A 56,669-nucleotide genomic window follows, 5' to 3' on the forward strand; every position below is an offset into this window, starting at 1 on the left:
CGGGGTCGCTCGCATGCGGCTCAACAAAGACGCGCAAGGCAACACGGTCTTCCTCGTCACGCCGTTCCAAGGCGGCCAGGATCAGTTCTTCCTTCGTCTCAAAGTGCCGGTACAGCGTCGTCTTTGCCACGCCACTTTCGGCAATAATGAGATCGACACCAGTTGCGTGATAGCCGCGCTCGTTGAACAGCCGCAGTGCTGTGTCGAGCAGGTGGTCCCGGATTTCTGAACGGCGCATTTGGTCCTCACGACAGATAAACGATCAGATCTGTATCGTTAAATAGCGATACCCGAAGGGAAACGCAAGAGACCTCGCAGAACCAACGTTTGGAAATCCCCAAGAGCAGGTACTCAAGCCAGCGAATCGGCACATATCCCTCTATTTAGATGGAACGGGCCCTAAATTGCCCACTTCTTGTAACCATTCCATCAAATCTTCGTTAAAACGCAATCGTATCTTTTACACTCAACTCCCCAATTGAGAGCATTGCTTCCGCGTGTGGCGCATCCAAATCGGCTGCACAATAATACTGAGATACAAAAAAGTTTACCATCGGATCTTGCAAAACGATACAGATCGGTATACATCTGTGATTAGCGCTACAGACCAGTATCGTTTCCCGCGCCAATAGGGCGGATCGCCCACCGCGGACAACCAGGGAGAAAACGCAATGCCTCATGTTTCCATCCAAAGTGCCGCAGCGAATCCGACCCGGATTCCCCACGCGTTCCTCGATCTTGTCGACCGCCATGGCAAGACCATCACCACGGCGGGCATGTACGCTTCGCTCGCCGTGATCTATCTCTGGTTCGGTGGAATGAAATTCACCGCCTACGAGGCGGAAGGTCTTACAGGCCTGGTCGGCAACAATCCGCTGTTGAGCTGGACCTATTCCCTGTTTAGCGTGCGAGGCTTCTCGAGCCTCCTCGGTGTCCTTGAACTTAGCATCGGTGCCTTGATTGCGGCTCGGCTCATCAATCCGGCGTACTCGCTCGCCGGTGGCCTGCTCTCTGCCGGGCTGTTCGTGACGACGCTTAGTTTCATGGTGACGACTCCCGGCGTGTTCCTACCGGAGTTCAGCCTTCCAGCGATCTCGGTCGCTCCTGGGCAGTTCCTGCTTAAGGACATTGGCCTGCTCGCCCTTTCTCTTTGGATCGCCATCGACTCGCTCGCGGCGCTCCGCTCGGCCTAAACAGAGTCCTAACCCTTACATCTCGACAACAGCAGACACCATTCATTTCAAAGCCGGCCATGACGGTCGGCTGAACACAAAGGAACGACCATGTTTTTAGCCTACATCCTGTCAACAATCCGCGACCACCTGCGCTATCGCCAGAGCATCCGCGAACTTACGAAACTCTCGGATCGAGATCTCGAGGACGTCGGCATCTCACGTCACGAAATCGATACAATCGCGTCGAACGCGAGAGCCTGAGTCACGTCCAGACGCATCTTTCCTTGTGGTAGAGGGAGGAGACAAATGTTGAAAACGATCAACCGAATTCCTTGGATACCGCTCTGGCAATTCCGGGCGGTATCGGGGTGACGACAACCGGGATCACACAATGAGCACACATCATACCAAAGTCTTGATAATAGGAGCCGGACCAGCGGGATATACCGCTGCCATCTACGCAGCCCGTGCAAACCTCAAGCCACTTTTGTTGACCGGCATCCAGCCCGGGGGTCAGCTTACGATCACCACGGATGTCGAGAATTACCCAGGCTTTGCAGAACCAGTTCAAGGACCTTGGTTGATGGAGCAGATGCGGCAGCAGGCAGTAAATGTCGGCACCCAGCTGGTGTACGACACGATCACCTCGGTCGATCTCTCAAAACGACCATTCCGTGCCCAAGGTGACTCCGGCGACACGTACGTCGCTGACGGACTCATTATCGCGACGGGAGCGCAGGCTCGCTGGCTTGGTCTCCCGTCGGAGACGGCATTCAACGGCTTCGGGGTATCAGCCTGCGCAACTTGTGATGGTTTTTTCTATCGAGGAAAGGAAGTCGTGGTCGTGGGCGGTGGCAACACGGCCGTCGAGGAAGCCCTGTACCTGTCGAAGATTGCTTCCAAGGTCACAGTCATCCATCGGCGCGACCGATTCCGCGCGGAACCGATCCTGCAAGACCGCCTTTTGGCCAAACCGAATGTTGAGGTGATCTGGAACCACGTCGTTGAAGAAGTACTCGGCGAGCATGAGCCGACCAAATCGGTAACTGGCGTACGTATCCGCGATGCAAACACGGGTCAGACGAAGGAACTTTCAACACACGGCTTATTCGTTGCAATCGGTCATGATCCGGCCACCGGGTTGTTCCGTGGTCAGCTCGACATGGATGAGGCCGGCTACATCAAGGTTGGCTCCTGGTCGACCAAAACATCCGTGCCCGGATGCCAGGCTGCAGGCGATGTAATCGACCCGGTATTCCGCCAAGCCGTAAGCTCCGCCGGAATGGGATCTATGGCGGCCTTGGAAGTCGATAAATTCCTTGCCGAACATCCAAGTGATCCCGACAAGCGAGACTGAACTGTGCCGCTTGGCGGTTCGAACGGCGGAGCGCTAGATAGAAGCAGATTATGGAGCGACAATTGCAAGTTGCTGACAAGTCTAGTCGCTTTGCTTCGCTGTGGTGACACGACTCGACAAGGATGAAGCTGGCGTGCAAGCCTTCAACTCATCCTGTAGTCGCACAAGTCTATCCAGACATAGACCCGGTCTCGGTCGGGATGGCCGTCAGGACCCCGAGGGTGAGCTCGTCGTTTCGTCGGGAACTTGATCCCATCGGCCGCTACCATGTCATAGACATATTGGGCCGCCAGAAAGCTTCCGGAGACATCGACTTCGTAGTCATGGCGGCGCAGCAGAAAATCTGGCCCAAAATAGAATTCCTGAACCGGGCAATGGCTTTCGATTTCCTTGGGAAAGGTTGCCCGCAACACGCGCCACCTTTCCCCCTCTTCGTTCCACGGTGCGATTTCCTCGACCATGAAACCCGGCAGCGCCATGAGGAATGGCGTATTGAGATACGTCCACATGGCATAGCCGTTGAAGTAAGCGCGGTGCAGCGGATCCCACGGGGTGTTCAGCGTGTGGCCGGCAAAGGCAGCGAGGGGATTGTCCCGTTCGCCGATGATCTTGCTATCGGTAGTCTCGATCACAACCCGCTCGGGCATGAAAGTCATGCGCCAGTCGGGATTGCCGTATGGTGCCAAGTCTAACCATTCATGATGTATTGCGGCCGTTACACGACGCGGCGTTGCATCGGCCTCGATACCTTTCATCCCCCACAACTCGCCACCAGAAACTATCGTCGTGCTGGCTTTCTCAAAGGAGTTCCAGCGGTCGAGGCCGCCATGAGCGGCAAGAACATCACTCAGTAGGTCCGTCATCTTCATCGCTCCGAAAAGTTAACAGCAGGGTTTCCAGCGCATGAGATCCCTGGCCGCGTTGACCAGCCTCTTCGTGGCCGCGATGGCTTCTTCGTCGAACGAGGCGATCCGCATGGCCAGTGCATCCACAGTTCATCAGGTTGGTTTTCGCAGCGTTACAAATGCCGCCCTTAATTCCTCTGCGAAAATCGTTGGCTGCTCCCACGCGGCGAAGTGGCCGCCCTTTTTCGCCCTGTTGTAGTAGATGAGCTTGGGATAGGCCCTTTCGGTCCAGCTCCTCGGGGCCTCATATTGCTCTCCTGGGAAAACGGTGACTGCTACCGGAATCGAGACCCCCTTGGCATTGAAGAAACCACCCTTGTACTCCCAGTAGAGACGAGAAGCTGAGACCCCGGTGTTCGTTAGCCAGTAGAGCGTGATGTTGTCGAGAATCTCGTCTCGTGTCAGCTCACCAGTAGCGCTTGTCGTCCGGTCAAGCGCCGCGGCAACGGCCGCCGCCGGCTGTCCGTCGGCGTCATTGTGGTCGAGGAGCCATGCTGCGAGGCCGACAGGGGAATCGGCAATCCCGTATAAGGTTTGCGGGCGCGAGCCCATCAACCTCGCGTAGTCAACCTGCTTGAAAGTTCTAACCAGCTGCTGGTAGGCCTGATTTTCGTCGGCTGAGAGACCCGACGGCACCGGGCTGCCGGACAGGAGCGCCTTATCGACGTCGGCCGGAACGGTGGCGGGCATGTTGGTGTGGATAGCGAGCAATCCCGCAGGTGCCTGCAAGCCCATTTGGTCGACCACAAACGCACCCCAGTCTCCGCCCTGCGCCACGTAACGAGTATAGCCGAGGCGTTTCATCAGTTCCGCCCACGCTCGGCCCATACGCTCGGGACCCCAGCCGGTGCCTGTCGGCTTCCCGGAAAAACCGTAGCCGGGCATCGACGGGATGACGACGTCGAACGCGTCTTCTGCCTTCCCGCCATGTGCAGCCGGATCTGTCAGCGGTCCGATCAGCTTGATCTGCTCGAGCACCGAACCCGGCCAACCGTGCGAAATGATTATCGGCAGCGCATCGGGGTTCTTCGAACGAACGTGAATGAAATGAATGTCCAAGCCGTCGATTTCGGTGAGGAATTGCGGCAGGGCATTCAGTTTCGTTTCGACCTTGCGCCAGTCATACTCCGTTCCCCAATAGCGTGCGAGCTTCTGCATCGTTGCGAGTTGCACACCTTGGGACGAATCGGGCACCGTTTCCTGCTCGGGCCAGTTGGCTGCTAAGACACGTCGGCGGAGATCCCCGAGTTGCTCTTCCGGAACGTCGATGCGGAAAGGTCGGATTGCGTCCTCCGTCGCCGCCTGCACCGGAAAGGCAGGAAGAATGCTCGCCACGGCCCCTGCGGCGACACCTATCGCCACAACTGCCAAGAGTTGACGCCGATTATGATTGACAACTCCGTAACCTGGTCGCGCACGCATCGTGAATCTCCTTCAACGAGTTAGGTTCAGCCGTTCTGTCGTCGACACATGCCGCAAACTGCGACCGTCCGCTTGCACGAGGCCGGAACACCACAAGCGACTCGTCAGAAACTCTGCTCGACAGACCATTCGACTATCGCCTCAAAGTTCGAGATGGGTTCGACGCTGGGCTAAACTTTTTACGCGTTTTTGGATGCTGCAAGCTGCGCTTGCCGGGTCGTGTGCGCGCCGCACCGGATAACAGTCTTCATCAAATAAAGGACTTTGTCGGTGACTTGGAGCAAGCTAGCGTCTCCTTCTGTTTGAGGCGGGAGCGCTGGATCTCTCAAACGTCAGTGGCCAAAGAATGCCTGACGACATCGGAATTGTCTGCTCCTAGACCATTCCCGTCAATGGCTAAATACAAAATCGATATCTCGGACGAGAGAAAATCAACCGTTGGTTCCAATCGGGGCGGCGCGAGGACACACTTGCGGTGCGGCTGTGCGACAGGAAAGATTGATTGCGCAGATTATGTTGCTCCGTGACACAGCCACGAGCAGTAGCGCCACCAAATGCTTGAACAACAAGCTCGCCTTTCCCAAGTGCGACACCATCTACCTTACGCTCACGCAGAATGTAACTTACAGCACGCCAGTCCATTGCAGTGTCTGCGGTAAGTATTTGGGGACCTGGGCCGAACTTGAAGGGACTTCATCGCCCAAGGCGGCGACAGCGGAGTCTTCGAAATCTGTACTGACGCACTCGCCGGTAAAGCTGCATGCACGGGCTGTCGGAATGCCGTTATTGCAGCTGCCAGAGAGACTGGTATCTACATCACACACAAAACGGCTTTAGGCCGTCTGGGTTTTTTCCGCCTGTTCCAGTTGCTCGACCAATTTCTTGAATCGATCGTCAGGCGCGCGAACATTGTACTGGCTGCGAAATGCCTCTCGCATGTCGTCCTGACTCAATTGCCTTCGAACAACCTGCTGTACGTGATTTTGTTTCTTTTCATCGTCCATCATCGAGCGCGTCCCTAGACACCTCGAACCCTCCACAATCCACTTGGTTCCATCTGCGGGTCAGCACGTCCATTGGCGGACAGAACCATTGACCAATCCCAAGATGAGGTTCTTAATGGATCCGTCGCTGGGCCTGTTTAGTGGCGAACCGGCGCTTGAGAGATGGAACGTGCTCCCGCCTAACTATTGGGGAGAACACCATGCTTCGCCTGATCAGCCAGCACACTTATACCACCGAACAATGGGACCTGATGCAGCGCGCCCATGTCAAGGCATCCGAGATGCTTGGACGCTGCTCGCACAGCCATGAACATGCGAACCGTCTCGCGCGGACCGTGATGAAGCTTTTCGACCAGGGCCTGCGTGACGATCTGATCATCGCTGCCAGGGCCGTGGAGCAGGAAGTGACGGCGACTCGCATCGCAAGCGAGCGCGACAGCAGCATCGTCACCAAGGGCTGAAAACCAAAAACAACGGCAAAATGACTGGTCTTATCATTTGTACAGTCCAGTGTTTTTACTCGCCGTCTGGATCGCCATAACGCTCCCACCCGTCAAAGACGCACGCATTGAAATGTACGTCGACGGCATTCCGTCGATCCTCGAAGCAAGGAGAATGATCATGTCGAGATCCTATTTGATAATTGGCAAGCGCAATCGCCTTTCCGCCTATGCATTGGCTGGAGCGATCGCAATGTTTCTTCCCGCGGTCGTGGCTCACGCCGAAACGAGCTCTCCTGCACGGAGCGGCGTCGAGTTCGCGCAGGCTTCCACAGCGGGCGCGTCCGAAGCCCGACCGGCTGTCGACGAAAGCATCCGTCCATTCCAGTTCCGCGCAACCGATGAGGCCCTTGCCGATCTCAAACGGCGCATCGCAGCAACCAAGTGGCCGGATCGCGAGCTTGTCACGGACGACTCTCAGGGCGTGCGACTTGCCACGATGCAGAAGCTTGCCGAGTATTGGGCTAACCAGCACGACTGGCGAAAGGTCGAGAAGAGGTTGAATGCCCTGCCTCAGTTCGTGACGAATATCGACGGCGTCGACATACACTTCATCCACATGAAGTCGAAGCACCCCAACGCGCTGCCCGTCATCATTACTCATGGTTGGCCCGGCTCGATCATCGAGCAGTTGAAGATCATTGATCCATTGACCAATCCTACAGCGCACGGCGGCACCGCAGCCGATGCGTTTGACGTCATAATTCCATCAATCCCCGGTTACGGCTTTTCCGGCAAGCCCACCGAGCTCGGCTGGGACCCGCAGCGCGTCGCGCGGGCTTGGGCCGTTCTGATGGACCGCTTGGGCTACAAGAAATATGTCGCGCAGGGCGGCGACTGGGGTGACGCAATCAACGAGCAGATGGCGTTACAGAAGCCTGCAGGGCTGCTTGGCATCCACACCAACATGCCGGGCACGCTTCCCGACAACATTTCAGCTGCACTGGCCGGCGGTCCGCAGCCGACCAGCCTGACGGGCGACGAGGAGTATGCGTGGAAGCAGCTCGATTTCTTCTACAAGCATCGCGTCGGCTACGCGTTGGAAATGGGGGCCCGGCCACAGACACTCTACGGCCTGGACGATTCGCCCATCGCCCTTGCCGCATGGATGATTGACCATGATCCGGAGAGCCAGGAGCTGATCGGCCGCGTCTTTGACGGGGTTTCCGAAGGGCTGACGCGCGATGACATCCTCGACAACATCACGCTCTACTGGCTGACTAACACGGGGCTGTCTTCGGGTCGCCTCTTCTGGGAAAGCAAGCTCGCGTTCTTCGCTCCCAAGGGCGTTACCATCCCGGTCGCGGTGAGCGCTTTTCCTGACGAAATCTACACCGCTCCGCGTAGCTGGACCGAGAAGGCCTTCCCGCAGCTAATCTACTACAATCGGCTGCCCAAGGGCGGGCATTTTGCGGCGTGGGAACAGCCGGAAATCTTCACTGAAGAGTTGCGTGCTGCGTTCAGATCGCTGCGTTAGTCGATTTGAGAAAGAAGGGAGGCGCTCAGCGCGCCGCCTTTCCACCCAGAAGGAAAACGCCATGACCCGTGCAACCAAAACCCCTTACGTGCAAAAGGTCGACCTGAGGTCGTTGTTATCCCCCATCTCGAATGCTGATCGTGCAAAGCGCTTTTATCACGGCTTGGGTTGGAGGCTCGACGCCGACTTTGCTGTCGGTGATACATTTCGGGTCGTGCAGTTCACGCCGCCAGGCTCGCCGAGCTCGATCCATTTCGGCACGGGGCTGACGTCGGCTGCGCCCGGCTCGGCAAGCGGGCTCTATCTCGTCGTGTCCGATATCGAGGCTGCTCGCGTCGAACTCGCAAAACCGTCTCAGTCCTTCAGAGTGCCAAGGCATTCAACGTCGATTTCGTTTACGACGTCGCCAAGCACCTATTGGAGAAGGGACCAGATGAGGAAAACGGTCGGAAACACCAAATGTGCAAGTCGATACTGCTGAAGTGTCTGGAGGGCGGCTGTCCCACTGCTGTTGCTCGAGTGGCCTTTGTTGAGGCTGCCAGAGACTGGTATCTCCATCACACACAAACGGCTTTAGGCCCTCTGGGTTTTTTCCGTCTGCATTCCTGACTTTTCCTCAATCCTGGCGACAGTGTAACCGGAATGTATAATCCTGAAGCGCAGTGGCTCAAGCAATCGCACGAGGATGGCGCGATGCTGGCCAGCGCCTGAGTGGCGAGGCCCAGCGCGTTATCATGGCAGGCGGCGGCTCAAGCTGGCAGGACTTGGCCCTCTGATTGCGCGTTATGTCAGACTGAAAGAAGCTATCGAAGGTGGCCAAGGTCTATTTGTTGCGGTGGCATGACCTGGGGCAGCAGCCCTTCGCATCGATCACGAGCTTACGACAGACCGACGCGACGGACAACAGATGCCAGGAATGGCTGGCAATGAACTACAAGACCCACGCACCAGTTGTCGCGATGGCAACACGTTCTGGCCTGCCAGAACGTTCGTTCAGTCGTACAGACCACCGAGCAAGACACCCACAATTGCGTGGCCGGATTCATGAATTGCGCAGCGTAACCGAATAGCGTCGTTTACGGCTTCTTGGGGCGGCAGCTGATTATATAGATCGCTATATTCCATCTCCCTGCCTTTACCCCTTGCCCGTCGACGGGCATCTCGAACGAGTTGCTCAAGTTGAGCACCGTTCCAGCCTTCGGTGCGATAGGCAATCACATCCATGTCGAATTCGGCAAGATCCTGCTGAGATAACAGCGGAGTATCCCTTCTCGGGCTGTAGCGTTTGGCAAATGTAATCTTTGTATGTCGATCAAGCTTGCCTGGCCGCAACAGCGCCGTATCAATTAGTTCGAGGTATTGCACGCTCCGATCACGAGTACGCCTTCGCGGCTCGAGGCACCGTCAACGCATTCCAACAAGCTTGACACGACTTCCCTGCTATATTGCGCTACCCTGCGCAAAATTCGGCGTGCGTTCGGCTTGTCGTGGCACTCCCCGGTCAGCAAATCAGCGATGTTTGGCCATGCTAGTCGCCTCAGGGCTTGCGAAACTGAGGAAAATACCGAACCCGACATCAAGTCTGGGGCCGCAACGTCATCGAAGAATCTAGTGGAGGCTTGGCGTTCTATAGAGGATTGACTGGCCAATCCTGATCTCTAGCTCGACGATGTATTTTTGCAAGGCGTCAAAGTTCACGGAAATGCCAAGGCCTGGCGCATCCGGAATCTTTACTTCGCCGGCGCGGTCGATCTCCAGATGCTCACGGCATATTAACCAGGACAGCGAGGATGGGTCCATCGGATATTCGCACAGGTCCTGCCGTTCGAGGCCGGCATAGGCCTGCAGGGACGCGCTCAGGGCTAAGTGTGACGTGTAGGTGTGATTGACATAGGGGGCCCCGCGCTGATCCACAGCCGGGGGGCGCTTGGCAATTCCGTTGGCCGTCGTTAACGCTGAGTACGGTAAATCGGGTGCATGATCTACCCGGAATGAGCTTCACCGATGCGATCGATATTGATGCCGACGAGGTCAAAGCCTCGGTGGCGGTTCCAAAGTACTTTGCAGCATATGAGCACAAGTTCGGACTGCCGGTTCATCGCCCTGTCAACGTCAAAGTAGTCTGCGACAGGGGCGACAGGCTCAGAATCGAAACGGATCGAGGGGCATTCTCAGCGCGGGGGCTTATCAATGCCACCGGCACGTGGGAGTCGCCTACATACCGGACTATCCTGGTGCGGACAGGTTCAAGGGAAGGCAACTCCACACGCGCGATTACCGCACGGCCGAGGACTTCGCCGGAAAACACGTGACCGTCGTTGGCGGCGGGATTTCCGCGGTCCAACTTCTGGACGAAATATCACGGGTCCCCTCGACCACATGATTGAACATGCAAGCCACTCCTGCCTGACGAGATCGTTAAGTCTGAAGCTATGGACCCTCCGGATTGAGAGGTGCTTGACAGCTTCAGCGTCAATTTTGCCGTCTCGGTGCCGATGGCACTGGCGCATTGAAACGATGGTCCTTACAGCTTTGGTCCGCGCGGTGTTTGTCAATAGTCCTCAAGGAGAGGGCCACGATGCCAGCGGTATTGACCGCTTCGGCATTTTGCCACGGCCAGCTGAGCGTGGACTATCTCGTCTTGCCTAGCTTTCCCCCTTTTCTTCGATAATATCCGCGATCAGTTCGACTGGTGGCCACGGGTTCCCTTTTCGAATGTGTGCTGGGACCACCAACGAGCCCACCGCAATCGGTGTGCGCTGGTTCATCATGTCTTCACTTGGTTAACTTTCGAACACATGATTTGGGCAACATAGCCGTTGCTATACTTCCATCACATCCGACAAAGCCGGACCAACGAAATTTCCGCACTACGAGGTACTCAAAATCAATATAGCTCTTGCTATACTATCGCTACAATGCTCTACTTCATTTAAGCTGCTAACCGGAAGTTGCTGGATAATTGCCGAAACGAGCACAGATGAAATCAAGTTGCCGTTCGTTGAGAAGAGTTGACGATCACTCGAACGGCGAAGTGTGACGCATCCAATACTGCCAGTCCCGGGGGACGCAAGCTTGCTGGGTATTGGTCAGTGTCTGTTGAAGTTCATGTCCACGCATCCGGGGGATCAGTCATGTTCAAAGGCCAAAAACAACTTTTCAGAGCCACAGTATTCTTTTGGATAGTGTCAGGTATGGTGGCGTTATGGTTGGTCGGTTGGCTTTTGCAGTAGAACCAGGGTACGTCCCTCCCCGTTCCGTGTCGGGCAGTGTCCGATTTGCGCCACCAAATTTGCTTTCTCCACGCTCCTTTGTGCCGACATTGCCTTCCCAAGTTCCCTTTCCGCCACAGACGTCGATCGTCTAGTGAGAAGTCATCATAGGCGGCGGTTCCGCGTCGTGGCCAGCCACAGATACTGCCAGACCGGTCGCACCTGCCGTTCGATCAGACCGGCGCCTTCACGCACGAGAAATAGTTGCCGCTTTTTCTGTTCCCGTTTGCCGGCGTTGTGGGCGTTCATATCTGCGCGTCAACCAAACTCCACTTGATTTCTGACGGCCTGCTTAACCATCTTTGACGCGCCACCGTGTATTTCACCAGCCCCCTGTGCTGTAGCGAAGCCAACCCCCTGCGAATGGACGCCTTAAGGGCGGCGCTCCTCCAGGCATGGATTGTATGGTCCGCATCATCGCAATTGCCAAATAGCATCTCGCATAGAAAGAAATGCAGTTCTTTTGACGTCCACTTAGACCCTAGGAATGCATCAGATCGCATGACTACAAGAATGGCCTGTTCAACTTTTGCAAGCCGGACACCGACGAGGGAAGCGAAAATCCCCTGAAGCATCCCCACCGTTCTTGACCTGGACTTTGGGTTCGGCGATGAGAACTTGTCCGATTTGCCGGCATAAACCATCAGTTGTGCGTTGCTCACCACAGAATTTAGGTCGCTCATTGCGACGGTCGCGATTTCGGAACAGCCGAATTCCGCAACGGGACGCAGATAATCGATACGATCAAATCCGTCGATTGCAACGCGAACGGTCATTTTATCCTCTCCTTGGGTACTTTCGTGATCTTCCGCGGGATTGTGCGGGCAGTTCACTTTCCGCCGCTGCGGTTGTCATGATTTCTCTCCCAGCTGCGCCTTAGGCTCGGGTGGTATGAAGCCAGTTACTGATGGATAAGTAAAATTTAATATATTTAGGATCAAGGTAAATATTATTAACTCAGAGCAATGCGGATCTTTGAGGGATGATGGTCCACTTAAGAACTGGCCAAAATGCCTGCCCGAGATAATGCACCAATCCGCACGATCCCGGGCTCCACGACGCACACTGAAATCGAGTGCTACCGAGCACGTGACCAGCGGTCTTCTGATCAAACCTTCTGCGTTTGAACGGCCATGCAGCGCCTTAATATTTGATCATTTAGCCCTCAAAACAGATCAAATCGGGTAGTGTCGACGCATGGTTTCGTAGGGTCTTGCATAGGAACGCGCAACCTGACTAAGGCGTTGTATTCGAGGTTTGAGCGGCGGCTCGCAAGCGTCTCGTTGTGAGCTGTCAACACCTTCAAAGCCGTACCCGAACGCCCGGCATCCGCGCGGCTCAACTATGATTTGACATTCAGGGTCAGTAGGGATTGAACTTGTACTGCCTAGGAAAGCAACGCCCTACTCCCACCGAGAACCACTTCCCCAACGCCTTATTCGTTTTTGCGCTTTTGCCGCCAGCGGCGGCGATTTCGCTGGGTGGAAAGTCAGAAGAAGATGCCATGCTTGAAACGGTAGACAAGACGAAGCGCCCTTGGGTTGTTGTATCCATTGTCCTTGCGACATTCATGGTCGCGATAGAGGCGACAATTGTTGCAACAGCGATCCCGCATATTGTCGGGCAACTCGGCGGCTTTACCTATTATAGCTGGGTCTTTTCGGCATATCTTCTCGCACAATCGACGACAACAGTCATCTATGGAAAACTGTCCGACGTGTTCGGCCGGAAGCCCATTCTTATCGGGGGGATTGTAATATTTCTTATCGCTTCTGCGGCTGCAGGCTTCGCTTGGTCAATGGCCTCGCTGATCGGATTCCGGCTATTACAGGGCATCGGTGCAGGAGCGATCCAGCCGGTGTCGATGACGGTTATCGGGGACCTCTATAAGCTGGAAGAACGGGCCAGGGTCCAAGGTGTACTTGCCAGCGTTTGGGCGATATCGGCAGTCACTGGCCCCCTTGCGGGCGGTATCATCGTCGATAATTTTTCGTGGGGATGGATCTTCTGGATTAATCTTCCGCTTGGCCTGCTGACCATTGCAGGGTTAGGGCTTTTTCTGCATGAATCCATTGAACCTCGGAAGGTCAAAATTGATTATCTCGGAAGCCTGTTTTTTTCGGTCGCCATTGTTTCCCTCTTGGCCATGCTCACCGATACAGATTCAGGTTTCGGTATCCTTGCCGGTCTTGCTGCAGTTTTTTGCGTGAGCGGCGGCCTTTTTTTCCTTCAGGAGCGGCGTGCCCCTCAACCCATCATTTCACTGGCCCTTTGGAGCCAACGGCTGATCGCCACCAGCAATACTGCCACACTGCTTGCGGGCATGGCGCTCATCGGACTTACAACCGTTCTTCCTATTTACGTGCAAGGTGTGCTGGGCCGCTCGCCGCTCGTCGCCGGCTTCACCCTAACCATGCTGGTTGTCGGGTGGCCCATGGCAGTCATGCTGTCCAGCCGGTTCTACCGTGCATTTGGAATTCGCAGCACCCTGCGCACTGGTAGCCTCATGTTCCCTGTCGGGGCTGTGTTCCTTCTTTTCCTACAGCCTGAGAGCAGTCCCATTTCGGCGGGTATTGGATCTTTTCTGATGGGGTTCGGCATGGGCCTTATCAGCATCACTAGCGTGGTTCTTGTCCAGGAAAGCGTCGAATGGTCAATGCGAGGCAGTGCGACTGCTTCGATTATCTTTTCACGGAGTTTAGGAAATACCCTCGGTGCAACGATCCTTGGCGCAATTCTTAACTTTGGCATTGTCCATTTCGGGAACGGCGATCTGGCCGCCCAACTCCACGAGGTTCTCAATCAACCTGCTGGGCTGGCCGACCTTGCCGCAACGCCAGCGGTCAGGACGGTGTTTCATTCGGCGTTGCATTGGACTTTCTGGGGCGTTTTCATCCTAGCCCTGCTTACTTTCGCAACAACGTGGCTTATCCCTGTGTCACGAGATGCCGGTCGTAAAGAGGCTCGCATCTAAATCAGGGAACAATCAGACATCGTCGTCGAATCATCTTATGTGCGTTTCATAGTGCCGACCCTGCGCATTTCCGGCTCACTGCGGCCAACGCCCAAATTTTGAGATCTCAACCCGGTATTTGGTGGGACATGCAGTGGTGATCGCGTCAAACATCCCTATTTTCGATGTCCGGACCTATCGAGCAGTCAACCACATGTTGGAGCTCGTTCTGCAACTCTTCGATGCTTCGGGAAGAACTCTGCCGTCCAATCCAGCAATCCCACCAAGGTACACACCGCTGGCAAAGTTAAAAGTTACGGTGCAGAGATGATCCCGATACAGCCACGCCGTCTTTCGATTGCGATGCGCCGATCGCCGCGCCAGCTTTCGGACCAGACGGGGCTGACGAAGAATATTTGAAAGTGGTGCCCGCACCATCTTTCGCCCCAGAAATTCTAGAAGTATGGCCGTCTCATGATGGCATAACGCAAGAATTTAGAAAACTGAACCGAGGGCCAAATGCTGATCAAGCACTCGCCCAAATTGGTTTTGGTCGTAAACGCCTGCCGCGACCAAGCATTATCAGCGCGTTCCGCGTTCGCAAAAACCGGGACTGCACACTTCTTATCTGCCATCGCAGCAATTTATTGCCCGAAAAATACTTACCAAGGCACGATCATCGTTTCCAAAGTTAGGCGCGACTTCGCCCGGATACGAGCTGTAATGCAGGTTGCGAAGTCTTGTGCCGCATTGGGACAAGAGCATCTATTGCCCGCTGGACCTCAGCTGGCGTCCAGCCAGACAAGTAGGCTTCCGCCTGCAAGGCGGCGATATCTGTAAAGTTCCCATGCTGAAGTTTCATAAAACGACCTCGTAACGCCTCCTTGCAATGTCTTTCTCGTTCCGGGTAATATCCGGTCCGTATAGGGGACGGGATTGGCATCGTGTTTTCCTCCTCAACGACCCGATTTGCAGGCGGCTGTTTGAAAATTTGAGCCTCTCTCTTTTCTGCAAACCACTCCTAGCTAAACGCTTTTCAGTGCCAAAATGATCCACACCTGACCGCAATGATCGCCAAGGGAAGCATTTTTCTTTTGACATGAACGCGCACGCGACATGAGATTTGATCGCGGTTGAATTTTAAATGAACGAAAAGGTTTCCAGCGGCCAACACACAGTTCGGCGCCGCCGAGCCAGGCTCACCAGTGTTTGAATGACGCTTTATTCGAGTCTGATACCTAATTCTTGACGAACTTGCTTAGTCAGGCCTTTTGCAACAAGCTGGTAGGATCGACGCAAATAGGCGTCTAGTTCGCTATCACTAAGACCCGCCTCCTTAGAAACGCAAACCCACTGCCGCTTAGCGAAGTAAGGCGCCTGCTTGACACCCTCGATCCCGGTCAGCACGACGAAGCTTTCCTCTGGACACTTAAATACAATGCTGTTCAGATCAGGGGATACCAGCCTCAGAAGCGTGAATACTTTGCCGCTCACCTTTGCGACCCGCGCTCCCCATTGGTCGACGAGGGAAACGCCTGGAAGCGAAAGTGTGAAGCTCTCGAAGCATCCGATTTCGAACAAATTCATGCATTTTCCAAAGGCGCTAGAAGTGAGTTCTCGGAGAACATTTGCGGAATTGCAGAACTGAGTCCCCGCAACTCCTATTGGTGTGAAACGACGGTAAGAGGAATGTATCATAGATGCTAAGAATTGAAGCATATGGGGGGATGATTTATTCCAAGTCATACCCAAGTCGTCGCCTTGATAAACGCGTACATCCGATCGGGACTGCGCTATGCTTCAGGCCGTGATGCTTCCTGCTAACTGCTAGTACTGCGGCACTAGATGCGCGATATTCGATATCACGTTTAAGCAATTGCCGCAGTTTTCACCGTGGAAGTAATACTCGCTGTCAAGGTCGAAGACGTATAGGTCCGAATGCCTAATTGGAAAGTTCGCCCTACGGGCGTATTCTTACCCTGCTGACCGAGACGCCAAGCACCGCCTACAGCCTCTCGCGCACCTTCGCAAGCAGCTCCTTGGGGCCGAGGCGTTGGAACTCTCCTCAGCTGATTCAACACCCCTGCGAGGTGACAGTGGATGTATCCACAGATGTTCAGATGCTAGCGCGTAGATTGCGCAAGGTTTCAGGTCACGAGAAAAATAGAGATCCGAAATATTGGAGGCAATGTCTCTAAATAGGAGGAAGAGAACATGGCTATTCAAGTCCCGCAAGATTTCCGCCGCGTGATCGTTGCCGCGTCGGTGGGAAACATCATCGAATGGTATGACTTCTATATCTTCGGGAGTTTGGCTGCGGTTCTTTCAGTCAAGTTCTTCGAACAATCCCACCCAGTCGCAGCTTTGCTCAGTACAATTGCGCTGTTTACTGCAGGCTTTCTGATCCGCCCCCTGGGGGCGTTCCTCTTCGGCTGGATGGGCGACCGTGTCGGCCGCAAATATACCTTCCTCATTACGCTCAGCGGCATGGGGTTGGGCACAGGCGCGATCGGTTTGATCCCGACATACGAGTCCATCGGCTTGACCGCTGCATTCCTCCTGTTTGGTTTGCGCATGATCCAGGGATTGTGCTTGGGCGGTGAGTATGGCGGCGCCATCACCTACGTCGCCGAGCATGTCCCCGACGAACGCCGTGGTTACTACACCGGCTGGCTTCAGACCTCGCCGACGCTTGGGATTGTGGTGTCACTGGCGGTGATCATCGCAACGCGTACCTATTTCGGCAATGAAGCATTCGACGCATGGGCGTGGCGCGTTCCGTTCCTGGTCTCCTTCCTGCTGGTAGCGATTGCAATCTACATCAGGCTCCAGCTTCAGGAGACACCGATTTTCGCGGAGATCAAGGCCAAGGGGCAGATGACCAAAAATCCCTGGAAGGAAGCCTTCCTTAGTGCCAATATCAAATACGTTGGGATCGCGACCATCGTGCTGATCGGGCAAGGCGTCGTCTGGTACAGCGGCCAGTTCTGGGCATTGTATTTTCTACAGCAGGTTTCCAAGGTGGACCCGCTGAACTCGGCCTACATTGTGGGTGCTGCGCTGCTCCTTGCAACGCCGAGTTTGATCCTTTTTGGCCTGCTGTCCGATTTCATCGGCCGCAAGCCAGTGATCTTGGGAGGCATGTTGCTCGCTGCCATCACCTACTATCCGCTCTATTTGTGGTTGGGAACAGTCACGCAACCTGGCAACATCAACTATCCAGTCGCGATCTTCATCATCTTTATCCTCGTTTGCTATGTCGGGATGGTATACGGGCCGGTCGGGGCGTTCCTGGCAGAATACTTCCCTGGCAGGATTCGCTACACGTCAGTGTCGGTGCCGTATCACATCGGCAATGGCTGGGGTGGCGGACTGGTGCCGTTCATTACCTCAGCGGCTTTCGCGGCCACCGGCAGTATCGGCTACGCGCTGCTTTACCCGATCGTGGTTCCGGCCGTATGTTTCGTGCTCGCTCTATTCTTAATGCCCGAGACGCGCAAGATCAGCATCTGGAATCCGATTGAGCCTAGAGCCGAAACATAATCCTGTGCGGGGCTAACTGGCCCTGCACATTTTGCTCGCAGGGCCTCATCTTCGAGGCAACAGCCTGGGCACGTTTCCGGACGAGATGACCGGCGTGTCGTTGCAGCAGGGATTGCATCCATAGCAAAGGCGATTATTCGAGGTTACCCTTCGAAAGAACGAGCCAGACACGGGCCAGCGCAGAAGATAAGCGCTGGGAGCAACGAACCCATTGCATTGGAAACAATTTAATGTACGCTATACAAGTAATAGAAAAATACTGCGACATTTTTTTCCATTTATGAAAGTATGCAGCTTTGCGAGAACATTTGGATCAGACGGATCGAAAACTGGTCCAACTGCTGTCACAAGACGCGCAACTTGGCGTAAATCGACTGGCTGAACGGATGGCGATTTCGGTACCCACCGTGCGCTCGCGCCTTCGTAACCTCTTGAGCAAGAACCTCATCAAAATTGTCGGATTGTTGAGCCTGTCGGAGCGACCCGAACTGATCTCGGCGATTGTCGGCATCAATGCTCGCGGGCATGGCCGCGCCCGAGAGATCGCAATGCGGATCGCCGAGCTCCCGTTCGTCACCTCAGCGTGCGTCGTAACAGGACGCTTCGATATTATCGTCGATGTCGTCGTGGCCGGTGACGTTGCGGACCTTTATCGCGTCACCAGCGAGCTCATTCCGGGCGTAGGTGAGCCGGGAGAGATCACGCGCACCGAGACGTTCGTTGTCATGGCGGCGTGCAACAAATGGGTAAGTCTGCCCAAGGGCTGTTGGTCAGGCGGCCAAAACGCTCAACCGTAAGTCTTGATTTTAGGAAAATCCTGAGGATCGCCAACCTTGGAACACAAATAGCCCAACCGGGCGGGAACATATAACTGGAACACGGAGGAATACCCAATGATCACGAAGTTATTCGTCGCAGGCATTGCCATGCTGGGCATGTCCGTCGCTGCAAGCGCCGGCACCCTTGACGACATCACCAAGCGCGGAGAATTGCGCGTGGCAGTCCAAACGCAAGGCCCTCCCTTCTCCATGGTCGATCAGGCTGGCAAGCGCACGGGCAGCGCGGTCGAACTTGCCGAGTTGATGGCAAAGGAAATGGGAGTAAAGATTACCTTCCTCGACTTCGACTGGGATGGCCTTATTCCGGCCCTTCTTTCTAGTAAGGCCGACCTTTTGGTTGCGGACATGACGCCGACGCTGCCGCGTGCGATGAAAGTCGCATTCACCAAGCCCTTCATGTTCACTGGAAGCACCGTCTTTGCCAAAGCGGGCAGCAAGTTCGGTTCAATCGATGCCTGCAAGGCGGCCGGCACGAAGATTGCCGTCCTGCTTGGTGCGACGGGCGAGAAAGTGGCAAAGGAAACTTTTCCTGACGCCGATATCAAGAGCTATAAGGGTGGAGGTCCACTCCTTCTCGACGCAGTCAACAACGGTCAGGCCGATTGCGGCGTTAACGACGTTTCCGCTGTCAAGGGCCAGCAGGCGGCCTATCCTGCCGGAACCTTCACGATCATGCCGGAAACACTGTCGAAGGAGCCGCTTGCCTTCGCAACGCGCTATGATGAACAGGACCTTTTGATCTGGATGAACCTCTTTCTTGATCAGGTCGCACTTGATGGCCGCCTGCAGAAGAACCTGGACTACTGGGTCAATTCTGACGCGTGGAAAAAAGAGCACTAGACAATAGCAGGTTTTGGACGGGGCGCAGCGAGCCGATGCGTTTCCGTCTGGACCACCGTATGACCGCGCTCATTTCGTCGCCCGAAGGATGCTCCCGGCATGCTTGAAAACTTCAGCTTTCGCACCATCACCGAATACCTGCCCCTGTTCGGGTATGGTTTCGCCGCGACACTATGGCTGTCCATCGTGTCATTTGCGGGTGCCCTTGCTGTCGGCATCACCCTGTGTGCAATGAACTTGCAACGTTCGCAGGCACTGAAGGTCCCCGCAAAGATCTATATCGATGTCATCCGGGCAACGCCCTTGTTAGCGCAACTCTATTTCCTGTATTTCGGCCTGCCGCGTCTCGGCGTTGTGTTGCCGGAACTCTTCATCGGCATCCTCGCACTGTCGCTGAACAGCGGAGCTTACGTCGCCGAAATCATCCGAGCTGGCATCCTGTCGATTTCACGCGGCCAGGTCGAGGCAGGCATTGCTTCGGGCATGACCTATTTCCAGCGCATGCGTCTTGTCGTGCTGCCGCAGGCGTTTCGGGTAACCATTCCGCCGCTTCTTGGGCAAGCCATCGTGTTGGTGAAGGATTCCGCGTTGCTCTCGCTGATTTCTGTTTCAGAATTAACGCGGGCCGGCCAGCTTCTGGCCTCGGATCGCTTTATGCCTGCAGAGGGCTTTATCACAACTGCAGCGTGCTACCTTGCGCTCTACTATGGATTGAAAACGCTCGCAGCTTCATCCGAACGCTGGCTTCGCCTGCGTCCTACGGGGAACCTCAAATGATCTGGCAACAGCTTCAAAGCCTTATCGGAAGCTATCCTTTGGCGCTGCGTGGTCTTGCAATGACCATCGCCTTGTCACTGCTAAGCCTCATCCTTGGGACCCTCATTGGTTTCTTCCTCGGTGTGCTGAGAACAAAGGGCAATCGCTTGATCATCAGGGTCATCGGTGCTTGGGTCGATCTCATCAGGGGCACACCATTTCTTGTGCAGATATTCCTGATATTTTTCATTCTGCCGGAACTTGGAATCGAGTTGGACGCCTTCACTGCGGGGATCATTGCCCTCACCAATCTGGCAGCCTGCTTCATTTGCGAGATCGTTGCCGCGGGTATACGTTCGGTGCCGACGGGCCAAGTCGAGGCTGCACTCGCCTCCGGTTTGTCGCAGTGGCACCGAATGCGCCAGGTGGTGCTGCCCCAGGCGATGCGCGTCGCCCTGCCCCCGCTCGTTGGACAATATGTTCTCCTCATCAAGGACTCGTCCGTCGTATCCGCCATCGGCTTGACAGACCTTACCCGCGTTGGCTGGCTCGTGGTTCAGCGCGTTCCAAATGGGCTTTTGGTATTTGCTATCGTCGGTGCCGGCTACTTCGTGGTGTGCTACCCGCTTATCCTGCTTGCACGCCGGCTTGAGAAAAACATGAACGCCGCGCACGGCGAGGTGCAACTTTAAGATGCACCGCAGTCACCCTCATGAAGGCAGCCTGATATGATCAAATTTCGCGGCGTCAACAAATGGTTTGGGGCACTTCATGTGCTCAAAGACATCACGCTCAACGTCGAGCCGCGCGAGGTGGTCGTCGTTTGCGGTCCCAGTGGCTCAGGCAAGAGTACGCTGATCCGCTGCATCAACGGTCTTGAGACGATCAAGAACGGCGATCTGGTGGTGGACGGACAGCGTTTAGGGGATCGCGCTACCAACATGACCGAACTGCGGACTGAGGTCGGTTTCGTCTTCCAGTCATTCAATCTCTACCCCCATAAAACCGCGCTCGAAAACGTCATCCTCGCGCCAATTCATGTGCGCAAAATTCCAAAGGCCGAGGCCGAGATCGCCGGGCGTGAAATGTTGGCGAAAGTCGGGCTGGCCGACAAGTTCAACTCGTACCCCGCTGAACTTTCTGGCGGACAACAGCAGCGGGTAGCCATCGCACGTTGCCTATGCATGCGCCCGAAAATTATGCTGTTCGATGAGCCTACTTCAGCTCTTGACCCCGAAATGATCAGCGAGGTGCTTGATGTGATGGTGGGTGTGGCCGAGGAAGGCATGACCATGATGGTCGTGACCCACGAGATGGGCTTTGCGCGCAAAGTGGCTCGTCGCGTCGTATTCATGGACGCGGGCGCCATCGTCGAGACCGGACCGCCGGAGGAGTTTTTCTCCAACCCCAAGACCGATCGCAGCCGCGCCTTCTTGAGTAAAATTCTACGTCATTGATGATGGATCAGCACACCCGGCTGGTGTTTGCAACGAGACGATTTCGATCGCTGCTCTCCAGTGTAAGCGATCTCTGGGCTTGGGATGGATGGCTCTGCTTACAACTGCCGCACGATCGCCAGGTGATGTTGGCCAACGGCCTATTTGCGAGCGCACAATGAGCTACATTGATACTTTTTACCGACGAACGATCGCCGACAATTACGCATTTCCGGCCTCGTCAGGTACCACCGAATGTGACACCTGCATCATAGGAGGTGGCCTTGCGGGAATAACGACGGCTTTGCAACTGGTACGCGCCGGCCAAGCAGTCGTCATATTGGAAGCCAGGCGCATTGGCTGGGGCGCTTCTGGACGCAATGGCGGTATTGTCAGTCCCGGTTATGCCAATGGAGGCGATGCAATCGAGCGCGCAGTGGGTACCGAAAACGCCCGCAAGCTCCACGCGCTATCGATCGAAGGCATGAGATTTTTGCGCGATACTATTGATGAACTGACCATCACTTCGGCTGCGCCCACACCCGGCATCATGAGCGTACTGCGCTATAACAATGGCGAAAGTCTGCGTTCACGTGCTGACTATCTCCAACGCGAATTCGATTATTCTGTGGAGTATATGAGCCGGGATCAAGTGCAGGGGGTTCTGCGCTCCGAGCGCTATTTTCAGGGACTGCGCGACCCGCAGGCGTTTCACATACACCCGCTCAACTATCTTCGGGCCCTGGCGCAGGAGATCGAACGGCTTGGCGGAAGAATATTTGAAGGCAGCCCAGCCCTTTCAGTTGATTTGGGGGGGGCGGAGAAGGTCGTCCGGACAGCTCGAGGTGAGATAAAGGCCCGGCGCATCGTGGTCACAACAGGTGGCTACACGGCGGGATTGATTCCCAAGATAAAGCGGAGCTTTCTGCCGATTGCCACTTACGTCATGATGACAGAACAGGCTCCGGATCTCATCCACCAAGCCATCGCCACGACAGATGCCGTTAGTGATAATCGGCGAGCCGGGGACTACTATCGCGTGGTTGAGGATGGCAAACGTCTGCTCTGGGGCGGTCGCATCACCACGAAAGCCGCGTCGTCTGCAGCCCTTGCAAAAGAACTGCGCCGGGAAATGGTGAGCACTTATCCGCAGCTCGCCGATTTGAAAATTGAGACGTCCTGGTCAGGTCTGATGTCATATGCACGCCATCTCATGCCTCAGATCGGGCAACTGCGACCCGATGTCTGGTATTGCACGGCGTTTGGCGGTCATGGACTGAACACGACAGCAATTGGTGGGAAGGTGATCGCTGAGGCAATTCTTGGTCAGTCCGATCGCTACGAACTATTCAAGCCGTTCGGCCTTGTTTGGGCTGGGGGCCCTGTTGGCTTGTCCGTTGCGCAACTTACTTATTGGAAACTGCAAGCACAAGATTGGTGGCGGGAACGGTCATCTACGTGACCAGGCTGAAAAACCGATCCCTTGTCGACCCCCAAGGCCAGCAGCCAACCCATCCCGGAGGAAGCCGCTGCCAAGAGGAATTCGCCGACACACTCGAAACCTAAAATCGTACAGCGTCGCGGGCTTTGGATGACGACCGATGAGCAGCGCTGGCGTCTATGAAGTTGCATCCTCGGTGTGCGCAAGGAGCCGCATAGGTCTGTGTCACCCATGCCTGGCCTGTCGATCTGCCTGCTCGATCGCGCGGATCACCTCCCTGATACCATGCGGTTCGATGTCTAGTTCCTTCATGCCGGGCAGGTCGCGGGCTGTCACGTTGTCGTGACGCATAAGTTCAATTTGAATCCGCGTGAGGGGAGCGGCGGGAAGAAATTCCGCTATTGTGGCCAACACGCTCCAGATCTCAAAGGGAATTGATATCGGCCGGATCTGGACACCGAGTTGGCCAGCAATCTCTCGCACCAGTTCCTCATAGGTATAGACTTGCGGGCCACCAAATTCGAAGATCGAGGAACCTATGGGCTCGTTACGGTCGATCAGAACGCTGATGGCTTGCGCAACGTCGCCCACATAGACCGGTTGCAGCCTTGTTTCGCCATTCCCAAATAGCGGATAGACGGGAAGCAGACGTATCAGCCTGATAAGCACGGTAAGAAAACTATCGTCCGGCCCAATCATAACAGAGGGACGAATGATGATGCTGGGCATTGTGCTCGCCACGACGTGTTCCCCCTGTCCGCGCGCACGGATATAACGAGACTCGGATTTCGCATCGGAACCGATGCCCGATATTTGTATGAACTGCTCGACGCTACTGTTGCGCGACGCAGCGGCGAGATCCGCGGCTGCCTTCACGTGGACGCGCTCAAACGTCCGATTTCCGCGTTCGACATAGAGGCTGACAGCATTCACAACCGTCTGCGAACCGGCGACGGCCAACGCGACTGAGGCAGGGTCCAGAATATCCGCCCGGACCGCTTCCAGAGTCCTTGCATCCGCGGGGAAGAGTCCGCTCACCCGTTCCGGGTGCCGGGATACGGCACGGACATTGAAGCCTTTCTCCACGAGCCGACAGACGATCCTGCGGCCCAGAAAGCCGGTTCCACCAAAGACGGTGACAAGGCGTTTGGTGCTCCAATTGTCACTCATCATCAGTCTGGTCCTCGGTGGACGGCGTGGCCGTCAGGGATAGTCTGGGCCCGGTGGGTGATCCGGCAAAAAGCCAGGCGGGATCACTGGGGTGGTCCCTATATCCGGGGCTGGTTCGACCATTTCTGCATCACCCGTCGGGGGCGGTGTTAATATGCCCTTGCATCTATTGAGAACTTCCTCGCGCTCGTAATCGCCGCCTTCCCCTGGATCGACTTGGCATTCCTCGCGGGGCTTTTCATAGTCATTGTGACGAAAACGCCGCTCGTGCGCGGCCGCCGATGCGTCGACCGTACAAAGCAAGCAGGTGACGAGGACAGAATTCATGAAACGAGGTTTCATGCAGTCCTCCATATTCGGTTGTCGTTACGTTACAAACCGGTCTAACCCCAGATTGTTCCACAATTCAGCCATTCCCATCTCGTGGCGATGGCGTGAAATTGTCATGAGAAAGTGGATTGGTTCATCCCGTCCATGGCTCGCTGAGATATCGTCAACTGCAAGGTACACAATAGCCATTTTGATCTTGCGCTAGAGTCATTGTGGCGGCCGTGCAGCAGTCTCAGTGACCGCCACAGGGCTGCTTCATTGGGCTGTTTAATCGTCGTTGACTTCGCAGGTTATGAGAGGAAAATGTCTTTTTATGCCTCACCACACAACAAAGGGGGCGGCCTTCCATGACAATTGCAAGGAAACTTCAGGACTATATCGACGCTCAGGGCATCGCCTACGACACCCTCGCGCATCACCGTACAGCAACAACCAGCCAGTCGGCGCACGCGGCGCGGGTTCCGGGCAGCAAGCTGGCCAAGTCCGTGGTCGTGCATCACGAAATGGGCTACGTCCTGGCCGTTGTTCCAAGCACGCACCGGATCGAGCTCTCCACCTTGCAGGAAGTGGTGGACAGGCGTCTTGGTCTCGCCTCGGAGGAAGAGGTCAGCGCGCTCTTTGCCGATTGCGACATTGGCGCAGTGCCGCCCATCGGATCGGCCTACGATGTGCCGGTGATCCTCGACGAAAGCCTCGGTGACGCCAGCGACGTCTATTTCGAAGGCGGGGACCACAAGACACTGGTGCATGTCAGTGGACCGAACTTTCGCAGCCTGATGAAGGATGCGCGCCTCGCCCGCTTCAGCCACGTGTCCTAGACGGCGTGATCGCTGTTTCAGAGTCTGATCGTGCGGCGTTCGTTTGCGTCTGGCGATGCGCATCCAATGGCCGCGACCTCTGCCCGGCCTGACAAATACTCTTAACGTGAACGCAGCGGACGAACCATCCCTCTGACCACTACTCATCCCTAGAACCATGACTTTGCTACCTCGGCGTCGGCCTGCGCCCGCGTGACCCCGATATCCAGCAATTGGTGGTCGGCAAGCTCCAACAGTGCTTTGCGACTGCGGCGTTTGTCGAGCAAGAGTGCGATCGCTGCAATTTGAGCCTGGCCCCACCTCGAGATTCGCCGTGACGTTGCGATGGCGCTATGCGCTTCATTGCTGCTATCGATCTCCATTGTCATATGACTTCCTTTCATGCCATCAGCCCATATTGCGCTGGAAATGAACCGAAAAGAAGCTTATGGTATTTATGTTTTCCATAAGGAATACTTTTGTGTGCCCCTGAACCTTGAGCAGCTCGCAACTTTCATTCACGTGGCAGACCTTGGCAGCTTCACGGCAGCTGCAGACAAGGTTGGTCTGACGCAACCTGCCGTAAGCCTGCAAATAAAACTGCTGGAACAGCGTTTGGGGGTGCGGCTAGTTGAACGTATCGGCCGACGGGCTCAGCCGACGACGGCCGGCCTTGATTTGCTGAGTTATGCGCGACGGATGACACAGGAGTCCATTGCCGCGGAGGAGGCGATGATACCGCATCGGGACGGTGCCGCTGGGCGAGTACGCATCGGCAGTGGCGCAACTGCTTCAATCCATCTCTTGCCGCTCGCCATTGCAAGAGCAATGAAACGTATGCCCGGTCTTGAGATCACCGTACGCATCGGCAACGCCGATGACATCCTGCGCGACCTTGAATCGAACCTGCTCGACCTTGCGGTCGCCGCCCTTCCTGCTCACGGGCGGCCGTTCGAGATAGAACCGTTCTACGAGGAGGAGATGCTTGCCGTTGCGCACAAAGACAGTGACATGCCCTCCCAAGGCCCGGACGCAGCCTTTTTGTGCGATAAGCCCCTGCTTCTTTATGAAGGCGGGAACACGCGACGCTGTATTGATGATTGGATGAGGGCGGCGGGGCTGCAGGCCAAGCCGACGATGGAGTTTGGCAGCGTTGAGGCGATCAAAGAGCTGGTTGCGGCAGGGCTGGGTTGGTCTATCCTTCCCGAACTGGCCCTGAAACGAAATCGAGCCGATTTCCTGACAACGTCGTCGGTGAGGCCGAAGCTAACGCGTCAGCTTGGAATGATTGTTCGCCGAGACAAGCTTCTTACCCGTGGTCTGCGTACGATCATGCAATGTTTGCGCAATTTCCAAAGTTGACCGACCCCGAATTTAACTCGCTTCCACGCGTCGCCAAAAACTCCATCCCTTGTTAACCATGCGAGCGCAGTGTTTTAAGGCTGGCGGTCCCATTTCCGTCGGCAGCCCGGCCTGCTCTGCGTCGTGTTTATGGGCAGGTCGGGTGTGGTAATCCAACGTGACATCAGCTATGAGCAACGCGGGCGCGACTGCCATTAGAGTTAGAATGGGGTCGGGCGGGCGATTGACGTCTACCTCGCTGCCACGAACGAACGTGGACGCCCTCCAGTTTGATTACCAAAGGCTTCAGTGCCGTCTGTCCTTTTCAGCGCCCCGCAGACAGTCTCTTAGTGCGTGCTGATTTTGCGACAAGCCTGCCGACAAGGTAGCTTGTCCAGTTCGTTGGCCCTTGTGCAGCAAGAGTGCTCAGCGTTTCACCGCATACAAACCCCTTGAACGCTCGATATGAATGACCATGGCACGTTCCGCCGCATCCGGATCGCCAGCCTTTATGCAATCGAGAATGGCGGAATGTTCCTGCAGGGTTACATTTTCCTGCCCTGTCCAGATCAACATTTCAATATGGTACTCGAACAGCCATTTCAGGAGCGATTCGCTCAAAGCCTCGAGAATAGGATTGCCCGAAATCGAGGCGATCTTCCGATGAAATGCAATGTCGTCATCGATGAAGCGCTCGGAATTGCCATAATGGCTTTTCTGACTTGCCAGGATCGCCTCAAGCACATCGATGTCAGCTGACGTCGCCCGTTCGGCCGCGATGCGGACCAAACCGCGCTCATAGAACAGACGGGTGCCCTTCAGATGCTCAAGTGACTCTGGCGACGTCAACATCAGCATGCGCGCTACGACGTCGAGCTGTTTGAACATGGTTCGCGGGGTCAGCGCGGCAACCTTGGCGCGCTCCCCATGTGAGATCGAGATCAGCCCCATATTGTGCAAGCTTTGCATAGCCTCACGGATCGCCGGTCTGCCGACGCCGAACCGTTCCATGAGATCCCGCTCAGAAGGCATCTCGTCGCCAGGACCGACTTCACCGCTCGCGATGAGGTCGTGCAATCGATCGAAAACTTCATCGGAAAGCTTTCTTCTGACGATTCGATCATCGAGATTTTTCATCAATCAAAGGACTCCCGAAACCTTCATTTTCAACTATCGATCCAACGCCAGACTGTCTTGCGCGTGGTTAAACATTATAGTGCAGGAGTGCCACCGCATAGGGTTTCAATTGAAGCTCATGCTGGTGTTTGCCAACAGTCGATTTCTTTGCCACCCGGGTCCCAGGAAAACTATCCTCGTCGATCATCATAATTGTCAGTGCGCTCTTTGGGGACGACCCTGGATCGACTGTCACGGTAAGCAGCTCTGAGGTAATGTTCGAAAGAATGACGGTACGTCGTCCCACGCTGTCGCGGCATGCCAGCGACAATACTTTCGTCTGGTCCTCCGAACAGCTTTCGACCACCGATTGCCCGGCCAGGTTGCTCAGCTGTCTGACGATGTGGAATGCAGGATACCTGTTGTCCGCACCGTCAAGAAGTCCGGCCGGGCCCAACAGGCTAGCAGGAACAAATGCGGAAATGTCGTGTTCGGCGATACGCGCTGCATAGCCAGCGATAAACGAAGCGGCAAACAACCCATGCTGCCGCGGGTCCGTTTTGGCCATTGTCTTGCGTTCAATTGCATTATCGAAGACCCGCGAACCATAGGGATTTTGGCGCATTGCAATGAATGATGGGCCCAGACAATAGCTGCGATTGTTGCCCATGATCTGCCTTGCGGATCGAAAGATGAACGGCAAGGCTTCGAGCGTCTGCATGACGCTGGTGTCGTCGGCGGCATGGACAAGAGGATTCGTGCCGTGGGTGACAAAGTCGAGCAGTTCCACCGGTGGCCGTTTGCGATTGAGTTCGGTGAAGTAGCTCACCATACCCCCGCCAATGGCCAGACCGGGAAAGGCCCCGCGGGCCGACCTGTAAATGTCCGACAGCGGTGGGCATTCCGGCCAGGCACTTCCTGGTGGCGTCGACTGACGATCGGCGGATGGGCACACAACCATCGCGTCCAGTTTAAGTCCGGATCGCTGGATTTTCGTCGCAAGCGCGCCGAACTCATCATCCAAATTGCCACCGGCAGCGGCGATATATTCAAGCCTGATCGGGCATTTTGTCCGACTTTGCACACCGGCATACCCGTTCAGTTCCTCTTGGCCGTGGCCTGCCGTTGAATCGAGATGACAAAGGAGAAAACCCGGCGCGATGTCTTCCAGTACTGCGTAATGATCAAGCGTTTCGTGCAACGCTTCAGGCATTATCAGCAGTCCCGTTTGTGCAAACTTGCGGCCCGATGGCCTATTGGAAACATGCACCGGAACGAAATTCGCGCTGTCGGCACGGCTCGTTGCCGATGGTGATACTTTGAGGACGAGTTCAATGCTCTGGGTATTGGCCGTGGCAGCCGGCATGATGTACGGCCAAGGCAAGGCGAGTGGACGGACGTAGGTTTTGTAAGAGGCGTCCGACCAGTTGCGCTGATCTTCCATCTCAAACGCATCGCCAACAAATCGACAGGTAGCCTCTATTCCCTCTGCCGGCATGTGCGTCAGCGAACAGACCGATTTGAACGGCTGCCAGGGGTCGATCAGGTCAGGAAAGACCGCATCTTCTTGCGTGCCGTCACAATGCCCGACAGTAACGCATCTTCCGGCTACGCCAACAATCGGGTGTAACACGCAAAACCCGCAGCGATTGGTCTCGAAGTCGCACTCCGGCGTCGCAGTTACCGAGAAATTCAGCGTCCCGTCAGCGTGACCTCGAATTGCCGCCGCGTAATTCAAACCTTCGCAGCGTGCCGCGTAACGCACCTCGAAATATTCAGCCTGTCTATCGACGGTCAGTTCGCTGATAACCGGATCAAATGTGCCCCAGTCACGGTCGCGAACGACGTAGGCGATGGCACGAAGGATCTCGTATCCCTTAAAACGGATGGCTCTCAAGTTCCCTTGTGCCAACTCAACCGCCAGTTCCCCGGCGCTCAATCGCTGTACATCGGCCACTGGGGCGTCCGTTCCAAAAAGTCTGACTGAACGCGATGGGCCGGCTGTCGTCATGCCACAGCTTTCACGTCCACCGACGCAAGATTATCGGCGGCCGACTGATATGCGGCCGCCACCAGAGCCATGGTTTTCAAATTATCCCGCCCTGACGTTTCCGGCGCTCGTTGAGAAGCAAGGCACGCCACCCAGTGTTGTTGAATGTTGTAGACACTTTCCTGAATATTGTGCCATGGCCTGCTCGCCCAATCGTGCAGGACTGGAGTAACCATGTGTTTCTCGGTAACGCCCTCACTGTGTATCGTCAGTTCGTAATTTGCCGACAACCTGATCGTACCGCGGCTGCCGTCAATTTCCAGCAATGTCTGCGGGAAAAGCTCTTCTTGCAACGAGGTTGCATAGCTGCAGTCGCAAATGCTGTTTACACCGCTTTCGTGAACCATCAGCATTGTGGCGACATCTTCGCCCCTGATCCTCGGATTGACCGTCCTTGTCGCCGCTGACAAATGGCTGACATCCCCAAACAGGAAGCGGGCAATATCAAGCATATGAATACCGAGGTCCTCGATAATGAATCGATCTGATGTGGCAAGGTATGGCTGGCCCGAGAATACGTCATAGGCCGAACGGAAGGACACCCTACCCCAGAAAACTTCGCCGATGCGGCCAATATCAAGAAGCGCACGAACGGCGCGAAGCGGTGCCTGCCAGCGAAAATTCTCGTGCACCATCAAAGTTACACCGGCACGTTCGCATGTATCAACCATTGCCCGGGCATCGATCAGGTTTTCGGCGAAGGGTTTCTGGCATATGACTGGAAGGCCGGCACTGGCGGCCAGTTCGACGAGGGGCCTGTGTGTTTTGACAGTCGTTGCGATATCGACGAAGTCGAGAGTTTCCCGGGCAATCATTTGTGCCGCATCGGTATAGAGCCGCGAAACCCCAAACCTCTCCCCTGCTTGCTTCAGCCTGGCTTCGTCGCGATCACAAAGAGCCGTGATGGTAACCCCGTCGATTTCCTGCCAGGCATGCAGATGATTGTGCGCAAAGAAGCCGCAACCGATCAGACCTCCTTTCAACATGTTTAACCTCCGATCGCCGCCTGCTGCTGCAGGGCCAGTTTTTGTTGCAATCTTCGCTGGAACTGATCAACAACAACGGCAGCAATAATTACCAGGCCCTTGATGACGATCTGCCAGAACGAGCTGACACCCATCATGACGAGGCCATCGGAGAGAATTCCGATCACAAATGCGCCAACAATTGTGCCGCCGATCCTGCCGCGGCCGCCGGACATTGAGGTTCCGCCAAGGACTGCCGCAGCGATCGCGTTAAGTTCGAAGCTTTCACCTGTTGCTGGGTGAGCCGCCACCAGTTCGGAGGAAATGATCAGGCCGACGATCGCTGCACAGAAGCCCGAGAACATATAGACGAACATCTTCACGCGATTGACGCGCACGCCGGACAAGGCCGCTGCCCGTTCGTTGCCGCCGACAGCATAGATGAAGCGTCCGAGCGGCGTACGCATGGCAATATAGGCCGCGGCGCATCCGACAATGACGAGCAGCCAAATTGACACGGGGATACCGAGGATCAGCCCTGATCCGAGAAAGGGAAATCCTGTCGTTCCAAGCTCGGCATTGCCTACAAGGTTGGGAAACGTGCGCCCGTCGGATGAAAGGAGCGCAAAGCCGCGTGCCACATAAAGTGTGCCAAGTGTGGCGATGAATGGTGCGACATTCAGCCGGGTTATGAGAAATCCATTGAGTGCTCCAATCAATACACCGACAGCCAATGTAATCAAAATGACCTCGATAACATTGAAATAAACGGTATAGCCGATCGGGCCAAGGTTGAGCCCATTCATGATCAGTCCGCCTGCAACCATCCCGGACAGACCAACGATCGATCCAACGGAAAGATCAATACCTCCCGTGATGATGACGAATGTCATGCCGATCGCAAGGAACGCATTGAGCGCCACGTGTTTCGACATGATTACCATGTTGGCAGTGCTCAGGAAATTTGGCGCGGCAAAGGAGAAGAAGATCAGGACAAGAAACAGGGCGATGAAGGTGCGCATGTGCAGCAGCGCCATCACAGCGGAACTTGAATTCAACCCGGGTGCCTGCTTGGCGATGGTAGCACTCATGATCGCGCCTCCGCTGTTGGATTGTTGACGTCGTGCCCGATGCTCGATGCTGAAACCACAGCCTCTTCCGTGGCCTCATCGCGCTTAAAATCGCCGGTGATGCGGCCTTTCGACATGACGATGATGCGGTCCGACAACGCCATGACCTCTTCGAGATCGGAGGTGACGAACAAAATTCCGAGCCCATCGGCTGCAAGCTTGCGCATGGTGCGGAACACCTCCGCCTTGGCGCCAATGTCGATGCCCCTGCTCGGCTCGTCCATGAGCAGGACTTTGGGATCGGTCATCAAGGCCTTGCCGATGACCACTTTCTGCTGGTTTCCGCCCGACAGCGACGCCACCTCGTTTTCCGGGTTCGCAATCTTGATGGCAAGACTGCGAATATAGCTTGCGACGGCGGAACGTTCTTTCCTGCGGTCGATCTGCACGCCTCGCACGTAATTCCAAAGACTTGCCAAGGTCATATTATCGCTGACCGACATGATCTGGATCAGACCCTCGGCCTTGCGGTCTTCAGGTATGAGCGCTAGACCGCCATTCATCCGATCAAGGACATCTGCTGTTGGCAATCGTTTATTGTCGACTCTAATCGTGCCGCCCGCATGTCTGTGACGGCCGATAATGCAGTCGAACAATTCTGTTCGCCCCGCCCCCATGAGGCCATAGATGCCGATGATTTCACCCGCCCGTAGCGAAAGCGAAACGTGGTCGACGGTATAACCACCGCCTTGCCTGGGGAGTGTGACATCCTCGATGCGCAATATCTCCTGGCCGTATTTGTGCTCAGCCGTCTTGGCGTAGTCTTTGGAGGATGCCCCGATCATGCTACGGACGATCCACGGCACATCGACATCCTGCATCGATCTTGAGCCGGTAATATTCCCGTCCCTGAGGACAGTGATGAAATCACCGATGCGAACCAGTTCCTCAAGCCGATGCGAAATGTAAACGATGGCAACCCCTTGGGCTTTCAGTTCGGCAATGACGCGGAACAGGATTTCGACCTCCGTGGCGCTTAATGCGGATGTCGGCTCGTCCATGATGAGAATGCTCGCGTTCTGGGACAAAGCCTTGGCAATCTCGACGATCTGTTGCTGGCCAATGCGCAGTTCTCCGACGGGCCGGTCAACCGGAATATCGTGTTCCAGGCGGCGCATCAGCGCGCGCGCCTTTTCTTCCTGCGCTTTGCGGTCGATATCCACGCGAAAACGGCATTGCTCGCGGGTGATGAAAATATTCTCGGCAACCGTCATATTCGGGAACAGGTTAAGTTCCTGAAAGACAATGCCTATGCCGTTTTCAATGGCGTCCTTGGTGCTTGCCAGGCGCACCGGTTCGCCGCCAAGCAGTATGGTACCCTCCGTGGGTTGTTCAACGCCGGCGATAATCTTCATGAGGGTGGATTTGCCAGCACCATTTTCGCCGACAAGCACGTTCACAGCGCTCTTGCGAACGTCGAAATCCACAGACTTGAGTGCTACCGTTCCAGGGTAAACCTTGGTTGCGCCGCGGACGCTGAGTACGACATCCTGATCAATCGGGTTCATTACTGGCCACCTGTGACTGTAAGGTCAGACGGCGTGATCAGGATTTCTGCACCGGTCGTCGGGGTGACGAAAGCGCCGGTCAGGTGCACCAGTTTTCCGATGAGATTTTCGCGGTCGAGCTTTGAAAGCTTGCTGTCGAAGACGTGGGTGTTCAGTGCCCGGCCAACATTGGCGTATTCGATCTGGTTCTTGAAGGCGCTAAACGGGATGAAAGGGAGTACATCACGCAAGGCAGTGCCGCGAACAACCGGGCCAAGCTGCACCTTGGCGTCACTCTTGCCATCCGCGTTGGTGTCGATCGTTAGATAGGCAGCTCTCGATTTGGTGTTGGCTTCGAGCACCTTGCCGTCGAGGTTGACGATGAAGCTATACGGATTCTGCGCAGGATTTTCGCTGTATCCATATTCGGGGCCAGCAGCTTTCGCATCGCGCGCCAAAGCTGATTGGACCTCGCCGAACGGACGAGCCTTTTCATGCATGAACGGCTCGATCTTGGGCAACCATATGTCCGATACGACCTTGTCCGCATTGAAGTCGGACGAGTCGAAGAAGATTTCGATCTGCCCGGATGCCTTGGCATTTGTTACTTCATTCTTCTTCAGCTTGCAGCCCGATAGGCCAAGCGCCGCACCGGCAATCGAGACGGCGACAAGCAAATTCATTCTGACTGTCATCAATTTCACCCGCGAGCATCCAGTCTGAGAAAGTCTAAAGGGGCATGACGGATTGACCCCGTCATGCCCCTTCTGCTCATTCCTTCAGTGCAAATGTTTCAAGATTGTTGGCATTGTCAGCAGTGATCAGAACGCAATCCATCAACTGCTTTTCTTCCTCACCTGTTGAGCCGGTCTTGATAAACTTGTCCGCTTGCTCGACAGCAATCTCGGCCTGGCGATAGGCGGGCTGAAGTACCGTACCCTTGATCCCGCCCTCGAGAATTGAATCGCGCACGTCGTTGCTGCCGTCGAATCCGACCAGGATCACATCGGTCCGATGGGCCGCCTTAAGGGCTGCCCAAGCACCCATGGCCATGGTGTCATTGCCGGAAATGACGCCCTTAATATCCGGATTGGCCTGAAGGATCGATTGCATCTTGGCAAAGGCTTCCGTCTGGCTCCAGTTCGCGGACTGGCGCGAAACCATTTTCATGTCAGGATACTGGTCAATGACATCATGATAGCCCTTGGAGCGGATGCCGGCATTTATATCCGCTTCCCGCCCGACCAGTTCGACATAGGTGCCCTTCTCGCCCATCTGCTCGACGAAGAATTCAGCGCCGAGCGTCGCACCCTGATAATTATTGGAAACAATCTGCGAGACAGCAATTCCTGTCGCGTTGATCTCACGATCAATGAGGAAAGAGGGAATCTTGGCGTCCTTGGCTTTCTGGACTGCAGCGACAGAGGCGTCGGAACCCGCATTGTCGAGGATGATGGCCTTTGCGCCCCGTGCGATCGCCGTATCCACCAGCTCGTTCTGCTTGTTGGCATCATCGTCATGAACAAGCACGATCGTCTCGTAACCCAATGCCTCAGCACGCGCCTTTGCGCCTTCCGCTTCCGATTTGAAGAATGGGTTGTCGTGTGATGGCGTGATGATGGCCATCAGATCGGCCGCACTGGCGATGACAGGTGACGCCGCCAAAAGCGCAGTTGTCGCGGTCGCGAGCATTAGTTGCTTCAAGAATGTCATGGTTTCTCCTCCCGAGTGACATAATTACGATTGTTATTTCCAGGTGGTCTTGCCTGTCCTCCAACAGAGTTGGGCGCTCGGCAGATCAGGTGATGCGCCGAATGCTTTCCGTGATCTCGTCGTGATTAAATACGTCCAGCCAGTCCGGCTGCATGATCCGCGGTTTGCCATTCTCGATGGCCTTGTTGCAGGCGTCCGAGAAGACACCTTCCACCTCGCCCATGATGACAGCACCAAGGATGTTCATATGGCCAAGCAGAAAATCACGGGCCGCGACCGGATCAACACCCCTGCGTACAACTTCATCCAGTGCGTCTTTCATGGCGACGAGCAAGGAAGCGCAAACAGTTTCCGAAAGGCCAGGTTCAAGCAAAGCCATCTGCTCGACTGTAACCCGGTGGGATCGAAGGATGGGCTTGTAGATCAGCTTGGCCACTTCCTCGCCTCGGGCGAAGTGCTCCTCGGGTCCTTGCATCAGCGCGCTGACAATCGACTGGGCGGCAGCCACGCCACCGAAATAATCACGCTTTGCAGATAGATCTGTCTCATCGTTGAAGATTGGCGGATGGCAGGGATGCGTGACGAAATACGTAATGTCGTCGCGCTTCGGCAGATGCCCGGCAAACGGGGCTGCCGCATCGAGAATGATAATCATCGCCCCGGCTTCTACCTTGTCGACGATCTGCTGGGACACTGCCCGGATTGCCGTATCGGGTACAGCCAGAATAACGATCTGCGCTCCCTTCAGGCCTTCGTCCGGCGTTACGCAATCAACCCCGAGTGTGCTCTTAAGGCGAGTTTTGGCAGCCTCGTTGACTTCGACATGATCCACTTCAAATCGCGATCCCTTGAGATTTTTCGCGAGCCGCGTGCCCATTTTTCCGCCGGCACCGAGAAGTGCAATTTTCATGAAGAAGCCTCCCTTGGATCATGTTGTGGCAATTTGTCGACCGGATATCACGTTGTCAACTGGTATAATGACTTGATAAGGTAATAATCGTACTGTTATGTGTTTGGCGAGTGAAGGGGAGGAAAAAGTGGACAGGATTTACGCTGAATATGATCTTGAGACACCGGGCGATCTGATCGACACGGCGGCCATCATCGCTGGAGAACAATCGTCAGGCACGTTCATGAAGCTTGCGGGGGAGACCGAGGCCCTCAAGGAAGCCTTTGGAGCGCGCATCGAGTCAATCCTTGAGACAGGTCAATTCGATAAGCCATCCCTCCCGTGTAAAATCGCTGGAACGAAATACACCCGCGGTAGAATTCGCCTTTCCTGGTCGCTTGCGAATATGGGCGTATCATTGCCAAATGTCCTGGCGACCGTCGCCGGCAATCTCTTCGAATTGCGCGAGGTATCCGCACTTCGCCTTCTGGATGTCGAGTTTCCCCAAGAGTTCGCTCAAAAATATGCCGGTCCGCAGGCGGGGATCGCCGGGACGCGGTTGCTCACTGGCGTATCCTCGGGACCTTTGATCGGCACAATCATCAAGCCGAGCGTCGGCTTGAGCCCGGCGGAGACGGCCAGCCTGGTCTTGGAACTTGCCGAGGGCGGAATTGACTTTCTGAAGGATGATGAGCTGCAGGCCAATGGTCCACACTGCCCCTTTGCCGAGAGGGTCCAGGCTGTCATGGCGGTTCTTGATCGTTTCGCAGACAGGACGGGCAAGAAACCGATGTACGCTTTCAACATCACGGGCGAGATGGATGAAATGAAGCGAAATGCCGACCTCGTGCGGGACGCCGGCGGAAGCTGTGCGATGGTTGGCATTCACAGCGTTGGCCTGCCTTGCGTGACCGCGTTACGACGCCATACCGACTTGCCCATTCACGGGCATCGCAACGGTTGGGGCCTGTTTTCGCGCTCGCCCGATATTGGCATCAGTTTCATCGCTTGGCAGAAATTCTGGAGGATCGCCGGTGTCGATCACCTTCATGTCAACGGTCTGCGCAACAAATTCAGCGAAGATGGTGCATCATCCATCGCATCGGCGCGTCAATGCCTCACGCCGCTGTTTCGCGGCGCCAAGGATTTCAGGGTCATGCCGGTGTTTTCATCAGGGCAGTCGGCCGAGCAGGTCGAGGACACCTACAAGGCGCTCGATTCAACCGATCTGATCTATTGCGCCGGCGGCGGAATAATGGGGCACCCGCAAGGGCTGGCTGGGGGTATCAGCAGTTTGCGCGAAGCGTGGCAGGCGGCCGTCGAGGGCGTAAGTCTTGAAGCCTATTCGGTGACACACCCTGCCCTGCGCGCCGCAGTTGAAACCTTTCGGCCGCGTTTCTCATGACTGTAAGGCCGCAGATCACCTTTTACGGCGACGACTTCACCGGTTCCACCGATGCAATGGAAGCTCTGAGCTCAAACGGCATTGAGACGGTTCTTTTCACCAAAATTCCCGATGAGGCGCGCCTGAAGGTTTTCAACAATGTAGCCGCAATCGGTCTGGCCGGAACAAGCCGCAGCCAGACACCTGAGTGGATGGATCGCGAGCTGCCCGGCATTTTCGCGTGGCTCAGTTCGCTCCAAGCACCAATGGCTCACTATAAGGTATGCTCGACGTTCGACAGCGCCCCTGAACAGGGTTCGATCGGCCGCGCTATTGACATCGGTCTTCGAGCCTTCGCACAGGACGCCACCCCATTGATTGTCGGCGTGCCGCAACTTGGGCGCTATACGATGTTCGGTGAACTGTATGCGCGGTTTCGCAATGATGTTTTCAGGATCGACAGACATCCGGTCATGAGTCATCACCCTGCAACGCCGATGCACGAGTCGGATCTGCGCAAGCATCTGGCAAAGCAGACAGATGCTCCCATTGGCCTCGTCGACCTTCCATCGCTGCTTGCAGGCAAAGGTGCCATGGCGTGGCGCAAGGCGATGGCCGATTTAAAAAGAGTGATCATGATCGATGTCGCCGATGCGATAAGCCAGCGTCTCGCAGGCGAAATCGTCACCATGCATCTTGCGAGCACCGGACCACTCATATTCGGGTCGTCCGGTGTCGAGTACGCCTACATTGAAATCTTGCGCGCGATGGGCAAACTTCCGCTACCTGCCCCACAACAACCATTGTCTGCCGAAGATCGCATTGCCGTTGTGTCCGGAAGCTGCTCACCAACCACGGAAGCACAGATCAGATACGCAAGCCAAAACGGTTTCGAGCCGGTCCAGGTTAATTATGAGGCGCTGGCATCGGGGGTCGGGGCAGGTATAGCAGAAACGGAAGCTGTCGAGCAGGCAGTGACAGTCCTGAAATCAGGCAAAAGCCCCCTGCTATTTACCTCACTTGGAGCGCCGTCATTTCGGCCATCAGGCGGTTCAAACGAAAATGATCGGGTCGGGCGACGCCTTGGTGCCATGTTGAACCGACTTGCGCACGAAAACGACCTGAAGAGGGTCATCGTCGCGGGCGGCGACACGTCAAGTCATGCATTGGAGGAACTCAAGATCGGGGCGCTCACGCTTCGCCACGCGATTCCCCAAGCGCCAGGTTCGCCTGTTTGTTTGGGCTACAGATTTGATGGATCAGCACCACTGGAACTCGCTTTGAAGGGCGGCCAGATCGGAGAGGAGGACTTTTTTGTGCGTGTCCGGGATGGGCGGCTGAACTGATGGTGCTATCCGAAGATCACTCAGGACAAGGCTTGGGTACCCCCGTTTATGCCGTCGATGACAAGGTGCATATGTCTACGTCAGCGGTGCATTTTGACTTGGATGTCCTAGCCCCTACGCTTGGCGAGTTTCGACTTTGCCAAGATCCCGCCGCCGAGCCCAATACCTGCGTCGCGAAGGCCAGCATGCGCTTTTCGAAGGTCGCAAAAATTCTCTAAGCAATGGATGCCGAAGCCGGCATTGTTGGGCTGGCGATCACTGAATACATGCCGTGGAGCGCGGTCCACATGGCTAAGTCGCTGCACACTTTCGCTGCTTGATAGGCGGTAAACGGGGTGGTCAAAGGTGGCGTCGTATGAAACCGCCCCATCAGCAAAACCGTCAATTTCACACGCCCGTGAACATTTTTGACAAAAAAAGAGCCGGACTGGAAAGTCCGGCCTAATTGTGAAGGTCAAAAACCTCCAGAGGGGAACAGCTGATGCGGTTAAAATGGGAGGAGAACCGCATCGGCTGCGCGGGGAGTATTCCCGATATCAGCGAACCTCAAGACGTTTTATTGCATAGCTGCTATGCAGAGTGCAAAATCCGTAGGCATCACTGGTGCTCTGGTTTGGCCAACCTCACTGAGGCCGCACCGTAAGCGGTGCCGCCATGGCACTCTAGAATACACCGCGCTTCAAAAATGGCACAAGCAGGACACCGTGGCCGTGCCCGCTTAACCGGGCTCGTCGAAACAATGTGGACCGGGCACCCTCGCGTTGGCTTGGGCCCTAAAGCCACTTAAATCAACACACCAACTCTTCTGTTTAACCCAACGTTATCGTTGAACTATAAGTTGCTCGCAGGCAGTTCCCAAGCGCCGTGGTCGCGCTGAAACATACCCCCGACTGCCATCAAGCAGGGTTTTGGTATAGGGATGCGAAACTTTCCCCAGCAGCAGATTCCCACGTTTTGTGACTTCGACAAAAATTCCATTTTGCATCACGGCAACGCGGTCGCACAAATGCGCAATGACCGCCATATCGTGACTGACGAGCACATAGGTCAGATGTTCGCGATCGCGTAGGTCCTTGAGCAGGTTGAGTATTTCCGCTTGAACTGAAACATCGAGAGCGGACGTGGGTTCATCCAGGAGCAAAATCTGCGGTTTCAAAATAAGCGCGCGGGCAATCGCGACGCGCTGGCGCTGACCGCCCGACAATTGATGCGGAAAACGATAACGAAAATTATGCGGCAGACCGACCTCCCGCAAAATCTGTTCTATTCGCTCCTCCCGGCGGTCGAGACCATGGATTTCCAAAGGTTCGAGCAGGGTTCGGCCAATCGTATGGCGGGGATGAATCGACCCAAACGGGTCCTGAAACACCATTTGCTGCTTGGCGAGCTGAGATTTTGTCCGTTTCGGGTTTGCGGTTTCCCCATCGATGACGATTGAACCGCTCCAATTCTTGCTTCTTCCAGCCAAGGCACCAAGCACGGTGGACTTGCCGCAACCACTTTCACCCACCAGGCCGAATGTCTCGCCTTTTGCGACTTCGAACGAGATGTCCTTGACCACTCGGATCGTATTTTGTCCGTGGCCGTAGCTGACACCCAGATTATCGACTTTGATCATCATCTCAGTTCTCCAGCCACCGTGGATCGCGCGTGAGAACTTCAAGTCTTTCACGCGGCTGCTCCAGACTTGGAAGCGCATTGAGCAATCCCTGCGTATAGGGATGTGCAGCCTGTTCCAGATTATCGGCCTCGAGCGTTTCAACGATGCGTCCGGCATACATGATGATCACCCGGTCGCAAAAGCTTCGCACCAGATTGAGGTCGTGAGAGATGAAGATCAGGCCGATATTGCGCTCGGTGATCAGATCATCGAGGATGCTGAGGACTTGCTGGCGTACGGTGACATCGAGGGCGGATGTCGGTTCGTCGGCAATAATCAGCGACGGCGATGAAATCAGCATCATCGAAATCATGATACGTTGCCCCATTCCGCCTGACACCTCATGCGGATAGAGGGTGTAAACACGTTCGGGATCGCGAATGTTTACCCTTTCCAGCATGGCGAGGGTTCGCATGCGCGCATCACGCCAGGAGGCGCCCTCATGCAGAACAACCGTTTCGGAAATCTGCTCGCCGACGGTCATGACCGGATTGAGCGAGTATTTTGGATCCTGGAGGATCATGGATATGCGGCTGCCGCGAATGGTGCGCATCTGCTGTTCGCTTGCTGCCAAGAGGTCAACATCCTCGAACTGCATCCTGTCAGCAGTGACAATGGCGCCAGGTGGCTGAAGCTGCATGATGGCCCGGCCGGCCGTGCTTTTCCCAGACCCGGATTCACCGATGATCCCGACCTTTTCCCGGCCGACTTTGAATGAAACGTTTCGAACGGCCGTGACCGAACCCGACAGGGCCGGAAACTGGACGGACATATTGTCGATCGATAAAATTGTGCTCTGATTGTCAGGCATTTCTCGGATCCATGATGTCGCGCAGGCCATCGCCAAGCAGATTGAACGCCAGGCTGACCACGAGAATGGCAACGCCCGGAACGGTGGTCAGCCACCAGGCATCCAGCAGATATTGGCGGCCCGATGCAGCCATTGCCCCCCATTCGGGCATTGGTGGCTGGGCACCGAGGCCGAGAAAGCCCAGACCGGCCGCTGTCAGGATGATGCTCGACATGTTCAGGGTCAAACGGATGATGATGGACGGAGCGCACAGCGGGACAATGTGGCGCAACAGGATACGTCCCATACCGGCTCCCTGCAGTTCGGCGGCAACGACAAAATCGGCTTGGCGAAATGTCAAGGTTTCGGCGCGTGCCAAGCGGGCAATTGGCGGCCAAACCGTCAAGGCGATAGCGATCACCGCGTTTTCGATGCCCGGGCCAAGGGCCGCGGAGAAAGCAAGCGCAAGAACGAGACTTGGAAACGACAAAAAGATGTCAGTGATGCGCATGAGGATGGTATCGACCCAGCCCCCGAGATAGCCAGCCGTCGCGCCAATGATGAACCCGATCGGAGCAACAATGACGGTGACCAGAATGCTGATATAAAGGGTCGTGCGTGCACCATAGACAAGCCTCGAATAAACGTCGCGCCCGAATTCGTCCGTTCCAAACCAATTGGCCGATGACGGCGGCTGCAATGCCAGAGCCAGATCCTGCGCAAGCGGATCGTGGGTTGAAAGCAGTGGCGCCAGGGCCGAGACCATGACCAGCGCCGCCACAACAATCAGCCCGCCCAGGGCAAGGGGATTGCCGACAAGGTTGAGCCACAAGACATACGCTTTGTGCAGGCGAGCCTGACGCGTTGAGGAAAAATCCTCGCTGATCAGCCAGTCGTGCAGGTCACCGAAATATCGTGTTGTCATTGTTTTACCGGGTCCGTGGATCAAGGAAGCGATAGGCGATGTCCGACAAAAGGTTGATGGCAATCGAAATGATGCCGATCAGGAGGACACTGCCCAGAACGGCATTCATATCGGCAAAAAACAGTGCCGATGTGAGATATTGGCCGAGCCCTGGCCATGCGAACACGGTCTCGATCAGCACGGTACCATCGAGAAGGCCGCAATAGGCGAGCGCCACGATCGTCAAGAGCTGGACACGAATATTGCGAAATGCATGGCGCCAGACAATGGAACGTTGCCCCAGTCCCTTGGCCTTCGCGGTGAGGATGTATTCCTGGCGAAGCTGCTCCAGCATAAAGCTGCGGCTCATACGGCTAAGATAGGCCATCGCGGCATAGCCAAGGATCAACGCTGGTGCCATCACATGATGGAGGACGTCGAAAAAAACACCCCATTCGCCCGCGATGGCCGCGTCGATCAGCAGAGAGTTGGTTGGCCCTTCGACAAGCCCTTCATTGAACACGTCGATGCGCCCGCTTCCTGGTATGAGCCCGAACTTCGCGTAGAAAACGAGGATGACGATGGTTCCCAGCCAAAATATTGGCGTGGAATGGCCGAGCAGCCCGACGATGCGCGCCAGATGATCGACCCATGTGCCTTTGCGAACGGCCGCGATGATCCCAAGCGGTATGCCAAACACGGCGCCGACGATCGTGGCAATCGTCGCCAATTCCAGCGTTGCCGGAAAGACTCGTGCCAGATCACTGGAGACCGCGTTCTTCGTGACGTTGGATTGCCCGAAATCCAGTCGCGCCACATTGCTCAGATATGTTGCGAACTGCTCGTAGAGCGGCCTGTCGAGACCCATCTGCTTGGAGACCCGTTCGTAGGTCGCCTGGTCTGCCTGGTCACCGATGACGGCGATGACCGGATCGGCCGGTACCATACGGCCGATGACAAACGTGATCACCAGCAGGCCCAACAACGTCGTCAGGATGACGGCAAAAGAGGTTGCCAGTTTTTGCAAACTTGACAGCACGGCTGAGCCAGCTGAAGAACGCGTAGAATGGTACTGCGAGATGCTCACGTCCGCGTTCCTTTTTTGAGCAAGCTCATTCGCCCTTGGATACCGTATCCCAGCGGGTCAACCAGGTGGAATGACCTGTATAGCCGGTAATGTCCTTGCGCACCGCCTTTGCATCCGTTCTGAGAAACGAAGTCACAAGCGCCGGCGAGGCTGCGAGATAGGCCCTGTTGATTTTGCTATAAAGGTCCGTGCGCTTGGCCTGATCAGTCTCATGGGCTGCGGCGATTACCATATCCTGAATATCCTTGGGCACATCCCAAGCCGTGCGCCAAGCGTTCAGTCCGGTTAGTTTGGCTTCGTCCGAATTGTTGGCGTTTGTGGCATAGGATTGAAGGATGGCATGCGGGTCAGGCAATCGCTCGCCGGAACGCGCAGAAAATATTTGGAATTCGCGGCTGCGGAACTTGCCTATGTGATCACCGCCCTGAAGATCAAGCTTGATGCCGGCCTTGGCAGCGTTGGCCTGCAGCGACTGGGCAACCTCGTACTCCGGCGTTACCGGCGTTGCATAATAGACCTTGGAAAAACCGTCCGGGTATCCGGCCTCAGTCAGGAGTTGCTTTGCCTTTTCGATATCGAGCTTGTAGGGATTCTCGTCCACGGCACCGGGAAGACCGCGTGGAACGATCGTCTGCTGCTTGATGCCGTAATACTTCATGACCGTGCCGGCAAGCCCGTCATAGTCGATGAGATAGCGAAACGCTTCGCGAACTTTTGGATTCGACAGAATTTCGTCCTTCTGGTTCAAGGCGAGATAATAAAAGCCGAATCCAGGGGTCTTCTGGATCGTGACCTTGCCGCCTTGGTCAAGGGCATTGAGGTCGGTTGACGACAGGCGGGTAGCGACATCGATATCGCCGGCCTCAAGCTGCAGGCGTTGCGCCGCCGATTCGGGCAGATGGCGCAGAATGACGCGGCGCATCTTCGGTGCGCCTTGCCAGTAATCCTTGAAGGCATCGGCAATGAGAATGTCGTTGGACCGCCAGGTACGCAGCGAATAGGGACCGGAGCCCGCATCATTGGCCTGCAGGAATTCGCGCCCCATGTCAGCATTCTTGTCATGCTGCGCCAAAAGCGCGCTATCCAGAATGGAGGTCGAAAAACTTGCAAGTGAAAACAGGATGAGGTTCGGATTCCACACGTCAGGGGTTTGAAGGACCAGCGTCGTGTCATCCGTCGCCTTGATCAGGGTTTCGACATTGTCTTCCTTAAAGCCCCACTGACGCAGATCGACGGACGGCGCCAGCCCAAGCTTGACGAGACGGCGTAACGACCATTCGACATCCTTGGCCGTCAGCGCGTTGCCGGAATGAAATTTGACGCCGGAACGGATCTTGAACGTGAAGGTCTTACCATCAGCCGAAACGGTCCAGCTTTCCGCAAGTCCAGGTGCTGGCTGCGCGATATTGTCGGCGGGCAGAACCACAAGACGGTCATAAAGATTGGCGACCACTTCGGCCGTCTCCAGCTGGTTGATCTCGTTGGGATCAAGCCCGCGCATCGAAGACATCGTCAAAGCGATCACCAGTTGATCGTCCGGTGTTGCGGCGGAAGCCGTGATTGGTGCGGACGAAATTGCGGCAGCAACGGCCGTGGTTATCAAAAAATGGCGCCTTAGCATTTTCACAAAACTCCTCCCAGAGCCCCTCACCGGCCGGATCGCCGATCCGATGGACAAAAATTCAGTATCGACATTGAACTGAAATCTGGTATATCAGATCTCACAGAATGCAACGCACGTCAACCAGGAAATTGCCAGATGAGGGAAGAAACCGAGCTAGCGCCCCACGACGATCGGATTGAAAAGCTTGATCCGCGTTTCTTGACGACGCTGCGCGACCATGTTCACCGCACGCTTCGAAGCGCGATATTGTCGGGTCGATTTGGGGTGAACGAGCGCGTAAACGAACGCCAGCTCGCAGAACAGCTTGGCGTCAGCACGACGCCGATCAAGGAGGCATTGCGACAGCTTGAGACGGAAGGACTTGTCGAGACATTGCCGCGCCGCGGCGTCCTTATCCGCTTTAATTCCGGGTGGGCCGAGGAGATGATCCTAGCGCGCGCCGCCCTTGAATCGATGATCGCACACCTTGCCGCAAAGCGATTGACGAAACCCGCCGCTGCCGAGCTTCAGACCACCATCAATTTAATGATGGAGGCGACGAAGGCGGGGGGGGCTGACGACCTTATCGCACTGAACGAGAAGTTCCACGATCAGATCCATATAGCCTCCCAGTGTCAGTATTTGGCGCGAATGATCGAGCGGCAGCAGTTCTATGACGCCAGCATCCGGCGCGTCATCCATTCCGATCCGGCCGAGCGGGAAATAGCACTTAATGAACATTCGGCAATCGCTGCTGCGATTATCTCCGGAGATACCGACACGTCCGAGCGCGCGATGCGCGATCACGTCGTTCGGTCGGGGGAAACATATTTGAAGATCGTATTCAAAAACAAAAGGGAAGTTTGACGTGAGTGAAGCTGTTGCAAGAGTTCGGCGGGCCCTGACGGGTATCTCAGGGGTTCCGGTAACGCCTTATGCGGCCGACGGGAGCGTCGATACCGCAAAACTGAAAGCGTTAATCGAGAGATTGGCAGCTGCGCAGGTCCACAATCTGATGGCGGCCGGCAATACAGGCGAGTTCTTTACCTTGTCGCTCGATGAGGTGCGCCTTGTCCACCGCACGACGATCAAGGCGGCAGGCGGCAAGGCCTTGGTCAGCGCCGCAGTCGGCCGGTCGCTGACCGAAGCAAAGGCATTGGCGCGCGACGCGATTGCCGAAGGTGCGGATGCAATCATGGGCCACCATCCCATGGATCCCTTTGCCGGCCCCTCCTATCAAGCGAAATATTTCCTCGAGCTGGCCGATAGCTGCAGCGTGCCGGTCGTCGCTTATGTCAGGAACGATACGTTTTCCGTGGCCGACTTCCGCACACTCGCGCTTCACCCGAACATCGCCGGCATCAAGTTTGCATCTGGAAATCTGATGCTGCTTGCCGATGTGATCCGCTCGACGAAAGATGCCCCGGCAATCTGGGTTTGCGGACTGGCGGAGGGGTGGGCCCCGGCATTTTACGCAATGGGCGCGCGCGGGTTTACGTCGGGTCTCGTCAATGTTTTCCCCGAACGCTCGCATGCGATTCACCGCGCACTGGAAGCGGGCGACTATGCAAAGGCGCGGGATTTGATCGATGGGATCGCCGGATTCGAAGCGATGCGCACCAAATACCTTAATGGTGCCAACGTCACCGTCGTGAAGGAAGCGCTTGGAATGCTTGGAGCCGATGTCGGCCCGGTTCGACTGCCGGGTGTGGAAACCCTCGATGAAGCAGAGCGAAAGAACTTAAGGGAAATCCTTGAGCGCGTCGATAGTGACAATTGCGCGGCTTGAGCGGAGAATTGAGATGCACATAACTGCTCTGAAAACATTCATGCAGCGCGTGGATGATCGTCCCCGCCTTCTTGTCAAAGTCGAGACCAGCGAAGGAATCTCTGGGTGGGGCGAAGCGTATAATCATGGTCCGGATTGGGCGCTTCCGCCCATGCTCGAATACCTGTTTCATCAGATCGAAGGCGAGGATCCTTGCCGCGTCGAATACCTGATCCTGAAACTCAATCAGCAGGCTCGCTTTCCCCCGGGGGCCCTGGGGCTGGCAGCAATCTCGGCAATCGACCACGCATTGTGGGATATTGCCGGAAAGGCCGCCGGCTTGCCAGTCTATATGCTGTTGGGCGGCAACGTTCGCGAACGCGTCAGGATCTATTGTGGCCTCTACACAGCGCCCGATCCGGAAGCGGTCCTGGATCAGACCCTTCAGCTGAACCAGGATCATGGTTATACCGCATTCAAGCTCAGCCCCTACCGGCGCGATTTGCACAACAGCCGCTGGGGAGAACTGGTCAGGGAAACTGGTGATTATTTCGGCAGGATTCGCGAGATTACCCCTTCGCTTTTCGAGTTTGCATTTGATGCTCACGCAAAGATCTACGAACCTTATCAGGCCGTACAGTTGGCAGCGGCAATCGCGCCTTATGATCCACTCTTCTACGAAGAACCAATCCGGCCCGAACACATTCCTGCCTGGGCCGAACTCAAATCAAAAGTGACGGTACCGCTGGCAACGGGAGAATCGCTTTATAATCGCTTTGAATTCCTGGCCCTTCTAACAGCGCGTGGCGCCGATATCATTCAGCCGGATATTTGCGTGGTTGGGGGGATGACGGAAATGCGGCGGATCGCGGCGATCGCCGAAGCACACTATGTTACCGTTGCCCCGCACAATCCGATGGGACCACTGGCAACAGCCGTGAACATTCATTTTTGCGCCGCGCAGCCCAATTTCAAGATTCTCGAGTATAAGCCGCACGTGCATGCGCCCTGGGCCCTCGACCCCTACATTCCGGTGGACGGTCATATGGAGCTTCGTCCTGACCGCCCTGGTTGGGGAATTGAGATCGATGAGAAAGCCCTGGTCGAAGAAGACCACATTCACTGGGAGCGCAAAATTACCAAAAAGCCCGACGGATCAACCGCATACCCCTAAGATTCATGCTTGTGCCCTCTTAAAGGGGGCACAAGCATTATCTACCTCGGTCCTGAGTGTGAGCGGCGAAAGCCTCCTCAGCCTCAGGACTCCTACGGCCAGTTTTCGGGGCCATAGGAGCATGCAACAGAAAGCAAGTTCGGCCGTAACATGACGCCTGGCGAGCACCAGTAGCTGTTCTTTTGAAAATGCCGATAATTGCCAATGTCAATTGGTGCAAAAAATCCTCTTCTGCGGACGTATATGGATCCCGCGCGTGCCTAACTCTGTCTACAACCAGCCGCTTGCACATGGTCTCAGGTCGCCGAGGCTGATGAAACCGTCAAAACGGCCTGCATGCATCAGCCGGAACCAAGTGCTGCCGCCCTGTTCGTCCAATGGCAGTTCGGGCCGCAAACGGACATAGTGGCAATCACGATGTGGCCGGGTGGCCGCCGCCGCTTACTTCTGTTTGGCTTGACACTCTCGCAAAGCCTTGAACGCAGCATCGGTGCCGGTGAGCTGCAACACGATGGGATCACGTCCCTTCGCGGTGATCGTCAGGGCTTTCTTCTTGGCAAGATCATAGATGAAATCGAGATTGTTGAAGGGCACGACTGCGCCGTCGAATCCCTCCATCTCCTGTCCCGTTGCCACGCCGGTGAACTTTTGACCATCGACATCGAACTCTACCGAGAGTTTTTCGCCAGCGGTAATCTTTTCAGGTTTCTTGGAGTAGAGCGCCAGATAGCCGCGCAGATCGGCGGTCGCATCAATACCGATCTCCACCTGAGTGCCATTGGCGGAATTTTCCCGCGCAATAAGGCAACCAGGGCCCATCTTCTCATTGACAAAAATGTCCCAGCCCGCCGCTGAGCCATATTTTTTGAACGTTTCCGCGGCTTCACACGGAACGGCGAGGACTGCAGCTGCTAGGGCAGTCCGAGCGACTAAATGCATGATCTCCTCCTGTGCTCTGCATTGAATGAGAACGCGCGATGATGTCTGTGACGGATCAAGATCTCCAAGATTTATTCCCCTAAAGGCGTTATTCCCGGCTTCATGAGCAAGAGCCATCGTGGCGGATCTTCTTCCCCAACATCGCGGCCGCGAAACCGCCTTGCGCATCGTCCCCAAATCGATTCACCAAAGACGAACGCTGTTTAGCACACTTCAGCCTAAACACTTTCACCCGCGGGGGTGAACGGACAGGCGTGTGGGATCGTGCACGACTGAAATCACGGTTCCGATCGACGCCTTGCGATTGTCGTTCTCACAGGGCTTTCGCCGCAAATTCCTTGGAGAGCCAATATTGTGCTACTTTCGTTCGACAATTGCACCACCGATCACAGGAGCGTTGCGGAATGCCATCCGAGCGCACGGACAACCCATCCCACTGGCCCGACAGCAGCTTGCGTCCCGACTTGGTCGCCGGCCTCACGGCCGCGGCCGTTGTCCTGCCCAAAGCCATGGCCTATGCAACGGTCGCTGGCCTGCCAGTCAGTGTAGGGCTCTACACGGCCTTTGTTCCGATGGTTGTCTATGCCCTGCTGGGCACGTCACGGGTCCTGAGCACCAGCTCAACCACCACCTTGGCGATCCTGACCGCCGCAGAGCTGGGCATGGCCGTGCCGGACGGAGACCCCGGGAAGCTGATCACAGCGACTGCGACGCTCACCGCGCTCACCGGGGCCCTGCTTCTTGTGGCTTCGGCCCTTCGTCTCGGGTTCGTTGCAAACTTGATTTCAGCGCCGGTCCTGACCGGCTTCAAGGCCGGCATTGGTCTGGTGATTGTGCTTGATCAGGTGCCGAAGCTTTTCGGTTTTCACATAACGAAAGACGGCTTCCTCCTCGACTTGATTAGTCTTGTCCAACATCTTCCCGAGACCTCCCTCGTTACGCTGGCCGTTGGGGCAGCGGCCCTGGTCTTGCTCCTGGTTACCGAGCGGCTCTGGCCGCACTCGCCAGCGCCCCTGGCGGTGGTCGGCGCTGGCATCGCTGCTGCCTGGTTGGGCGATCTGAGTGGGGTTGGCGTGGCAACGGTCGGCCTCATTCCCCAATCATTGCCCTCCATAACGCTGCCGACCCCCGACCTGGCGATAAAGCTGCTCCCGGGGGCGATCGGCATAGCGCTCATGAGCTTTACGGAGACAATCGCGGCCGGCCGCGCCTTCGCAGCCCCGTCGGAGCCGCCGATCAGGGCGAACCGGGAACTCCTGGCCATCGGCGCAGCCAACCTGTCTGGCGCCTTCTTCGGGGCCATGCCCGCCGGTGGCGGGACATCGCAGACGGCGGTGGTGCGCGCCGTTGGAGGACGCACGCAGAAGGCATCTCTCTTCACGGCTGGGGTTTCGGCGGCAACCATGCTGGCTTTGGCGCCGCTGTTGGGGCTTCTGCCGCAAGCCGTTCTTGCGGCCATTGTCATCGTCTATTCAATTGGTCTGATCCAGCCGCTCGAATTCGCAGCGATCCGAAAGGTCCGAACAATGGAATTCCGGTGGGCGCTCGCGGCCTTCTTCGGCGTGCTCGTATTTGGTACGCTTCAAGGCATCATCGTTGCGATCGTGCTGTCGCTGCTTGGCCTGTCCAGTCAGGCGGCGCATCCGCGCATCCACGTGATCGGCCGCAAACGCGGGGAGGACCTGCTGCGGCCGGTATCGCCGGAACATCCCGATGACGAGACCTTCGAGGGACTTTTGATGGTGCGTCCGGAAGGAAGGCTCTTCTTCGCCAATGCCCAGCAGGTCGGCGACCGGGTCCGGGAACTCGTTGCCAACAACAAACCAAGCGTCCTTGTAATCGACCTCAGCCGGGTCTTCGATATCGAATATTCGGCGCTGCAAATGATGGTCGATGGCGAACGTCGCTTTGCGGAAGAGGGAGTCGCGATCTGGCTCGCAGGCCTCAATCCGGACGTCCTTGACTACATTCGAAGGTCCGGCTTTGCCGACCGCGTTGGCAAGGATCGCATGTTTCTCAGCGCCCAAGCGGCTCTCCGGCGCTACCTCAATACCTCCGCGCCGCTCCCCACCATGGTTGCGAAAGCGGCGCCCAAACCAACGAGAGACTAGGCGCGCCGAACCAGCATCATACTGAGCTCGGTTTGATATTGGCCAATGAGTTCTCGCTCGCTCTGTTGGCTTAAAGACTACAAATGCCTATGAACCGCATGCAGTACGCGGACAGCGACTCCTTGATGCGTTGGACGGTCACCGTTCGGCTACCTTTCCGATTCTTGCAACGCCAGAGAGGGTTGCACCAAAAGGTTGCCCTGTTTGCCCTGACGGATTGGATATTGCGTATCAACATCAGCGCTGCTCCAAGCATGCTCTTGATGCCAAACGTGTTGTGTTTGGGACCGGCACCCTTCAAGATGGTTTGATCACGCCTGAAGCGCAGAAGGGATTCCGGTAAGCCGTTCGCTTTGTGGTAAAGAAAAACCGCCAGGGACGAACCGTGGCGAGCGTTAAGCAGGGAAACCTCTAAAATGAAAGTCTCACAGAAAATTGCAATTGCGGTCCTGGTAGCCAGTTGTGCAGGTACGACACAGCCGATGGCTGCGACGTCCGATTTTGGCGCCCAGACACTAACCCTCATCAATTCCTACAGGGTGAGCCGTGGCCTTTCTCCCTTGGCCTCCCATCGCACGTTGATTGCCTTGGCGCGGCAACATAACCGCTATCAAGCAGCCCGTAACACCATCAGCCACGATGGCTTCCGCCAGAGATCAGCCCAAGCTAGGGCGGCTGGACTGAGTGGAGTATGTACAGAAAACGTCGGTGTTAGATATAAAAGTGCGCAGCAGCTTTTTTCTGGGTGGAGGAATTCCACGGGCCATAACACGAACTTGCTTCGACCCAACATGCGGTATGCAGGGGTTTCTGTGGTCGGGGCCTATTCGACTTTTTTCGCTTGTGGATAACCCCGTCACTATTGATAGCAAATGCCCTATAGCGCGGACTGATGAAGTGTTTTTTGCAAGTGCGGCTCGAAACTGTCCACGAACAGCCGGCACATGAGCGCAGTGGAAGGGACCGGTTGCAAGCCGCCAGGTTGTCGACCGCGACGCGCGTTGTTATGGTGTGAATGGAGCAGCTGAGTGGCTTTATCGGAGGTTGCCATGACATCCGCAACGAGTAAGACAGACAGCGAAGCTTATGAGTTGGCAAGCAGGACGGCTGACGCACAGCGCGCAAAGCTTCACGAGTGGCAGCGCAATCAAATCAGCGACGTCGACATGCAAACCGGAGAAACCTGGTTTGTTTGGGGCTTTTTCAGCGCGATGACCGATGACATCGAGCGCCGGAAACGGCTGCTGATGACCTACTTGAACAGGAAATATCCAGACGGGGGAAATAAGCAACAACGTGTGGACGAAATTGTCAAAACGGCACAAGAGGAAAACCGCCTGTTCGATGCGATCGTGGCCGCGGGCCATCAGGCTTACCGTGAGGGTGGCGATGGGCATCTCGCCAGCATCGCAACGATCTTTCTCAACGTGATCAGAAACCACTAAGCGCTTTTATGGCGTTGCGTCCACGAAACGCCGACCGACATTGCGCGATAGCACGGGCAATGATTGGACAACGTTCATAAGCGCAGGTTCTGCCGTATCGACAGGCTATAATGCATTGCGATAATGTTCGTAACGGCGAATGGTCTTTCTTTCTTGACCATCGCCACATCACCTGTTCAACACAGGGAGGATCAAGCAATGTCGAATGATTTTGTCAGTGTCCGCTACATCGTCGATGATGTAGCCGCTTCCATAGAATTCTACACGACCTTGCTCGGTTTCACCGTTCAACGGGATGCGAGGCCTGCCTTCGCATCGGTAATCCGCGGCAATCTGCGGTTGCTGTTGAGCGGCGAGGCCAGTTCCGGTGCGCGAGCAATGCCCGACGGTCGACAACCGGTCCCGGGAGGCTGGAACCGCATTTTGCTTGTCGTCTCTGATATCGCCGCAGAAGTCGCGCGGTTGCGCGAGGCTGGATTGTCGTTTCGTAACGACGTTCTCAAAGGCGTCGGTGGCAGTCAAATATTGCTCGATGACCCGTCCGGTAACCCGATTGAGTTGTTCGAACCTGCCCGCTAAGGGCTTTCGGGGCCGTGGACATTCACCATGTTGCCAAGCTGAGTTCTTCTGTCCTGCGCACGGCATTGCAAAACTTGCGCCGTCTCGCGGCTACTTCGGTGCGTACGCCTCGACAATTTTTTTGCACTCGGGCGTCAGTTTGTCCAACTGCTTGGCCAGGCACTCGAAAATACGGCCACCACCCGGCGCAACGCCGGCACAGTATTTTTGATAATCTGGCATGCAGGCCTCCCGCTCGGCTGCTGTCTGCGCGGCCGCCGCGCCGCCAAGAAGACCCACGCTAAGTGCAGCCATCGTCAACACTATCCGCATTGCACTCCTCCCAAGTTTGCCAATAAAGACCTATCCCTCTGTTGAGGAATAACGTAACATCGACGCCGAGTTTCCTGCAAAGGCCAATCGGGGGATCGGCAACTTGGGGATGCATGCACAACGGCGCGAGTCCAGCGACGATCGCTCCAATGAACGTGGGGCGTCAGACTTTGTAGGGCCTGTGTTTCAAACAACCGGGGTAATAGTTTGTTGTTTGGTATTGGCATTTTCACTTGCTGCCTGCAATGAGCAAAACACCTATGTGGCGCCGCCGCCACCCAAAGTCGACGTTGCGCTCCCTTTGAAACAGAATGTGACGCCATATCTGGAAGCGACCGGCACAACGGCATCGGTTAACGAGACCGCACTTGTGGCGCGCGTGCAGGGTTTCATCCAGGAAATAGATTACCAGGATGGCGATGCGGTCAAAGCGGGTACCGTGCTGTTCGTCATCGAGCCCCAGCCCTACCAGCTGGCGCTCGACCAGGCAAACTCCGCAAAGGCCTCTGCCGATGCTGCCGTGAAGCAATCCGAGGCGGAATATGAACGCCAGGCTGCCCTTGTCGCCAAGACTTTTGCCACCAAGCAGGATCTCGAAAAGGCAGAAGCGGCGCGCGATGCCAATGTCGCTGTGCAACAGCAGGCAGACGCCAACATCAAGCAGGCCCAACTCAATCTGAGCTATACGCAAGTGAAGGCTCCATTTGATGGTATCGTCACGGCAAGGCAGGTCTCAGTTGGCGAACTGGTTGGCCCCAACAACACGTCAGCGCTCGCAAGCATCGTCCAGTTCAATCCGATCTATGTAAATTTCAATGTCAGCGAAAAGGATGTGCTTCGTATTCGCGCCACCATGCAAAAGCGCGGAATAACTGCCCAGGACCTGAAGAAGATACCGGTGGAAATTGGCCTGCAGACAGAAACCGGGTACCCTCACAAAGGAACGCTCGACTACGCGGCGCCAACGATCACAGCAGCAACTGGCATGCTCCCGGCCCGTGCTGTTCTCGACAATGCGGAACGGCAATTGCTGCCCGGCTATTTCGTTCGCGTGCGCGTGCCCCTGTTCGAGGAACCGAACATGATGCTCGTTCCGGATCGTGCCATCGGCAGCGATCAAAGCGGACGCTATGTGCTTGTCGCGCGCAACGACAATGTGGTCGAGCAACGCACCGTCCAGATTGGCCAGCTGGTTGGCGAGCTGCGCGTCATAACGTCAGGCATAACAGCTGCCGACCGCATCGTCATTTCGGGTTTGCTTTCAGCAGTACCCGGCCAGAAGATCGAGCCACAGCTGAAGGATGTCAGCGCCATTGCCGCTGACAGCGCTTTGCAATGATCTCGAAATTCTTCATCGAGCGGCCGGTTCTGGCCAACGTCATCGCAATCCTGATGGTTGTCATCGGCTTTGTGTCGCTCTACCAGCTTCCGGTTGCGCAATATCCAAACGTCGTGCCACCAACTGTGCAGGTGACGACCCGCTATCCCGGCGCCAGCGCACGCACCCTGATCGATACCGTTGCACTGCCAATTGAGCAACAGGTCAACGGCGTCGAAAACATGCTTTACATGCAGTCCTTTGCTGCATCCGATGGCAGTTACACGCTTACTGTCACCTTTGCGATCGGTACCGATCTCGATGCGGCGCAAGTGCTGGTCCAGAACCGTGTCTCGACCGCCCTGGCATCGTTGCCGCAATCTGTGCAAGTCCAGGGTGTAAACGTCCAGAAGAAATCGACTTCGATCCTCGAGATCGTGACCCTGACATCGCCGGACAAGCGCTATGACAGCCTTTACCTGAGCAATTACGCAACGATCCGGCTCAAGGATGAAATCGCCCGCTTACAGGGCGTGGGCAATGTCAGCGTCTTCGGAGCTGGGCAATATTCCATGCGCATTTGGCTGGATGCCGAAAAGATGCAGGCGCGCGGCCTGACGGCACAGGATGTTGTTCAGGCGCTGCAACAGCAAAGCGAACAGGTCACTGCTGGTCAGGTCGGCATTCCGCCGGCGCCTGATGATCAGTCGTTCCAATACACGATCAATGTCGAAAGCCGGCTGGATGATCCGGACCAATTCGGTGCTGTGATCGTCAAGACCGGCGCTAATGATGACTATACGCGGGTGCGCGATATAGGGCGTGTCGAGCTTGGCGCCCAAACCTATAGCCAGTCCTTTAAACTGGACGGGCAAGAGGCGGCGGGCCTTGCCATTTTCCTGTCGCCGGGTGCCAATGCGCTCGACGTGGCCGCGCGCGTGAGCACCAGGATGAAGGCGCTTGCCAGCGAATTTCCCCAGGGCGTTGCCTATTCAATCCCGTTCGACACCACCACGTTTGTCAGCCAGGCGATCGAGGAGGTTTACAAGACGCTGTTCGAGGCGGCGATCCTTGTGTTGATTGTCATCCTTGTCTTCCTGCAAGATTGGAGGGCGATGCTTGTGCCGGCAACGACGGTGCCTGTGACAATCATCGGTGCCTTTGCTGCAATGGCGGCCATGGGTTTTTCGGTCAATCTCTCGACGCTGTTCGCCATCGTGCTCGCGATCGGCATCGTCGTCGATGATGCCATTGTCGTGGTTGAGGGTGCTGCGCATAATATCGAGCACGGAATGTCCGGTCACGACGCTGCCATAAGTGCCATGAACTTGCTGTTCGGGCCGATCGTCGGCATCACACTGGTCTTAATGGCGGTATTCCTGCCGGCCTCGTTCTTGCCTGGGATTACAGGGCAGATCTTCGCGCAATTCGCACTGGTGATCGCGGCGACGGCCCTGATCAGTGCGATCAACGCCGTTACCTTGAAGCCGACACAGTGCGCCATGTGGCTGCGGCCAACAGTGCCGATGGAGCGACGAAATTTCTTCTATCGCGGCTTCAACGCCGTCTATCGGCGCATGGAGAATGGCTATGTTCGCCTTATTGGTTGGATGGTCAGGCGCAGCGGCATCATGGCTCTTCTCGCGCTGGCGATCATCGGCGCCTCCGCTTACGGCCTATCGCGTGCACCGACAAGTTTCTTGCCCATCGAGGATCAAGGTTACCTGCTCGCGGCCGTGCAATTGCCCGATGGCGCAGCGTTGGGGCGGACAGAGAAAGCGCTGGAAGACATTGGAAAGATCGCCAAGGCTACACCGGGGGTCGACCAGGTTATCACCATTGCGGGCCTGTCCGCTCTCGACAACAACTCCAGCCTCGCCAATGCCGGCCTGGTCTATATCATGCTCAAGGATTGGAGCGAACGCGGCAAGGGCGAAGATCTCGCTTCACTGTACGCGAAGCTCAACGCCAGTCTTGCGTCAAGTGGTGAAGCCCGTACGATCGTGCTGCCACCTCCGCCGATCCAGGGCATTGGAAATGCCGGCGGCTTCACGATGCAGGTTGAATTGCGTGATGGAAGCTTTGATCTTGCCAAACTGCAGAGCGCAACAAACGCCGTCGTAAAGGCTGCGGAAACACAATCCGGAATCCAACGTGTGAGCGCGCCCTTCCGGGCAACCGTGCCCCAGTACGATGTCGAGATTAACCGCGAGAAGGTGGAAACACTGTTGCTGACGACGGATCAGGTCTTTGACACGCTGGCAAGCTATCTCGGCTCAAGCTACGTCGATCAGTTCAACAAATTCGGCCGCGTCTTCCAGATCTACGTCCAGGGCGACGC

The 56,669-nt window shown here is 56.0% G+C and carries 55 protein-coding genes and 1 pseudogene (2 of these 56 only partly in view); 29 read left to right on the forward strand and 27 right to left on the reverse strand.

Annotated features, from left to right (window positions below):
- Positions 1 to 238, reverse strand: partial view of a TetR/AcrR family transcriptional regulator gene (locus CU103_RS10020; RefSeq protein WP_106663744.1) — the 5' end (the start) only. It extends 350 nt beyond the left edge of the window; only the first 238 of its 588 coding nucleotides appear in the window; its start codon is at positions 236 to 238; its stop codon lies off the left edge, out of view.
- Between the two features lie 433 nt (positions 239 to 671).
- On the opposite strand from CU103_RS10020, the gene CU103_RS10025 reads away from it, so the two are divergent.
- The 3 genes from CU103_RS10025 to trxB all read left to right on the forward strand — a co-directional run bounded on the left by CU103_RS10025 (position 672) and on the right by trxB (position 2,532).
- Positions 672 to 1,193 (forward strand): YkgB family protein, encoded by a 522-nt coding sequence (locus tag CU103_RS10025; protein WP_106663745.1) that lies wholly within the window; start codon positions 672 to 674, stop codon positions 1,191 to 1,193.
- Between the two features lie 90 nt (positions 1,194 to 1,283).
- Complete coding sequence (locus CU103_RS10030; RefSeq protein WP_106663746.1) at positions 1,284 to 1,436, forward strand: DUF1127 domain-containing protein; 153 nt, start codon at positions 1,284 to 1,286, stop codon at positions 1,434 to 1,436.
- 130 nt (positions 1,437 to 1,566) lie between these two features.
- The gene (gene trxB / locus CU103_RS10035; RefSeq protein WP_106663747.1) at positions 1,567 to 2,532 is read left to right on the forward strand and encodes a thioredoxin-disulfide reductase; all 966 of its coding nucleotides are present in this window, start codon (positions 1,567 to 1,569) and stop codon (positions 2,530 to 2,532) included.
- Positions 2,533 to 2,675: 143 nt separating this feature from the next.
- Here the strand turns inward: trxB and CU103_RS10040 are convergent, their stop codons facing one another.
- From CU103_RS10040 to CU103_RS31360, 3 genes are all read right to left on the reverse strand, one after another.
- The gene (locus CU103_RS10040; RefSeq protein ID WP_106663942.1) at positions 2,676 to 3,395 is read right to left on the reverse strand and encodes a hypothetical protein; all 720 of its coding nucleotides are present in this window, start codon (positions 3,393 to 3,395) and stop codon (positions 2,676 to 2,678) included.
- A 135-nt stretch (positions 3,396 to 3,530) separates the two neighbouring features.
- A complete protein-coding gene (locus CU103_RS10045) occupies positions 3,531 to 4,859 on the reverse strand; it encodes an epoxide hydrolase family protein (protein ID WP_106663748.1) in 1,329 nt (442 codons plus the stop codon).
- Between the two features lie 833 nt (positions 4,860 to 5,692).
- On the reverse strand, positions 5,693 to 5,866 hold the full coding sequence (locus CU103_RS31360) for a hypothetical protein (protein ID WP_170117018.1): 174 nt from the start codon (positions 5,864 to 5,866) through the stop codon (positions 5,693 to 5,695).
- A 197-nt stretch (positions 5,867 to 6,063) separates the two neighbouring features.
- Here CU103_RS31360 and CU103_RS10050 point away from each other — a divergent pair, with 197 nt between their 5' ends.
- The 4 genes and pseudogenes from CU103_RS10050 (at position 6,064) to CU103_RS32760 (ending at position 8,449) form a co-directional block, all read left to right on the forward strand.
- Positions 6,064 to 6,324: a hypothetical protein gene (locus tag CU103_RS10050; protein WP_106663749.1), complete on the forward strand. Its 261-nt coding sequence runs from the start codon at positions 6,064 to 6,066 to the stop codon at positions 6,322 to 6,324.
- 160 nt (positions 6,325 to 6,484) lie between these two features.
- Positions 6,485 to 7,840, forward strand: a complete 1,356-nt coding sequence (locus tag CU103_RS10055) for an epoxide hydrolase family protein (RefSeq protein ID WP_245448696.1) — start codon at positions 6,485 to 6,487, stop codon at positions 7,838 to 7,840.
- Between the two features lie 61 nt (positions 7,841 to 7,901).
- A pseudogene (locus CU103_RS10060) lies at positions 7,902 to 8,183 on the forward strand (VOC family protein); the annotation flags it as partial.
- A 74-nt stretch (positions 8,184 to 8,257) separates the two neighbouring features.
- Positions 8,258 to 8,449 carry a hypothetical protein gene (locus CU103_RS32760; protein ID WP_106663750.1) on the forward strand — a complete coding sequence of 64 codons (192 nt, stop codon included), beginning with the start codon at positions 8,258 to 8,260 and terminating at the stop codon, positions 8,447 to 8,449.
- Between the two features lie 384 nt (positions 8,450 to 8,833).
- Here CU103_RS32760 and CU103_RS10070 read toward each other — a convergent pair whose 3' ends face one another.
- Positions 8,834 to 9,205, reverse strand: coding sequence for a hypothetical protein (locus tag CU103_RS10070; RefSeq protein WP_106663751.1), 372 nt, complete (start codon positions 9,203 to 9,205; stop codon positions 8,834 to 8,836).
- Between the two features lie 243 nt (positions 9,206 to 9,448).
- Positions 9,449 to 9,754 (reverse strand): enolase C-terminal domain-like protein, encoded by a 306-nt coding sequence (locus CU103_RS10075; protein WP_245448698.1) that lies wholly within the window; start codon positions 9,752 to 9,754, stop codon positions 9,449 to 9,451.
- A gap of 289 nt (positions 9,755 to 10,043) precedes the next feature.
- On the opposite strand from CU103_RS10075, the gene CU103_RS32000 reads away from it, so the two are divergent.
- Entirely contained in the window at positions 10,044 to 10,223 is a 180-nt protein-coding gene (locus CU103_RS32000; protein ID WP_245448699.1) for a hypothetical protein, read from the forward strand.
- Positions 10,224 to 11,217: 994 nt separating this feature from the next.
- Here the strand turns inward: CU103_RS32000 and CU103_RS31365 are convergent.
- Both CU103_RS31365 and CU103_RS10085 read right to left on the reverse strand, forming a co-directional pair.
- A complete protein-coding gene (locus CU103_RS31365; RefSeq protein ID WP_170117019.1) occupies positions 11,218 to 11,361 on the reverse strand; it encodes a hypothetical protein in 144 nt (47 codons plus the stop codon).
- Entirely contained in the window at positions 11,358 to 11,888 is a 531-nt protein-coding gene (locus CU103_RS10085; protein ID WP_106663753.1) for a hypothetical protein, read from the reverse strand. Before CU103_RS10085 ends, CU103_RS31365 begins: the two co-directional genes overlap by 4 nt.
- A 728-nt stretch (positions 11,889 to 12,616) precedes the next feature.
- On the opposite strand from CU103_RS10085, the gene CU103_RS10090 reads away from it, so the two are divergent.
- Positions 12,617 to 14,086, forward strand: coding sequence for an MDR family MFS transporter (locus CU103_RS10090; RefSeq protein WP_106663944.1), 1,470 nt, complete (start codon positions 12,617 to 12,619; stop codon positions 14,084 to 14,086).
- Between the two features lie 1,200 nt (positions 14,087 to 15,286).
- On the opposite strand, the gene CU103_RS10095 is transcribed toward CU103_RS10090, so the two are convergent.
- The gene (locus tag CU103_RS10095; protein WP_106663754.1) at positions 15,287 to 15,652 is read right to left on the reverse strand and encodes an MmcQ/YjbR family DNA-binding protein; all 366 of its coding nucleotides are present in this window, start codon (positions 15,650 to 15,652) and stop codon (positions 15,287 to 15,289) included.
- 627 nt (positions 15,653 to 16,279) lie between these two features.
- On the opposite strand from CU103_RS10095, the gene CU103_RS10100 reads away from it, so the two are divergent.
- From CU103_RS10100 to CU103_RS10130, 7 genes are all read left to right on the forward strand, one after another.
- Entirely contained in the window at positions 16,280 to 17,608 is a 1,329-nt protein-coding gene (locus tag CU103_RS10100; RefSeq protein WP_106663755.1) for an MFS transporter, read from the forward strand.
- A gap of 296 nt (positions 17,609 to 17,904) precedes the next feature.
- Positions 17,905 to 18,405, forward strand: coding sequence for an Lrp/AsnC family transcriptional regulator (locus CU103_RS10105; RefSeq protein ID WP_106663756.1), 501 nt, complete (start codon positions 17,905 to 17,907; stop codon positions 18,403 to 18,405).
- Between the two features lie 96 nt (positions 18,406 to 18,501).
- Complete coding sequence (locus CU103_RS10110) at positions 18,502 to 19,287, forward strand: ABC transporter substrate-binding protein (protein WP_106663757.1); 786 nt, start codon at positions 18,502 to 18,504, stop codon at positions 19,285 to 19,287.
- A gap of 99 nt (positions 19,288 to 19,386) precedes the next feature.
- Positions 19,387 to 20,064, forward strand: a complete 678-nt coding sequence (locus tag CU103_RS10115; protein ID WP_106663758.1) for an amino acid ABC transporter permease — start codon at positions 19,387 to 19,389, stop codon at positions 20,062 to 20,064.
- Complete coding sequence (locus CU103_RS10120; protein WP_106663759.1) at positions 20,061 to 20,735, forward strand: amino acid ABC transporter permease; 675 nt, start codon at positions 20,061 to 20,063, stop codon at positions 20,733 to 20,735. Before CU103_RS10115 ends, CU103_RS10120 begins: the two co-directional genes overlap by 4 nt.
- A 36-nt stretch (positions 20,736 to 20,771) precedes the next feature.
- Entirely contained in the window at positions 20,772 to 21,500 is a 729-nt protein-coding gene (locus CU103_RS10125) for an amino acid ABC transporter ATP-binding protein (RefSeq protein WP_106663760.1), read from the forward strand.
- A 157-nt stretch (positions 21,501 to 21,657) separates the two neighbouring features.
- Positions 21,658 to 22,941, forward strand: coding sequence for an NAD(P)/FAD-dependent oxidoreductase (locus CU103_RS10130; RefSeq protein ID WP_106663761.1), 1,284 nt, complete (start codon positions 21,658 to 21,660; stop codon positions 22,939 to 22,941).
- 204 nt (positions 22,942 to 23,145) lie between these two features.
- Here CU103_RS10130 and CU103_RS10135 read toward each other — a convergent pair whose 3' ends face one another.
- Both CU103_RS10135 and CU103_RS10140 read right to left on the reverse strand, forming a co-directional pair.
- Entirely contained in the window at positions 23,146 to 24,093 is a 948-nt protein-coding gene (locus tag CU103_RS10135) for a complex I NDUFA9 subunit family protein (protein ID WP_106663762.1), read from the reverse strand.
- A gap of 30 nt (positions 24,094 to 24,123) precedes the next feature.
- Positions 24,124 to 24,432, reverse strand: a complete 309-nt coding sequence (locus CU103_RS10140; RefSeq protein WP_106663763.1) for a hypothetical protein — start codon at positions 24,430 to 24,432, stop codon at positions 24,124 to 24,126.
- Positions 24,433 to 24,767: 335 nt separating this feature from the next.
- On the opposite strand from CU103_RS10140, the gene CU103_RS10145 reads away from it, so the two are divergent.
- On the forward strand, positions 24,768 to 25,238 hold the full coding sequence (locus tag CU103_RS10145) for an aminoacyl-tRNA deacylase (protein ID WP_106663764.1): 471 nt from the start codon (positions 24,768 to 24,770) through the stop codon (positions 25,236 to 25,238).
- A 149-nt stretch (positions 25,239 to 25,387) separates the two neighbouring features.
- Here CU103_RS10145 and CU103_RS10150 read toward each other — a convergent pair whose 3' ends face one another.
- Positions 25,388 to 25,606: a DUF1127 domain-containing protein gene (locus tag CU103_RS10150; RefSeq protein ID WP_106663765.1), complete on the reverse strand. Its 219-nt coding sequence runs from the start codon at positions 25,604 to 25,606 to the stop codon at positions 25,388 to 25,390.
- Positions 25,607 to 25,646: 40 nt separating this feature from the next.
- Here CU103_RS10150 and CU103_RS10155 point away from each other — a divergent pair, with 40 nt between their 5' ends.
- Complete coding sequence (locus CU103_RS10155) at positions 25,647 to 26,579, forward strand: LysR family transcriptional regulator (RefSeq protein ID WP_210203745.1); 933 nt, start codon at positions 25,647 to 25,649, stop codon at positions 26,577 to 26,579.
- A 405-nt stretch (positions 26,580 to 26,984) separates the two neighbouring features.
- Here CU103_RS10155 and CU103_RS10160 read toward each other — a convergent pair whose 3' ends face one another.
- From CU103_RS10160 to CU103_RS10195, 8 genes are all read right to left on the reverse strand, one after another.
- Positions 26,985 to 27,695, reverse strand: coding sequence for a transcriptional regulator NanR (locus CU103_RS10160; protein ID WP_106663766.1), 711 nt, complete (start codon positions 27,693 to 27,695; stop codon positions 26,985 to 26,987).
- Positions 27,696 to 27,762: 67 nt separating this feature from the next.
- Positions 27,763 to 29,685, reverse strand: a complete 1,923-nt coding sequence (gene apnL / locus CU103_RS10165) for a D-apionate lactonase (RefSeq protein WP_106663767.1) — start codon at positions 29,683 to 29,685, stop codon at positions 27,763 to 27,765.
- Positions 29,682 to 30,710, reverse strand: a complete 1,029-nt coding sequence (locus tag CU103_RS10170) for a Gfo/Idh/MocA family protein (RefSeq protein ID WP_106663768.1) — start codon at positions 30,708 to 30,710, stop codon at positions 29,682 to 29,684. Before CU103_RS10170 ends, apnL begins: the two co-directional genes overlap by 4 nt.
- A 2-nt stretch (positions 30,711 to 30,712) precedes the next feature.
- Positions 30,713 to 31,726: an ABC transporter permease gene (locus CU103_RS10175; RefSeq protein WP_425350588.1), complete on the reverse strand. Its 1,014-nt coding sequence runs from the start codon at positions 31,724 to 31,726 to the stop codon at positions 30,713 to 30,715.
- Between the two features lie 50 nt (positions 31,727 to 31,776).
- Positions 31,777 to 33,327, reverse strand: a complete 1,551-nt coding sequence (locus CU103_RS10180) for a sugar ABC transporter ATP-binding protein (protein WP_106663770.1) — start codon at positions 33,325 to 33,327, stop codon at positions 31,777 to 31,779.
- A complete protein-coding gene (locus CU103_RS10185) occupies positions 33,327 to 34,001 on the reverse strand; it encodes a DUF2291 family protein (RefSeq protein ID WP_106663771.1) in 675 nt (224 codons plus the stop codon). The genes CU103_RS10180 and CU103_RS10185 overlap by 1 nt, the downstream gene beginning before the upstream one ends.
- 76 nt (positions 34,002 to 34,077) lie before the next feature.
- On the reverse strand, positions 34,078 to 34,998 hold the full coding sequence (locus tag CU103_RS10190; protein ID WP_245448718.1) for a D-ribose ABC transporter substrate-binding protein: 921 nt from the start codon (positions 34,996 to 34,998) through the stop codon (positions 34,078 to 34,080).
- A gap of 106 nt (positions 34,999 to 35,104) precedes the next feature.
- The gene (locus tag CU103_RS10195) at positions 35,105 to 35,929 is read right to left on the reverse strand and encodes a phosphogluconate dehydrogenase C-terminal domain-containing protein (protein WP_106663773.1); all 825 of its coding nucleotides are present in this window, start codon (positions 35,927 to 35,929) and stop codon (positions 35,105 to 35,107) included.
- Between the two features lie 127 nt (positions 35,930 to 36,056).
- Here CU103_RS10195 and CU103_RS10200 point away from each other — a divergent pair, with 127 nt between their 5' ends.
- On the forward strand, positions 36,057 to 37,313 hold the full coding sequence (locus tag CU103_RS10200) for a ribulose-bisphosphate carboxylase large subunit family protein (protein ID WP_245448703.1): 1,257 nt from the start codon (positions 36,057 to 36,059) through the stop codon (positions 37,311 to 37,313).
- Positions 37,310 to 38,638: a four-carbon acid sugar kinase family protein gene (locus tag CU103_RS10205; protein ID WP_106663775.1), complete on the forward strand. Its 1,329-nt coding sequence runs from the start codon at positions 37,310 to 37,312 to the stop codon at positions 38,636 to 38,638. Before CU103_RS10200 ends, CU103_RS10205 begins: the two co-directional genes overlap by 4 nt.
- Before the next feature lie 820 nt (positions 38,639 to 39,458).
- Here the strand turns inward: CU103_RS10205 and CU103_RS10215 are convergent.
- Genes CU103_RS10215 through CU103_RS10235 form a run of 5 tightly spaced genes read right to left on the reverse strand, consistent with a single transcriptional unit; the run spans position 39,459 to position 44,700 of the window.
- On the reverse strand, positions 39,459 to 40,256 hold the full coding sequence (locus tag CU103_RS10215) for an ABC transporter ATP-binding protein (protein ID WP_210203746.1): 798 nt from the start codon (positions 40,254 to 40,256) through the stop codon (positions 39,459 to 39,461).
- 4 nt (positions 40,257 to 40,260) lie between these two features.
- Positions 40,261 to 41,109 carry an ABC transporter ATP-binding protein gene (locus CU103_RS10220; RefSeq protein ID WP_106663778.1) on the reverse strand — a complete coding sequence of 283 codons (849 nt, stop codon included), beginning with the start codon at positions 41,107 to 41,109 and terminating at the stop codon, positions 40,261 to 40,263.
- On the reverse strand, positions 41,102 to 42,013 hold the full coding sequence (locus tag CU103_RS10225; RefSeq protein WP_106663779.1) for an ABC transporter permease: 912 nt from the start codon (positions 42,011 to 42,013) through the stop codon (positions 41,102 to 41,104). Before CU103_RS10225 ends, CU103_RS10220 begins: the two co-directional genes overlap by 8 nt.
- 4 nt (positions 42,014 to 42,017) lie before the next feature.
- Positions 42,018 to 43,079, reverse strand: a complete 1,062-nt coding sequence (locus CU103_RS10230; RefSeq protein ID WP_106663780.1) for an ABC transporter permease — start codon at positions 43,077 to 43,079, stop codon at positions 42,018 to 42,020.
- Positions 43,080 to 43,104: 25 nt separating this feature from the next.
- Positions 43,105 to 44,700, reverse strand: coding sequence for an ABC transporter substrate-binding protein (locus CU103_RS10235; protein WP_106663781.1), 1,596 nt, complete (start codon positions 44,698 to 44,700; stop codon positions 43,105 to 43,107).
- Between the two features lie 138 nt (positions 44,701 to 44,838).
- Here CU103_RS10235 and CU103_RS10240 point away from each other — a divergent pair, with 138 nt between their 5' ends.
- From CU103_RS10240 to CU103_RS10250, 3 genes are read left to right on the forward strand one after another with little or no spacing between them, the layout of a single operon-like run.
- Positions 44,839 to 45,549 carry a GntR family transcriptional regulator gene (locus tag CU103_RS10240; RefSeq protein ID WP_106663782.1) on the forward strand — a complete coding sequence of 237 codons (711 nt, stop codon included), beginning with the start codon at positions 44,839 to 44,841 and terminating at the stop codon, positions 45,547 to 45,549.
- Position 45,550: 1 nt separating this feature from the next.
- Complete coding sequence (locus tag CU103_RS10245) at positions 45,551 to 46,471, forward strand: dihydrodipicolinate synthase family protein (RefSeq protein ID WP_106663783.1); 921 nt, start codon at positions 45,551 to 45,553, stop codon at positions 46,469 to 46,471.
- A gap of 13 nt (positions 46,472 to 46,484) precedes the next feature.
- Entirely contained in the window at positions 46,485 to 47,624 is a 1,140-nt protein-coding gene (locus CU103_RS10250) for a mandelate racemase/muconate lactonizing enzyme family protein (RefSeq protein ID WP_106663784.1), read from the forward strand.
- A 441-nt stretch (positions 47,625 to 48,065) separates the two neighbouring features.
- Here CU103_RS10250 and CU103_RS10255 read toward each other — a convergent pair whose 3' ends face one another.
- Positions 48,066 to 48,563: a hypothetical protein gene (locus CU103_RS10255; protein WP_106663785.1), complete on the reverse strand. Its 498-nt coding sequence runs from the start codon at positions 48,561 to 48,563 to the stop codon at positions 48,066 to 48,068.
- A gap of 404 nt (positions 48,564 to 48,967) precedes the next feature.
- On the opposite strand from CU103_RS10255, the gene CU103_RS10260 reads away from it, so the two are divergent.
- From CU103_RS10260 to CU103_RS10280, 4 genes are all read left to right on the forward strand, one after another.
- Positions 48,968 to 50,674 carry a SulP family inorganic anion transporter gene (locus CU103_RS10260; RefSeq protein WP_106663786.1) on the forward strand — a complete coding sequence of 569 codons (1,707 nt, stop codon included), beginning with the start codon at positions 48,968 to 48,970 and terminating at the stop codon, positions 50,672 to 50,674.
- A gap of 482 nt (positions 50,675 to 51,156) precedes the next feature.
- Entirely contained in the window at positions 51,157 to 51,525 is a 369-nt protein-coding gene (locus CU103_RS10270) for a CAP domain-containing protein (protein WP_245448720.1), read from the forward strand.
- A gap of 198 nt (positions 51,526 to 51,723) precedes the next feature.
- Positions 51,724 to 52,119 carry a hypothetical protein gene (locus tag CU103_RS10275; protein WP_106663789.1) on the forward strand — a complete coding sequence of 132 codons (396 nt, stop codon included), beginning with the start codon at positions 51,724 to 51,726 and terminating at the stop codon, positions 52,117 to 52,119.
- A 198-nt stretch (positions 52,120 to 52,317) separates the two neighbouring features.
- Positions 52,318 to 52,698, forward strand: a complete 381-nt coding sequence (locus CU103_RS10280) for a VOC family protein (protein WP_106663790.1) — start codon at positions 52,318 to 52,320, stop codon at positions 52,696 to 52,698.
- Between the two features lie 90 nt (positions 52,699 to 52,788).
- Here CU103_RS10280 and CU103_RS10285 read toward each other — a convergent pair whose 3' ends face one another.
- Positions 52,789 to 53,010: a cysteine rich repeat-containing protein gene (locus CU103_RS10285; protein ID WP_106663791.1), complete on the reverse strand. Its 222-nt coding sequence runs from the start codon at positions 53,008 to 53,010 to the stop codon at positions 52,789 to 52,791.
- Between the two features lie 220 nt (positions 53,011 to 53,230).
- On the opposite strand from CU103_RS10285, the gene CU103_RS10290 reads away from it, so the two are divergent.
- Both CU103_RS10290 and CU103_RS10295 read left to right on the forward strand, forming a co-directional pair.
- A complete protein-coding gene (locus tag CU103_RS10290; protein ID WP_342588895.1) occupies positions 53,231 to 54,349 on the forward strand; it encodes an efflux RND transporter periplasmic adaptor subunit in 1,119 nt (372 codons plus the stop codon).
- On the forward strand, positions 54,346 to 56,669 hold the 5' portion of the coding sequence (locus tag CU103_RS10295; RefSeq protein WP_106663793.1) for an efflux RND transporter permease subunit. The gene runs 820 nt beyond the window's last position; only the first 2,324 of its 3,144 coding nucleotides appear in the window; the start codon lies at positions 54,346 to 54,348; the stop codon falls past the right edge of the window. Before CU103_RS10290 ends, CU103_RS10295 begins: the two co-directional genes overlap by 4 nt.

This window comes from Phyllobacterium sophorae (genome assembly GCF_003010965.1).
GTDB lineage: Bacteria > Pseudomonadota > Alphaproteobacteria > Rhizobiales > Rhizobiaceae > Phyllobacterium > Phyllobacterium sophorae.

Excerpts from the sequence above, each read along its gene's own strand:
- CU103_RS10025 (WP_106663745.1), top strand. The coding sequence starts at position 672 with ATGCCTCATGTTTCCATCCAAAGTGCCGCAGCGAATCCGACCCGGATT.
- CU103_RS10030 (WP_106663746.1), top strand. The coding sequence starts at position 1,284 with ATGTTTTTAGCCTACATCCTGTCAACAATCCGCGACCACCTGCGCTAT.
- trxB (WP_106663747.1), top strand. The coding sequence starts at position 1,567 with ATGAGCACACATCATACCAAAGTCTTGATAATAGGAGCCGGACCAGCG.
- CU103_RS10040 (WP_106663942.1), bottom strand. The coding sequence starts at position 3,395 with ATGACGGACCTACTGAGTGATGTTCTTGCCGCTCATGGCGGCCTCGAC.
- CU103_RS10045 (WP_106663748.1), bottom strand. The coding sequence starts at position 4,859 with ATGCGTGCGCGACCAGGTTACGGAGTTGTCAATCATAATCGGCGTCAA.
- CU103_RS31360 (WP_170117018.1), bottom strand. The coding sequence starts at position 5,866 with ATGATGGACGATGAAAAGAAACAAAATCACGTACAGCAGGTTGTTCGA.
- CU103_RS10050 (WP_106663749.1), top strand. The coding sequence starts at position 6,064 with ATGCTTCGCCTGATCAGCCAGCACACTTATACCACCGAACAATGGGAC.
- CU103_RS10055 (WP_245448696.1), top strand. The coding sequence starts at position 6,485 with ATGTCGAGATCCTATTTGATAATTGGCAAGCGCAATCGCCTTTCCGCC.
- CU103_RS31365 (WP_170117019.1), bottom strand. The coding sequence starts at position 11,361 with ATGAACGCCCACAACGCCGGCAAACGGGAACAGAAAAAGCGGCAACTA.
- CU103_RS10085 (WP_106663753.1), bottom strand. The coding sequence starts at position 11,888 with ATGACCGTTCGCGTTGCAATCGACGGATTTGATCGTATCGATTATCTG.
- CU103_RS10090 (WP_106663944.1), top strand. The coding sequence starts at position 12,617 with ATGCTTGAAACGGTAGACAAGACGAAGCGCCCTTGGGTTGTTGTATCC.
- CU103_RS10095 (WP_106663754.1), bottom strand. The coding sequence starts at position 15,652 with ATGAATTTGTTCGAAATCGGATGCTTCGAGAGCTTCACACTTTCGCTT.
- CU103_RS10100 (WP_106663755.1), top strand. The coding sequence starts at position 16,280 with ATGGCTATTCAAGTCCCGCAAGATTTCCGCCGCGTGATCGTTGCCGCG.
- CU103_RS10110 (WP_106663757.1), top strand. The coding sequence starts at position 18,502 with ATGATCACGAAGTTATTCGTCGCAGGCATTGCCATGCTGGGCATGTCC.
- CU103_RS10115 (WP_106663758.1), top strand. The coding sequence starts at position 19,387 with ATGCTTGAAAACTTCAGCTTTCGCACCATCACCGAATACCTGCCCCTG.
- CU103_RS10120 (WP_106663759.1), top strand. The coding sequence starts at position 20,061 with ATGATCTGGCAACAGCTTCAAAGCCTTATCGGAAGCTATCCTTTGGCG.
- CU103_RS10125 (WP_106663760.1), top strand. The coding sequence starts at position 20,772 with ATGATCAAATTTCGCGGCGTCAACAAATGGTTTGGGGCACTTCATGTG.
- CU103_RS10130 (WP_106663761.1), top strand. The coding sequence starts at position 21,658 with ATGAGCTACATTGATACTTTTTACCGACGAACGATCGCCGACAATTAC.
- CU103_RS10135 (WP_106663762.1), bottom strand. The coding sequence starts at position 24,093 with ATGATGAGTGACAATTGGAGCACCAAACGCCTTGTCACCGTCTTTGGT.
- CU103_RS10140 (WP_106663763.1), bottom strand. The coding sequence starts at position 24,432 with ATGAAACCTCGTTTCATGAATTCTGTCCTCGTCACCTGCTTGCTTTGT.
- CU103_RS10145 (WP_106663764.1), top strand. The coding sequence starts at position 24,768 with ATGACAATTGCAAGGAAACTTCAGGACTATATCGACGCTCAGGGCATC.
- CU103_RS10150 (WP_106663765.1), bottom strand. The coding sequence starts at position 25,606 with ATGACAATGGAGATCGATAGCAGCAATGAAGCGCATAGCGCCATCGCA.
- CU103_RS10155 (WP_210203745.1), top strand. The coding sequence starts at position 25,647 with ATGAACCGAAAAGAAGCTTATGGTATTTATGTTTTCCATAAGGAATAC.
- CU103_RS10160 (WP_106663766.1), bottom strand. The coding sequence starts at position 27,695 with ATGAAAAATCTCGATGATCGAATCGTCAGAAGAAAGCTTTCCGATGAA.
- apnL (WP_106663767.1), bottom strand. The coding sequence starts at position 29,685 with ATGACGACAGCCGGCCCATCGCGTTCAGTCAGACTTTTTGGAACGGAC.
- CU103_RS10170 (WP_106663768.1), bottom strand. The coding sequence starts at position 30,710 with ATGTTGAAAGGAGGTCTGATCGGTTGCGGCTTCTTTGCGCACAATCAT.
- CU103_RS10175 (WP_425350588.1), bottom strand. The coding sequence starts at position 31,726 with ATGGCGCTGCTGCACATGCGCACCTTCATCGCCCTGTTTCTTGTCCTG.
- CU103_RS10180 (WP_106663770.1), bottom strand. The coding sequence starts at position 33,327 with ATGAACCCGATTGATCAGGATGTCGTACTCAGCGTCCGCGGCGCAACC.
- CU103_RS10185 (WP_106663771.1), bottom strand. The coding sequence starts at position 34,001 with ATGACAGTCAGAATGAATTTGCTTGTCGCCGTCTCGATTGCCGGTGCG.
- CU103_RS10190 (WP_245448718.1), bottom strand. The coding sequence starts at position 34,998 with ATGCTCGCGACCGCGACAACTGCGCTTTTGGCGGCGTCACCTGTCATC.
- CU103_RS10195 (WP_106663773.1), bottom strand. The coding sequence starts at position 35,929 with ATGAAAATTGCACTTCTCGGTGCCGGCGGAAAAATGGGCACGCGGCTC.
- CU103_RS10205 (WP_106663775.1), top strand. The coding sequence starts at position 37,310 with ATGACTGTAAGGCCGCAGATCACCTTTTACGGCGACGACTTCACCGGT.
- CU103_RS10215 (WP_210203746.1), bottom strand. The coding sequence starts at position 40,256 with ATGATCAAAGTCGATAATCTGGGTGTCAGCTACGGCCACGGACAAAAT.
- CU103_RS10220 (WP_106663778.1), bottom strand. The coding sequence starts at position 41,109 with ATGCCTGACAATCAGAGCACAATTTTATCGATCGACAATATGTCCGTC.
- CU103_RS10225 (WP_106663779.1), bottom strand. The coding sequence starts at position 42,013 with ATGACAACACGATATTTCGGTGACCTGCACGACTGGCTGATCAGCGAG.
- CU103_RS10235 (WP_106663781.1), bottom strand. The coding sequence starts at position 44,700 with ATGCTAAGGCGCCATTTTTTGATAACCACGGCCGTTGCTGCCGCAATT.
- CU103_RS10240 (WP_106663782.1), top strand. The coding sequence starts at position 44,839 with ATGAGGGAAGAAACCGAGCTAGCGCCCCACGACGATCGGATTGAAAAG.
- CU103_RS10250 (WP_106663784.1), top strand. The coding sequence starts at position 46,485 with ATGCACATAACTGCTCTGAAAACATTCATGCAGCGCGTGGATGATCGT.
- CU103_RS10255 (WP_106663785.1), bottom strand. The coding sequence starts at position 48,563 with ATGCATTTAGTCGCTCGGACTGCCCTAGCAGCTGCAGTCCTCGCCGTT.
- CU103_RS10260 (WP_106663786.1), top strand. The coding sequence starts at position 48,968 with ATGCCATCCGAGCGCACGGACAACCCATCCCACTGGCCCGACAGCAGC.
- CU103_RS10270 (WP_245448720.1), top strand. The coding sequence starts at position 51,157 with ATGGCTGCGACGTCCGATTTTGGCGCCCAGACACTAACCCTCATCAAT.
- CU103_RS10275 (WP_106663789.1), top strand. The coding sequence starts at position 51,724 with ATGACATCCGCAACGAGTAAGACAGACAGCGAAGCTTATGAGTTGGCA.
- CU103_RS10280 (WP_106663790.1), top strand. The coding sequence starts at position 52,318 with ATGTCGAATGATTTTGTCAGTGTCCGCTACATCGTCGATGATGTAGCC.
- CU103_RS10285 (WP_106663791.1), bottom strand. The coding sequence starts at position 53,010 with ATGCGGATAGTGTTGACGATGGCTGCACTTAGCGTGGGTCTTCTTGGC.